The organism is Mycobacterium barrassiae (assembly GCF_025822765.1).
GTDB classification, from domain to species: domain Bacteria; phylum Actinomycetota; class Actinomycetes; order Mycobacteriales; family Mycobacteriaceae; genus Mycobacterium; species Mycobacterium barrassiae.
On the sequence record NZ_JACKUK010000036.1, the window covers coordinates 1 to 56635 of the forward strand.

The window sequence follows — 56635 nt, forward strand, 5'->3', positions numbered from 1 at the left end:
CCTCCCACCACTGTCGGATAGACCGGGCAGGCGACTTCCTACTCGGTAACCCACGAACATGGGTGAGTGGGGCCCCGGCCCGCAACCCCCGACTCAACGCCGACGGTCACCCATACCGTCTAGCCGCCGGGTTGGCCGCCGCCGACGGGTTGCGGTGCATCCGACGGCGTCGCCGGCGCCGTGCTCGGGATCCCCACGGGATCGGGTTGTGCCGACAACGCAGACATTGAAGTCCACTCGTCCCACGGCACCGCCCAGTCCCAGATGTCGCCGTCGGCATATGACAGCTGGATCCGCGTACCGGTGACCTCGACCGGATCGCCGTAGATCGCGCTGTTGAAGTACTGCTGCGCGTCGGCCTCGGACAGGTTGATGCAGCCGTTGGTGACGTTCGCACTGCCCTGCGAGCCGAGGCTGGCCGGGTTCGCGTGGATGAACTCGCCGTTGTTGGAGATGCGCACGGCGAACCGCTCGCGGATGTTGGCGTAGCCCGCCGCCGGGTTGGTCATGTAGAAGTCCTCGTACTTCTCGGTGACCACGTGAATGCCGCTGCGGGTGACGTTACGGTCGAGGTCGCCCTCGCCGTAGCTGCACGGGAAGTCCATGATCACCGCGCCCGCCTCGTCGATCACCTGGATGCGGTGCGACGAGGCCTCGGCCTTGACCACCTGGCGCCTGCCGATCTCGAACGTCAGCGTCGAATCCTGCGCACCGTAGGCGCCGTCGCCGAACGGGACCCCGTAAAGCCGCGCGTCGACATGCACCTTGGTGCCCGGCGGGTAGTAGTCCTTGGTACGCCAGTGCACCCGCGATCCGCCCACTTCGTCGGGCAGCCACGCCCAGCTGCCCTCGACCTTCGGCTCGGTGGTGACCTTGAGCGCGCGCTCGACGGACGCTTTGTCGCTGATCGACGCGTCGAACTGGATGATGATCGGCGCCGCGACGCCGACGACCTGACCGTCGGCGAGCTGGAAGCGGCCGTTGACCTCGGTGCTCGGGACGACGGTCGAGAAGCTGCCCGAGACCGGGACCGCCTTGCCGTCGCGGCCGACCACGGACCCGTCCCAGCTGTACTCGACGCCGTAGCCGAGCGGCTCGGTGATGTTGAAGGCGGTCCGATCCCGGTTGAGTGCACCCGCGACGGCCTTGCCGTCGGGGTTGGTCAACTTCACGCGCTGGAACCAGCCGTCGGAGACCTTGACGCCGATGGGCGCGGTGGGCACCACATCGGTGGTGGAGTCGGCCGGGTCGAAGTTCAGCGACGGAGCGGACGGCGCACTCGCCTCGCCCGGTGTGGATGTCGACGACGGCTTGGAACAGGCGGCTAAGGCGCCCGGGGCGATCACCCCGACCGCCAGTGCGGCCAAGGCGTGCCGTCGGGATACCGCCGGCATGGGGGGCACGGCGTCGGCTGGCTTCACGTGGACCCAGCGTACCTAGAGAGCGGCCCCGATCAGAATCGGCTCGGGGGTGAGTCGGATCCCAAATGTCGCTTCGACACCGTCGCGCACCGCCCTGGCCAGCGCGATCACGTCGGCAGTCGTGGCGCCGCCGCGGTTCGTCAGCGCCAGCGCATGCTTGGTCGACAGCCGCGCGGGAGCCTCGTCACCCGGATAGCCCTTCGCGAAGCCCGCACGCTCCACGAGCCAGCCCGCGGCCAACTTCACGCCCCCCGGCGCCGGATAGTTGGGCACATCCCCGTCGACTCGGCTGCACAGCTCCTCGAACACCTCGGGGGCGACGACGGGGTTGGTGAAGAACGACCCCACGCTCCACGTGTCGTGATCGGCCTCGTCGAGCACCATCCCCTTGCGGGCGCGCAGCACCAGCACCGCCTCCCGCACCCGCGTCGGGTCGACCCGCGAATCCGGTGCTGCGCCAAGCGCGTTGGCCAGCTCGCCGTAACGCAGCGGCGCACTGTGCCCGTCGGGGTTCAATTCGAATTCCACCTCGAGCACGATCGCCGCCGCCGAATGCTTGAGCACAGATGTGCGATAGCCGAACTGGAGCGTCGACGGTTCGACCCACCGGTCCTCGCCGGTGCGGCGGTCGAGGAGTCGTACCCGCCGGATGGTGTCGGCCACCTCGGCGCCGTACGCGCCGACGTTCTGAACTGGAGTCGCCCCTGCGGAGCCCGGGATACCCGAAAGGCACTCCAGCCCGCCGAGACCGTGCGCCAGCGACGTCACGACGACGTCGTCCCACACCGCGCCCGCCTCGGCGCGCACGACGTTGCCCACCACGGTGATCTCGGTGTTGGCGAGCAGCACCACGTCGAGGTCGACCAGCTCGTCGGACAGCACCACGTTCGATCCGCCCGCCAGCACCAGAGCATCGCTGTCGGGGCCGAGGGCGCGCGTCACGTCGATCACCTTCTCGGTGGTGTCGCAGGTGATCAGCCGGCGTGCGACGGGGCCGACGCGCAGAGTGGTCAGCGGCGCCAGCGGCACCGACTCCGAGACGGACGCGCCGCCTATGAGCGAAGTGACCACGGGCGGTAACGGTAGCCTGGCCAGCTATGCCGCGTTCATTCGACATGGCTACCGAATACGAGGGCACTGTCGAACAGGTCCACAGCGCATTCCGCGAGGAACGCTACTGGCTGGCCCGGTTGACGGAGTCCGGCGCCGACGCCTACTCATTGGACAGACTGGACGTCGACGACGACGGTGGCATCGACATCGTGACGACTCAGACGGTGCTGGCCAATCGCCTACCCGGCATAGTTCAGCAGTTCCACCGCGGCGATCTGGTGTTGATCCGCGAAGAGGTCTGGGCGCCGATCCACGACGACCTGGCGACCGCGACCGTCAAATGCAGGATCGAGGATGCCCCGGCGAATCTCAGCGGCAGCGCGACACTGTCGCCCGCGGATCCGTCGACCAGCTCGCGACTCGACTTCAAAGCCACCGTCGAGGTGAACATTCCGCTTGTCGGCGGCAAGATCGAGAACTTCATCGGGAGCCAGCTCGTCGATCTGTTGATCGCCGAACAGCGCTTCACCACGGTGTGGATCAGCGAGCGCGCGTAGGCCCAGGGTCAGCCGGGTTGGCGCCGCCGAGCGCGGCCAGGCAGAACCGCCAGAGCTTCTCCTTCACGGTCTCCAGATCGCTGTCGGTGTGCTCGGCGAAGGCGTAGTAGTGATAGACCGAGCGCACGAGTTCGACGAGAAACCACGAATCCCATTCGGGATCAGGAGGATTGAGTAGACCGGCATCGATCGCCGCCTCGATCTCGACGCGCACCAGATCGACGAACGGCTTTTCGGCCTCCTCGAGTTCCTTCGGGAACTGCTTGTGCAGCCGCCAGCGTGTCGACACCACGAACTTCGACATTGCGGCGTCGCGTGTGTCGCCGGCAAGCCGCTCCAACGTTGAGGTGATGTAGTACTTCAACCGGGCCAACGGATCGGGTAACTCGCCTGCCGTGGCTGCCCAACGCTCGACGGCCTCGGACATGGCATCGCCGATCACCGCGAGGAGAAGCTCGTCCTTGCTGGCGAAGTACCGGTAGAACGTCTGCAGCGCGACGCCCGCCTCCGCGGCCAGTTCCTGGGTGGTGAAGTCGTCGCCCTTGGCGTCGATCAGCGTCCTGGCGGCGTCCAGCATCTGGCGCACCTGGGCGGCGATGCGCTCGCGTGACCGCTGTACCGCCGCCGATCGCTCGACGGCGCGCTCCACCCAAGACACTCCGGAAATGGTAGACCTCACTGCCGCCCGACGCGCCGCTCACCTCACGGCGGGGGGGTCGATCCGCATTCGGCAGGCCGTGCTCGTGATCTACCTCTACCGAGAATCCCGGAACCGCTGGGCCAGCGACTCGATGTGATCCATCAGGGTCTGCAGGGCCGCGGCGGGATTCAGTTCCAGCGCCTCGGTCTCCTCCTCGTAGATCAACACGTGCCCGGCAGGAAAGAAGTAGGCCTCTCCGCCGGCAGCCACCTCGTCGGGCCAGTCCGAGTCAGGAAACCGGCACCGGATTCGACCGGTGAACACGTACCCGTAGTGCGGTACGGGGCATACACCGCCGGGTAATCCTTGATACACCGCGGTGTGATCACCAGGCCCGGTGGTGGTGTATCCGACTTCCATGTCGCCCCACTGGGCGGACCGAAATCCGCTGCCGCACAAGGGCCATCGACCGCCACCGCCGACGGGTAGGTCGGCTGGTCTACTTACCGGCATCGTCCACCTTCCGCTGCCAATCCGTGCAGGCTAGTCCAGTTTCTCCAGCCTGAAGGGCATTTCGATCTCGGTCTTCTCGTTGAGGCTGCACCCACCGCTCTCGCCGGACGTCTTGTCGTACCCCCCGAGCACCCGCGAGCCGGGCAACTGGGCTCCGTCGGGCCCGACGGGGAAGAAGCGGTACCGCTGATGGCCCGTAACCGTTCGCCCGGTGCCGTCGGCACAGGGCTGCCATCGCGGCAACTCCCGTTTGACGACGTATTCGCCGTTGGTGGTGGTGATTTCGGCAGTCCAGCCGATGTCGCTTTCCACCGTTCCGCTGCACGTGACCTGGTTGACGCACGTCATCGTGATGGTCCAGACACTGCGCACCGACGGGATGTCCCGGTACACGTCGTTGGTGGCGGCGAAGTCGCCGACCGAGGTGGCGAGGTATCTGCCGTTGAGCGCCATGTCCTCGGCATGAGCGGTGGGGGCGACGACGATCCCGGACGCAATGATCGCGCCCGCCGCCGCCACACCCCGCACTGCTCCCATCAGGCCACCGGCGTGAACCGCAGATTCAGGTTGGTGAGGCCCCGCAGGATGTAGGTCGGCTCATACGTGTACTCGGGCTGCTCCACCGACGCGTGAAAGCGCTCGTCGACCGTGATGTCCTTCATCCGAGCCAGAATTCGCTCCAGCGATACCCGGCCCTCGACGCGTGCCAGGGGTGCACCGGGGCAGGAGTGCACTCCACGGGCGAACGCGATCTGCTCGCGCACATTGGCGCGGCCGAGCCGGAACTCGTGCGGACATTCGAACTTGTCCGGGTCGCGGTTGGCTGCGGCCGCGGAGATCATGACCGTCGTCCCGGCGGGGATGTCGACTCCTGCGAGCGTCGTCGACTTCCGCGCCAACCGGAACTCCGTCTTGACGGGGCTTTCCATACGCAGGGTTTCTTCGATGAAGACCGGCACGAGGCTGGGATCGTCGCGCAGCGTCTGCTGGAGGTGGGGCGTGTCGCACAGGATGCGCAGCGCCGCACCGAGCAGCTTGGCGGTGGTCTCCTGACCTGCGCCGAACAGGAAGCTCGCAGTCCGCACCACGTCGGTGACCGCCGGCTGCGACCCGTCCGGGTACGTCGCGTTGGCGAGTTCGCTCAGCACGTCGTCCCGCGGCTGCGCGCGACGCTCCTCGATATACGCGCTGAACTTCTCGTCGAGGAACTCCAACGGGTTGATCGCCGCCCCCTCACCCTCGATGTTGCCCATCAGGTGCGGGTTGGCGAGGGCATCACGGAATTCCTTGTGGTCTTCTCGCGGTACCCCCAGTAGGTCTGCGATCGCCAACAGCGAGAACGGTTTCGAGTACGCGGTCAGGAACTCGCATTCGCCGCGCTCGAGGAACTCGTCGAGCTGCCTGTCGGCGAGTTCCCAGAGGAAGTCCTGATTGGCCTTGAGTCGGCTGGGCGTGAGCAGGCGGGACAGCAGCGATCGCGCCCTGGTGTGATTGGGCGGGTCCATCGCCACCATGTGCTCATGCAGGGGCATCTGAGTGCGGTGCGCATCGAGGAGTTCATCGATGTCGTCGCCCTCGGGTGTGAAGGGCAGCGGTGGAAACGGCCCGCCGACCGCAACGCAATTCGACCAGAGATCGGCGTCCTTGAACACCTCCAACGTCTCGCGGTAGCTCGTCACCGCGACCACACCGTGGTGTGGCTCCCGCACCACCGGACCTTGGCTGCGCAGATACTCGAAGTACGGATGGGGGTCGGGTACGAACGCCGGGTTGGTGAAGAAGTCCATGGTGCTGAAGTCGGAATCGGTCACTACACAGGCCTTTCTGACACGGGTTGGCTACCGCCGAGCGCGGTCAGGCAGAACCGCCACAGGTGTTCCTTGAGCTCGTCGAGCTCGTTGTCTTCGGAGCCGGCGAAAGCGTAGAAGTGAAACACCGACCGGATGAGCTCGGCGAGAAGCCACGAATCCCACTCCGGGTCCGAAGGATTCAGCTGGCCCGTCTCGACTGCGGCGTTGATCTCACCGCGCAGCAACTCAACGAACGGCATCTCGACTTCGGCGAGTTCCTTGGGAAACAGTCGGTGCAGCCGCCACCTGGTCGACACCACGAACTTCGACATTGCGGCGTTATGGCTGTCGCCGTCGAGCCGTCCCAGCGCCGACGTGATGTAGTACCGCACCCTGGCCAGCGGATCGGACAGTTCCGCCGCACCCCTGACCCACCGCTCACACGCCTCGGTCATCGAGTCTGCAATCACCGCCAGCAGGAGCTCGTCCTTGCTGCCGAAGTATCGGTAGAAGGTCTGCAGTGCGACGCCCGCCTCCGTGACGAGTTCCTGCGTGGTGAACTCCGCGTCACCCTTGACGGCGATCAGCCGCCTGGCGGCGTCGAGCATCTGCCGCACGTGCTTTGCGATTCGGACCCGCGACCGCTGCACCGCCGCAGACCGTTCGACGGCGCGCTGCACCCACGAGTCGGCCGGTACACCTGCTGAGGTCATGACGGCGTGAGCACGACGACGGGGATGTCACGGTCGGTACGCGACTGGTACACATCGTAATTCGGCCACACCTGCGTCACGAGCCCCCACAGGCGAGGCTTCTCCTCGGGCGTCGCGGTGCGGGCGGTCACCGGGATCACTTCGTCGCGGACCTGAATCTCCGCCGCCGGATTCGCCTGCAGGTTGAGATACCACTTCGGGTGCATGGGTGCGCCGCCCATCGACGCGACGACGAGGTAGTCCGCGCCGTCACGCGCGAAGATCAGCGCCGAGGTTCGTGGCTGGCCGCTGCGCCTGCCGACCACGGTCAACAGCAGCGTCGGAACACCGTTCCACAGGTAGCCGACCTCGCCGCCGGTGTCCCGGTAGGCCGCCACATGGTCGGCGCCGACCAGCGCGAGATCCGGTGCGGTGTAGTTATTTTCGGTCATAGAACCTCACGCGGGGTCGAAGAGGACGGGTATCGCGGTTGCTCCACGCTCGTACACACCGACGAATCGGGGCTGCTCTGCGTCGGGGTCGAGCCGTAGGTTGGGCAGGCGATCGAGCAGTGCCGAGATGGCCACCGTCATCTCCGCGCGTGCTACGTGCATGCCGAGGCAGATATGCTCGCCTTGCCCAAAGCCCAAGGACGGCTTGTATGCCCGCGTGATGTCGTACTCATCAGGACGCTCCCACCGGGCGGGGTCACGGTTGGCGGCACCGATAGCGATGTGGACGACCGAACCGGCGAGCACCTCGACTCCGGCGATCTCGGTATCGGCGACCACCCATCGGGAGAACATCGGGTCGGTCGGCATCCATCGCACCGACTCCTCGATAGCTGGGCGCAGCAGCGTGCGGTCCTGGCGCACCGCCTCCAACAGATCCGGTCGTTGCAGCAGTGCGGTCAACGTGGTGCCCATCTGCTTCCACGTGGTACCCGAGCCAGCACCGAGCAGCAACAGCACAAAGGAGTCGATCTCGCGTTCAGTCAGCCGCGTTGTCTCACCGTTCTCGTCGGTCACCTCAGCCTGGACGAGAACACTGATCAGATCGTCCTGCGGCTGATTGCGACGAGCCTCGACGACAGGCCGGATCATGTCGATGACCCTCTGTGGGTCGCGAGCGAGGGAGGCCCGTACGTCGAGCGCCTGCTCCACCGGCAATCCGAAGCTGCCGGTGATGGTGAGAATCGGTATGGCAGCGCAGAAGTCGACGTTGAGCTCGGCGCACCCGTCGCCGGCGAAACCGTCGATCAGCAGGTTCACCGTCTCAGATATCCAGTTCGCGATCCACCACTTCCCGTTGGACGGCAGGAACGACGGTTGCACCAAGCTGCGGTAGCGCTTGTGGTGATCGCCGCCCATCGACAGCATGCTGTTGGTGATGCTCAGCGGGCCGGACTCGAGGTCAACGGGAGTCGGCGACGAAGCGAAGATTTCGGAATTGCGGTATGCGGCAAAGCAACTGTCGTAGTCGAACAGCGTGAAGTGCGGACGGTCCGGGTACGGCAGACCGTGGAAGAAGAGGTTGTCGTCCAAACCCATGAGCTGATGGAGCGTGCCAGGCAGCACCGGCCCCTGCTCGCGGAGGCGGTGCCACACCGGATAGGGATCGTCCTGGTAACCACCACCGACGAACTCGTTGTAGGAGCTGCGCAGGTCGAACAGCTCACGGAGTCGATCGCGATCCAGCGTCGGGGTCGTCATCGCGCGACGTATCCACCGTCGACGGGTAAGGCCACCCCGGTCACGTTGCGCGCAGCATCGGAGACCAGGTACAGCGCCGCCTCCGCGCAGTCCTCCGCGGTGATCGCATGACCGAGCGGGTGTTGTGCGCCGACCTTTTCGGCGATCGCCGCCTGCTGAGCTTCGTCGGCCTGAAGGCCGCCGGCCGCCATGAATCCGGTCAGCGGCATCGCCGCCGGGCATATCGCGTTGACGCGAATCCCGAACGGCGCCACCTCCACTGCCACCGCGCGCGTCAGCTGCAATACGCCACCCTTGGTGGCGCCGTACACCGTTCCACCCCACGCCACCAGACCGGCGACCGACCCGGTGTTGAGGATGACGCCGCCGTCTCCCTGCTTCTTGAACTGCACCACGGCGTATTTGCATCCGAGGAACACGCCACCGAGGTTCACCGCCACCAGCCGGTTGAAGTCCGCAAGCGTGTGGTCCTCGAAGCTCATCCCCAAGCGTGGTGTCGGGATCCCGACGTTGTTGAACAGGATGTCGAGCCTCCCGAACCCGTCGACTGCGGCGGCGATCATGCCTTCGACCGCAGCCTCATCGGCCACGTCCACCTCGACGGCGACGGCCGCGCCGCCACGACCCTCGATCTGGCGCACCGTCTCTTTCGCGTTGTCGAGATCGATGTCGGCGACGAGCACGCGGGCGCCTTCGTCGGCGAAGCGCAGCGCGGAGGCACGTCCGACGCCTGACCCGGCGCCGGTCACGATGGCGCTTTTGCCATCCAACAGAGCGGTCACGTGATCACGCGTTCGCCGGCGCCGGCGGTTCGGCCGGGGTGAAGCGGTACAGCCGCTCGGCGTTGCCGCGCAGCAGTTTGTACTGGACGCGCTCGGGCAGGTCCTTCATCGTGTTCCGGGCGACATCGATGCAGTTCGGCCACGTCGAATCCGAATGCGGATAGTCGGTCTCACACATGATGTTGTCCTCGCCGAGTTCGTCGAGGCTCTTGATCGCGTGGCGGTCCTCGATGATGCAGCCGTAGATGTGGTTGCGGAACGTCTCCCGGATATCGAGGGTGTCGAGGTCGGCCTCGTTTCCGGCGTGGCCCATGAACTTCGTCCCGCGTTTGACCCAGTAACGCTGCTTGTCCAGTACCTGCTCGGCGCGCTCGAGGAAGTAGGGCATCCAGCCGACCTCGCCCTCGGACAGCGCGATCTTGAGATTCGGGAATCTCTGGAACAGCCCACTGAACAACCAGGAGAGCATGGTCCCCGAAGTGCGGGAGGCGCCCCAGGTGAGGTTGGCCATGAACGGGGCGTCCTTACAGATCTTCGGAAGCTGCGACGACGAGCCCACGTGCATGCTCGCGACCATGCCGAGTTCGTTGGCCGCAGCCATCACGGGGTCCCAGTAGTGATTCGCATCGTGAATCGTCGGCAGCCCCAACGGTTCCGGATTCTCCGAGAACGCGAACGTCGTCACGCCCTTTGCCGCCATGCGCTCCATCTCCTTGGCGGCCAGCTTCGGATCCCACATCGGGATCAGCATCAGCGGTATATAGCGTCCCGGTGCCGCCCCGCACCATTCCTCGACCAGCCAGTCGTTGTAGTGCTGTAGGCACTCGAAGCCGAACTCGCGGTCGCTGGCCTCCATGAACAGCTGCCCGCAGAACCGGGTGATTGTCGGAAAGCAGAGGGAGGCAAGAACACCGGAGCGATTCATGTCCTCGATGCGTGCCGCGGCGTCATAGCAACCCGGCCGCATCTCCGAATAGGACAGCGGTTCCGGGCTGAACTCCTCCTTCGACTTGCCCACGACGGCGCTCAGTCCGGAGTTCGGATACCGCTTACCGTCGTACACCCACATGTCCACGCCGTTGTCGTCGGCCTCCATGTGGGGAGCGCGGTCCCGGTCCTTCGCTGCGACGCGGTCCACCCACAGGTTCGGTGGTTCGAGAATGTGATCGTCGACCGAGATCAGCCAGTTCAAATCGTAGCTGGCGCCTTCACTTTCGACGCTGTCCGCCCGGACGTCGGTGATCGTCATCTCGCCAGTTCTCCAATCGACATGTGCTTCACTTCCTGGAACTCGCGGATCCCGTCGGGACCCCGTTCGCGGCCTAGGCCGCTCTGCTTGTATCCCCCGCTGGGTGCGTAGGCGGAGAAGACCGTGGTATTGACGTTCACCGCACCCGTACGCAACCGACGGGCGACGCCGACGGCGGTGGCGACGTCCGCCCCGTATACCTGGCCCGACAGCCCGTACACGCTGTCGTTGGCGATCTCCACTGCATGGTCGAGATCGCGATAGCCGAGCACAGCGATGACCGGGCCGAAGATCTCCTCTTGCGCAGCGGGATTCGCGTTGTCGGGTACGTCGAGCACCGTCGGCTCGAAGTAGTAGCCGCGTTCGAGGTGTTCGGGGCGACCGCCACCGCAGACGACCTTGGCCCCCTCCTCCTCAGCCGCCCCGACGATCCGTTCGCACTTGTCGCGTTGCGCCGCGCTGATGACTGGACCCATCGCTGCCTCCGCCGACGTCGGCGGCCCGACCTTGATCGACCTGTACGTGGCGGCGACCGCTTCGAGCACCTGGTCCTTCTGGTCCTGCGGAACGAGCATGCGCGTCGCGGCCACGCAGGCCTGGCCCGCGGTGCTCATCACCACCATCGCAGCCCCCATCGCCGCGCGCTGCACCGCATCCGGCAGATATATCTGCGCCGACTTGCCACCGAGTTCGAGCGACACCCGCTTCACCGTGGGCGCCGCTTGAGCGAGGATCTTTCGCCCCGCCAGGGTGGACCCGGTGAACGACACCATGTCGACCGCGGGATCCGAGGTGATGAGTTCGGCTGCCGCGGTGCTCGATTCGACGATGACGCTCAGCACACCCGGCGGCAGCCCCGCCGCTTCCGCCGCCATACCGAACACCAGCGATGAGATCGGCGTCAGCGGGCTCGGACGCAGGATCACCGAATTGCCCGCCACCAGAGCAGGAATGAGCTTCTGAAATCCCATGATCAGCGCCGCGTTGTACGGCGTGATGGCGGCGACCACCCCGACGGGCTCGTGCCTGCGGATGCTCAACGCGACCCGACCGCGGACGAGGTCGTCCACCGGGACCGGGCTCGCCTCCTCGTGCTTCATCGACAGATAGAGATCGATGGTCTGGCGCGCCAACGCGGCACCAGCCCGAAGCTGGGTCATCTCGGCGAATCGCGTTGGTTGGCCGGCCTCTGCGACGAGAGTGGGCACCAGGGTGTCGGCGCAGCCTTCTATGTAGTCGACGAACCGGCGCAGGACGGCGGCCCGGTCCGAGGCGGCGCGATCGGCCCAGACGCCCTCATCGAAGCTGCGGCGAGCATCTGCGATTGACCGTTCGACCTCGGCGGGTGGGGTGGCGGTGACCTCATGAACATGGGTTTCGTCCGCGGGGTTCTCGACGGAGACCACCTCGTCGCCCGTCACCCACGTTCCGCCGACGAAGGTCCGCCGCTCCGCCAGAATCGTCACACGTCCTCATCTCCGCAATGAATACCGACGTAACAGTAGAACATGATTATTGTTTTGACCATCTTGATGTTCTGATTTGCCATGTGTACTCTTCTCGCCACAGCAAGTATGAGATTTCGGTCACATATTAAGGGGAGCTCGTTGATCGCCGCCAGCCCAGGCGACCCATGCGTCCAGGTGTGAAGCGCTCGCCGTGGAGCGCCGCGACCGATTCGCGGCCGGTCGCGGCGGCGCCCGGACGTGACTTCGGCGCGAGGAGCTACCGTCGGCCGGTCGTCGGACTGGTCGCCGTCCTCGTGATGGCCGGGATCGTCGCGGCGGCCATCGCGATGTTCAACGGAAGTTTCGTCAAGACCGTCCCGATCACCGTCATGACCGACCGCGCCGGTCTGCTCATGGACCGCGGTGCTCGGGTAAAGCTCAACGGCGCGCAGATCGGCACCGTGTCTCACGTCAGTGAGACCACGGATGGCCGCGCCGAACTGAAGCTGGCGATCGAGCCTTCCCGGTTAAGCCTTGTTCCCGACAACGTGCAGGTCGAGATCGGCGCCAACACCGTGTTCGGGGCGAAGTCGGTCGAGTTCATCCCACCGCCGGCCCCGTCTGCGGTTCCGCTGCGCGCCGGACAGGTTCTCGATACCGAGCATGTCACAGTCGAGGTGAACACGATCTTTGAGAACCTCAACTCCGTTCTGTCACATATTGATCCGGCGAAGCTGAACGAAACCCTGGGTGCCATGTCGACGGCGTTCAGCGGACGGGGTGAAACCTTCGGGCAGTCGCTGTCCGATTTCAATGCGTTTCTTGCGGAGGTCGAGCCGAGCTTGCCTGCGCTCAGTGAGGAGCTGCGGAGGTTTCCCGACGTCGCCGCGGCCTACGCCGATTCTGCGCCCGACCTGATGTCAATTCTCGCCAATGCCAGCCGGATCAGTCAGACATTGGTGGAGAAGCAGTCCGACCTCGACCGGTTCCTGGTGTCGGCCATCGGGTTTGCCGATATCGGCAACGACGTCATCGGCGGCAACCGCGAACAGCTCACCGACCTGATGCACGCGTTGGTCCCGACGACCAACCTGACGAACGAATACCACGAGGCACTCACCTGCGCCCTGACCGGAATGACCAACTTCGCGTTCAAACCACCCGCACCCGTTCCCGGTGTCTACGACTCCGGCGCGCTGGTGCTCGGCATCGAGCGTTACCGCTATCCGCAGGACCTCCCTAAGGTCGCAGCCACCGGCGGCCCGCAATGCGAGGGACAACTGCCCCTGGTGTTCAACCACTTCCCACCCAAGGTGATCGCCGACACCGGAACAGATCCGACCCGTTACGGCAATCAAGGCATCCTCCTCAACACCGACGGACTCAAGCAGTGGCTGTTCGGTCCGATCGACGGCCCGCCGCGAAACACCGTGCAGTGGGGGCAACCTGGATGAGCCTTCGTGGCACGGCAATCAAGTTCCTCGTCTTCGGTGTCGTGATGGCGGCGCTCACCGCGAGCCTTTTCATGGTGTTCGGGGAGTATCGAAGCGGGTCGGCGAAGGGCTACTCCGCGGTGTTCACGGATGCGTCCAGCCTGGAGGGCGGCGACTCGGTCCGCATCGCAGGCGTTCGGGTCGGCACCGTCAACCAGGTGACCCTGCGTGGTGACAACACGGTGCTGGTCTCGTTCGACGCCGACGACGACATCGTGCTCACCACGGGCACCAGGGCCGCGGTCCGCTACCTCAACCTGGTCGGCGACCGGTACCTCGAGCTGATGGACGGTCCAGGCTCGACCCGCGTACTGCCGCGCGGTGCCCAGATTCCCGCGGACCGCACCCAACCGGCGCTCGACCTCGACCTGTTGCTCGGCGGGCTCAAACCGGTGATCCGCGGTTTGGACCCGAACGACGTCAATGCCCTCACCAATGCGCTGCTGCAAATCTTCCAGGGTCAGGGCGATACCTTGCAGTCGCTGATGAGCCGGACGTCATCGTTCTCGAACACGTTGGCCGACAACAACGCCGCGCTCGAACAGCTGGTGGACAACCTCGATGCGGTACTGGCGACGCTGGGCAAGGAGGGCCAGCGTTTCTCCGGCGCCCTGGACAAGTTCGAACAACTGACGCGTGAGTTGGCCAACGACCGGGACACGATCGGAACCGCCATCGATTCGTTGAGTGCCGGCACCGCATCTCTCGCCGATCTGCTGTCCAACGCGCGACCACCGCTGGCAGGCATGGTCGACGAACTGAATCGCGTCGCGCCTCTCCTCGATAAGGACAAGGGGCTGATCGACGTCGCGCTGCAGAAGGCGCCTGACAACTACCGCAAGCTCGCTCGAGTCGGCTCTTACGGCAGCTTCGTGAACTACTACCTGTGCGGCATCTCCATTCGCGTCACCGATCTGCAGGGCCGCACCGCGGTGTTCCCGTGGATCAAGCAACGGGATGGGAGGTGCGCAGAGCCTGATGCTTAAATACCGCAGCCCCAAGCTCGTTCGCGCGGGATTTCTCGGCGTCGTTCTCGTCGTGCTGACGATCGCCGTCGGTCTTCAGCCCGAACGCCTCATCTCGTGGGCGACCGGAATCCGGTACTCCGCGGAGTTCGCTGAAGCCGGTGGGCTCACTGCGGGCAACGAGGTCAAGGTCTCGGGTGTGAAGGTGGGCACCGTCACCGACATCGCGCTCGGCGAGCGTGGCGCCGTCGTGACGTTCGTCGTCAGAGACACGGTGCGGCTGGGCGATCGGACCACCGCGCACATCAGAACCGGGTCCCTGCTCGGAGCGCGCGTCCTGACTCTGGAACCGGCGGGCACGACCGCGATGCGAGTCGGTGAGGTCATACCCCTGTCCCGGACAGGATCACCGTACTCACTCAACGAATCGGTCAACGACCTGACGACGAACGTCGCTGCCACAGATATGGATTCGCTCAATCAGTCGTTGGACACCCTGTCGATGACCCTGGATCAGGTGGCGCCTCAACTGGGTCCGACGTTCGACGGGCTGACCCGGCTGTCGCGATCGCTGAACAGCCGAAGCGAAACCCTGGGACGGCTGCTGGACAACGCTGCGACGGTCACCCAGGTGCTCGCACAGCGCAGTCAGCAGGTCAACACGTTGATCCTCAACGCCAACGACCTCCTGGCGGTTCTGGTCGAGCGCAGGCAAGCGATCAGCGAGCTTCTCGCCAACACCGCCGCGGTGGCGCGCCACCTGAGCGGACTCGTCGAGGACAACGAGGCCGAATTGGCGCCAACGCTCGACAGGTTGAACTCCGTCACCGCGATGTTGGAGAAGAACCGCGACAACCTGTCGAAGGCTCTCCCGGGGTTGAGGAAGTTCGAGATCACCAGCAGCGAGTCCGTCGCGAGCGGGCCGTACTACAGCGCCTATGTACCCAACCTCATCCCGCCCCAGTTGCTTCAGCCGTTCTTCGATTACGCGTTCGGCTTCCGGGCGGGCGACCCCAACATGCCGCGTGCGCTGTTCCCATGGGCGCGCAACGGGATTCCGGGAGGATGACGGTGTCGCGCATCGGAAAGCTGCTGCTACTCGGGGTGCTGGTCGGCACCCTGGTGGCAGGTACCGCTGTCGTCGTCCGGCAGACCGTCTTCGCGCCACAGACCATCATCGCCAACTTCTCCTCCGCGACAGGCCTATACCCCGGCGACGATGTGCGCATCGCCGGCGTGAAAGTCGGCACCATCAAGTCGATCTCACCGCAACCAGACCGCGCGGTCGTCACTCTGGACATCGACCACGACGTTCGGGTGCCCGCCGACGCCAAGGCCGTGATCGTGGCGCAGAACCTGGTTGCGGCCCGTTACGTACAACTCGCACCGCTGTACCGAAGCGGGGAATCACGGATGGCCGACGGTGGTGTCATCCCGCAAGAACGCACCGCGGTCCCCGTGGAGTGGGACGAAGTGAAGACGCAGTTGTCGCGCCTGGCAACCGAACTCGGCCCCGACACCACGTTGTCGACCAGCTCGATGGGCCGATTCATCGAGAGCACCGCGGATGCGATGGACGGTAACGGGGAGAAGCTCCGACAGACCTTCGCGCAGCTGTCCCAGCTGGCTCGCATCCTTGCCGACGGCAGCCCTGACATCGTCGCCACCATCGAGAACCTTCAGACCTTCGTCACCGCGTTGCGTGACAGCAGCGATGAGATCGTGTTGTTCCAGGATCGACTCGCCACCTTCGGCACCGTCCTGGCCGACAGCAGAAGCGATCTCGACGCCGCTATGTCAGAGCTCGCCATTGCGTTGGGAGAAGTGCAGCGGTTCATCGCCGGTACCCGCGACAAGACGACGGAACAGGTGCAGCGACTCGCCAATGTCACCCAGGTGCTGGTGGACCACCGCATGGACGTCGAGAACATCCTGCACGTCGCGCCGACGGCGTTCGCCAACGCCTACAACATCCTCAACCCGAATGTGCCAGGCGCGATCGGCACGTTCATCCTCACCAACTTCTCCAATCCGGTGCAGTTCCTGTGCGGCGCAATCGGCGGCATCGCCAATGTCACCGCCTCGGAGACCGCCAAGCTCTGCGGCCAGTATCTGGGTCCCGCATTGCGGTTGCTCAACTTCAACACTCTCCCGCAGCCACCGTTGAATCCGTTCTTGATGCCGTCGCTGACGCCCGACAAGGTCGTCTACACCGATCCAGCGCTCGCCCCCGGCGGGGCGGGCGGCGCACCGCCGCCGCCCCTCACGCCGCCGACGGTATCGGCCTACACCGGCTTGCACGGTGACGTCCCCGCACCGCCCGGGTTCGGACCACCGCCAGGCGGCACCCCGGTTCCGACGTTGCAGGACGTACTGCTGCCCGCCGAAGGGTCCCCGTCGTGATCGCCCGATGGGCAGCGGCCTGCTTGTGCGCCGCGCTGACACTCACCTCATGCGGCTTCGGCGGCGTCAACACGCTGCCGCTCCCTGGCGCGGTCGCCAGCGGGCCGGACAACTCGATCTACCACGTGCAGGTCGCCAATGTGGGCACGCTGGAATCCAATTCGCCGGTCATGATCGACGACGTCGTGGTCGGTAGCGTCGGAAAGCTCGATGTGCGCGACTGGGTGGCCGAGGTCGAGGTCCGAGTGCGCCCCGATGTCACCGTCCCAGCCAATGCCGTCGCGACCATCGGCCAGACCAGCCTGCTGGGCTCGATGCACGTCGCGCTCGACCCGCCGCTTGGCGAGCCGCCTAGGGGTCGACTGTCGCCGGGTTCGACCATCCCCCTTGATCGCTCGTCGACCTACCCCTCGACAGAACAGACCCTGTCGTCGTTGAGCGTCGTCGTCAACGCGGGCGGGCTCGGTCAGATCGGCGATTTCATCCACAACGCCGCCACCGCCCTTTCAGGACGTGAGAGCGAAGTTCGCGACCTGATCACTCGACTGGACACGTTCGTCGGCACGGTCGACGAGCAGCGTGATCGGTTCAACGCCTCGATTCAGGAACTCGACCGCTTCACCGGCACCCTGGCTGCACAACAGAACGACATCACCGATGCCCTCCGAACGGTGCCTCCGGCGATGGATGTCCTGCTGGCGGAACGCGCACGGCTGGTCACCGCCATGCAGAAGCTCGGTGAGTTCAGCGACACCGCAACCGAACTCATCAACTCCACGCAAGACGACCTGGTCACGAACCTCGCCAACCTGGAGGCGACGGTCAAGGCCCTCGCCGACGTCGGCCCCTACCTCGGTACGGTCCTGGCCCTGGTGCCGTCGTTCCCATTCCCGCAGAACTTCATCGACCGGGCGATCCGCGGTGACTACATCAACATCTTCGCGTCGATGGATCTGACGGTGCCGCGACTCAAGCGGTCCCTGTTCCTCGGCACACGATGGGGTGATCCGAACGCAGTGTTGATTCCGGCACCGGGCGACCCCGCGCACCTCAGTTACACGTACGAGCCGCTCAACATCGGGATTGCACTGCCACCCCAGGAGACCGGTGTCGCCATGCCGCCACCCGCCGCGCCGCTGCTGCCTGTCGCACCGGCCGAACCCTCGGCGCCGCTGACCACCTCCTCGGTGTTCGCCGGACCGTATCCGCCCGCAGGCGGGGGTGGCTGATGCTGACCCGCCTCGTACGAACACAGCTCATCATCTTCGCCATCGCCTCCGTGATCGGCGTCGCAACAATGGTCTTCGGCTATATGGGCGTCCCCACCTGGGTGGGAGTCGGACACATCAAGGTCACGCTGGAACTTCCGGGCACCGGCGGTCTCTACCGCTTCGGGAACGTGACCTATCGCGGTGTGCAGATCGGCAAGGTCGTCAGCGTCACACCGACAACCGCCGGTGCAGTCGCCGAGCTCTCGCTGAACTCCTCGCCGAAAATCCCGGCCGACGTGCAGGCCAACGTACGCAGCGTGTCGGCCGTCGGGGAACAGTACGTCGACCTGGTTCCCCGCAGCGCCGGTCCGCCGTACCTCGTCGAGGGTTCGGTGATTCCGCGGGCCGACACCACGATCCCGCAGAAGGTCGGTCCCGTCCTCGATCAGCTCAGCGCCCTGGTGAAGAGCGTGCCCAAACAGAAGTTGTCCGACTTGCTGGACGAGTCGTTTCTCGCGTTCAACGGTGCCGGATATGACGTGGGTTCGCTTCTCGACTCGGGATCACGAATCGCTGCCGACTCCGCCGCTGCGGCGAAACGCACCCGGACCCTGATCGAAGACAGCGCGCCATTCATCGACTCACAAGTGAAAGGCGCTGATTCACTGCGAATCTGGACACACAGCCTGGCGGCGGTCACCGACCAATTGGTTGAGAACGATCGCGAGTTCCGCACCATCGTCGAGACCGGGCCCGGCGCGGCGGATGAGGCCTCGCGACTGCTGGACCAGGTGAAGCCGACGCTGCCGGTGCTGTTGGCGAATCTCACCACGATCGGTGAGGTGGCAGTCACCTACAACCCGTCGTTGGAGCAACTGCTCGTCCTGCTGCCGCCGTATGTCGCCGGCTTTGGCGCACTGTCGCCGACCAACAACCCGCTCGGCCAGTCGTTCGGCGCCTTCTCGCTCATGAACGGCGACCCGCCGCCCTGTACGGTCGGCTTCCTGCCCCCATCGCAATGGCGCACCCCCGCAGACGAAACCGTCATCGATACGCCGGACGGCTTGTACTGCAAGCTGCCGCAGGACTCCCCGATCGCCGTGCGCGGCGTTCGGAACAATCCGTGCATGGGGCGGCCGGGTAAGCGCGCTCCTACGGTCGAGATCTGTAACAGCGACCGACCGTATGAGCCACTCGCGATGCGTCAGCACGTCCTCGGCCCCTATCCGTTTGATCCGAACCTTGTCGCCCAGGGCGTCCCCCTCGACGATCGGGTACAGCCGGACCAGCGCATATTCGCACCTGCGCAAGGAACTCCGCTGCCCCCACCCGAGACTCCGCCGGCCACCGCCGTCCCGAATGCCTTCCCCGACAACAACGCCGGTGCTCCGGCAGTGGCGACCGCCAGCTACGATCCGCGGACGGGTCGCTACATCGGCGGCGACGGCCGGGTGTATCAGCAGACCGATCTCCAACAGTCGACCGAGCCGACCGACTGGCAGGATCTGCTGCCACGTTGACGCCGCGGCGTCAGCCGCCGCGTGCCTCGACCATCGCCGAGCGGTTGACTTTCGTTGCGGCACTGCGTGGTATCTCCGCAACGAACTCGACGGTCTTGGGAGCCTTGTACGAGGCCAACTTTCCTTTTGCGTAGTCGATGACCTGTTGTTCGGTCAGCGGATTCGCGGGGTCGGCCAGCTGAACGACCGCGTGTACGCGCCGACCCCATTCCGGGTCCCTGAGACCCAAGACCACCACATCGGCGATACCGTCGTGCTCCGCCAGCGCGGCCTCGACTTCGGCGGGGAAGACGTTGGCTCCGCCGGTGACGATCATGTCGGCACGCCGGTCCGTCACATAGAGATAGCCGTCGCCATCGACATACCCGATGTCACCGCCGGTGTGAAAGCCGTCGGGCGTGGACGGAAGTGGCGGCGCACCACCGAGGTAGCGGTATTGCTCGCGTGCCGGAGACCGCATGTAGATCTCGCCGAGCTCGCCGGTCGGCACTTCGTTGCGGTTGGCGTCCAGAATTTTGATCTCGGTCTCGCGGAAGCCCCGGCCGGTGCTGCCCCGGTGCCGCAACCATTCGTCGCCGCGCAGCACCGTCAAACCGAAGTTCTCCGTCATCCCGTACGCCATCAGGACCTGCTCCGGGCTCAGCAGATCGAACCACTTCTCCAGCAGCGCGGCTGGCATCACCGCTGCGCCCTGCAGGATCCACGCCACGCTGGACAAGTCGCGCTCGGCTACGCCGGGAACGCGCGCGACACGGGACAACATGGTCGGTGTCGCAGTGAAATTGGTGACCCGATGCCTTTCGATGACGTCCAGAAACAGTTCGGCGTCGAACTTCTCGAGAATCACCAGCCTGTCCCCGCCGAGAATGTAGAACAGCGTGTTGAAACCGTTGGTGTGGTACATCGGTGCGGGCACCAGGATGACCTGTGGGCGTGGAACGGGCGCCCACACCGCCATGAACGGCTGGGTCTTGAGCTCGGTCCACAATGCGGGCTGCGTGTCGAGGATGACCTTGGGCAGACCGGTCGAACCACTGCTGCAGATGCCGTTGACCGTCGGGGTGACCGCCGCGGGCAACGCCGAATCCGGTTGGCGTGCAGCAGCGAGCGTAAATTCCGGGCAGGTGGCTTCCTCGATGACAACCGCCGGCGCGATGACATCCACGAGTCGGGACCGCTCCCACTCGGGCATGTCCCAGCGCACCGGGATCGGCACTGCGCCGATCTTCCAGCAGCCGTACGCGGCGAGTACGAGCTCGAGCGAATTGGGAATGATCAGCGCCACATAGGAACCCACCGCTGCGCCCGATGCCGCCAGTTGGCGACCCCACTGGTTGGCGCCCGCTTCGAGTTGGCCGAGCGTCAGCACACGTTCGCTGCCGTCGGGGGCCACGGTTGTCACCGCGATCTGGTCCGGACTGCTCGATGCGAGCTCGGTCAGGCGCGTGCCGTACGGCACACCCTCGCTGACCTGGTCCAAGGATTGGACCGTTTCGGTCTCGGACACGCGCTACCTCACCGACGCCGCATTGTCGGCGATCGCTGTCAGCACCTGACCGACCTCCTCGGCGGGATCGTTCATCACCGTGTAGCCGGTTTCGTCCCTGATCTGCGTGAAGTTCACGGCGACGTCCTCGATGGTCAGACCCCGGTTGAAGTAACCCTGGGTCCTGCCGATGAACCATCGCGACACCTGACCACCACCAGCGGTGTAGCACTCACCCGACACCGGGCAATCCTCATGCGCGAGAAAGGCCACCGCAGGCGAAACCAGCTCTGCGTCAAAGGCTTCGGTGAACATAGTAGTGAGCTGCTCCTTGGCAGCGTCGGGGTCAGGGCCGAGCTGATCATCGGCCTCAGGCACCTCCAACGAGTGCGCGAGCATCCTCGTGTACGCGATCGGACTCAGCGCATTGGCCTTGATGTTGTGCGGCGCCCCTTCGGCCGCGATGACGCGGGTGAGGCCGATCAGGCCGGTCTTGGCGGCGCCGTAGTTGGCCTTGGCCGGCGAGCCAAGAATCCCGGAAGCCGAGCAGGTGCTGACGATCCGCCCGTAGCCCTGCTTCTGCATGATCGCGAACGCGGGCCTGGTCACATTGAAGGCGCCCTTGAGATGCACGTCGAGAACGGGGTCGACGAGATCGGTCGTCATGTCTGCGAACATCCTGTCGCGCAGAATACCTGCGTTGTTGATGACGATGTCGACGCGCCCGAACGCATCGAGCGCCGTCTGCACGATCGCCGCGCCGCCCTCCGGTGTCGCGACGCTGTTGACGTCGGCGACGGCCTCACCGCCACCGGCCCTGATCTCGGCCGCCAGCAGTTCGGCGAGGCCGGTGTCCGACCCTTCGCCGGTGACGGACCCGCCGACGTCATTGACGACGACGCGCGCGCCGCGTGAAGCCAGCAGCCGTGCATGGGATTTGCCCAGTCCCTGACCTGCGCCGGTGATGATCGCAACCCTGCCGTCGAATCGGAGACCGGTCATAGCGCCAACCTACGGTGGAACAGATATTTGGTCAACGGACGGTCAGACCGGCGACGACGAATAGGCGACGACGCCGCCGAAATGAGGCGATGCCTGGCAGGCGATTCCGATCGACACGTCGCGCTGTCGCTCACCGGCACGGCGCGACAACTGCAGGTAGCACTCGAGCATCTGGGGCACGCCGTGCATACGTCCGTTGCCCAGCGCACCACCGCCCGACAGCGCAGGAACCGCGCCCCGATCGTCGGCGTCGATGCCACCCGACTCGACGAACCGATGCCCTTCCCCGACCGGACACACCCCCAGCACCTCGAGCCAGAACCACACGAATGGCGAGAAGCCGTCGTACACCTGCGGCAGGTCGACGTCGCCGATGCTCAAACCTGTTTGCGCCCATAGCCGCCGCACCGTCTCCGCGCCCCCGTCGAGGATGTCGTCGAGTGGCCAGTGCAACGGCAGTCGCCGCGGTGCGCCGGGACTTCCCGCGTAGCCGACCACGTACACCGGGCGATTCGGCAGATCCTTGGCCCGTTCTGCGGATGTCAACACGAACGCGGCGACGCCGTCGACCGGAATGTCACAGTCCAAGCGGCAGACCGGATCGACCAGCGTCGGTTCGGCGAGATAGTCGCCGACCGTCAACGGCCGGTCCCGCCAGTACGACCACGGCAGGCGCGCACCGTTCTTGCGGGCCTCCGCCACGACGGCGGCCATCGACTCCCGCCGCGCGCCGAAGCGCTGCAGATACTCGTTGTAGGGAAGCGCGATCATCGCCAAGGGGCCGAAAAACCCCTGCGGCGCAGTCCATTGCGCCGCGCCGCGGGCTTCGCGCATCGCATTGCCGTGGTAACTGCCCGCGGGATTGTGCAGCGCGCGGTGGACGAGGACGTAGTCGGCGGCACCACTGATCAGCGCGTTGACCGCCATCGCGACCGAACCACTGACCTGACCGATGCCGTCGAAGCCCGCGACGTACCGGGGCGACGCCGATAGGCTGCGGGCCAGCCATGTCGACGACACCGTGCTGACCCCGTCGACCGCCTGATGGCCACCCGCGGCAGGTAGCAGGCTCGAGCTGACGAACCCATCCACCACGTCCACCGACAGCCCCGCGTCGGCGATCGCCGCCCGTGCCGTGTCGACGGCGATGGCACCCAAGGGGCGGTTGGCGCGTCGTTCGATCGTGCTCTGCGCGTAGCCGACGATCGCCACCTTGTTGCGGATCATGTCGCCAACTCCCATGCGGGGACAACGATTCCGTCGGCAACATCCTCGAAGGCAACTCGGACGTCGGCACCGAGCCGCAGGTCGGCATCCACCCCGCCGAGCAGGCGCCCGATGACTCGGAGCCCCTTCTGCTCGGTGAGCTCGACGTCGACGAGCACGAACGGCACCTCGAAGCCGGGCAGGAAGGACTGGCGAACGACCGTCCACGAACGCACCGTGCCACGGCCACTCACCGGTAAGAACTCCAAGCGGGGATCGGTCGAGCCGCAGGCGGTGCAGACGACGTCCGGCGGCAGCGCGAGCGTGCCGCAGTGTGCACAGCGGGCGGCGGTCAGGACGTGCCGGGCGGCGGCCTCCCAGTACGGCGCCGACGACTCGTCGGGTACCGGCAGAATGCGGTCGGAGGTCACGGGATCACGCCGGCGTCGGCGAGCTTGCCGATGCGGTCCCAGTCGTAGCCGAGTTCCATCAGGACGGCCTCGGTGTGTTCGCCATGCTCGGGTGCGCGCCGCAGAGGTGGCGGCTGACCGTCGAATTGCACTGGGACAGAGGGCAGCCGATAGCTTGTGCCATCGTCGGTCATCACTTCGCCGATGTACGAGTTCGCGATCACCTGAGGGTCGTCGACGACCTCCTCGATGGACTGGATCGGCGACCACGGTGCGTCCATCGTGGCGAGGACGTTCTTCCACTCGGCGAGCGTGCGCGTCGCGAACAGTGCATCGAGCTCATCGACGCAGGCCGCGGCATTCGCCCGTCGCGCCGCCATGTCGGTGAACCGGGGATCGTCGGCGAGGTCCGGCCGGCCGGCCGTACGACAGAACTCGTTCCAGTAGCGGTCGCCCTGCAAAAACATCAACTGGACGTGGCGGTCGTCCTTGGTCCGATAGGTGCCCGTCAGCGGGTTCACCACCGCGCTGCGACCCGAAAAGCGCATGACCTCACCGCCATTGAGCGCGGCGAGCAGGTCGGAGGACAACATCCACATCGCCGTGGCGAGCAGCGACACGTCCACCACCGAGCCCTCGCCGGTGCGGGTGCGCTCGAGCAGGGCGGCGGCGATACCGAACGCGAGCGCCATCGCGCCGTTGCGATCGCCCATGGCGCCACGCTGGCTGATCGGATAGTCCCGCTCCGGCGGAGTGAGCATGTGGCCCACTGCCCCGCGGGCCCAGAACGCCGAACTGTCGTAGCCCGGCTGATCGGCGTCGGGCCCGCGCACACCGAACCCGTTGCCGCGCGCGTAGACCAGATGAGGATGACGTTCGCGAACGGCGTCCGCACCGATGCCCAACCGTTCGAGCGCCCCAGGCCGCAGGCTGGTGAGGAGCACGTCCGCGGATGCCAGCAGCTCGTGCAGGATTTCGAGACCTTGCGGTGTACGCAAGTCCAGGGCGACGGAGCGCTTACCCCGATTAGCAAGTGCCATGGACAGATTGACACCGCCGCGGTCGGTGCCGATGCCCTGGGTGGCCAACCCCCGGTACGGGTCGCCGTCCAGCCGCTCCACGCGGATGACATCGGCGCCCCAGTCGGCGAGCAGTGCGCCCGCGACCGGCACAAAGACCCACTGGGCGAGCTCGATGACGCGGATGCCCTCGAAGGCGCCGGAGGTCTGGTCCGCGCTCATCGCATCACCATTTCCGCGTGGTCGGCGACCGCGGTGCCGAGGCGTTCGAGCAGAACCGCGATGACGTCTGGTTCGACCTTGGTGGTGATTGCCCACAGAAAAAAGCCGTGGATCATGCCGTTGACGATCGCGGCCCATGCCTCGTCGCGTGGCGGGGAGTAGATGCCATGTGCATCAAGGGCTTCGAGATAGTGATGCAGTAGGTCGCGTTCGGATGCCCGCCTGATGTCAGGTGGCAGCGTTGCCGCGATCAGATATCCGACGTCGACGTCCCAGAAGCCGCGCTGAACCAGCTGCCAGTCGACCATCCACGGCCGTTTCGTCACGTCGAGCATGATGTTTCCGACGTGCGCGTCGCCGTGGATGACGCACCATTGCGCCTCCCCGTCCGGTGTCCGCGCGCTCACCCGTCGGTGCGCCGCCAATAACTGCTCGGCGTCTGCCACGGCGCGCGGTACACCAACACCGTTACGGCCGTTGAGATTGGCCGACATGATTTCCAGGGTACGGGCCTCGCCCCATGCCTGGACTGCTCGGCCTAGCCGCGGTTGCAGCCATTCCACGTCCGCCCACCGCTGAGCCCGCCACGTGATGGCGTGCAGTCTGGCGAGCTCGGTCAGCGCGTCGGCGGCCTGTTCGACGTCGAAAGGGTCATTGCCATCGAGGAAGTCGCCGCCGTTGGCAACCTCATCGTGGGTGATCACCACGCCGTGCCTGCTGTCCGGGTGCACATCGGCGTACACGCATTTCAGCGTCCTGATACCTGACGGTCCCGCGAGGTCACGGTAGAAGCAGGCCTCCGGTTCACCGACGAACGGGATGTGACGGCCCACTTCCCCGAAGTAGCCCTTGATGCAGAGGTGCCGCGGGAGGTCGAAGCGTCCTTTGTAGTCGACAGTGAACCGCGCATTCGTAGACAGTCGCTCGACGACCGGTCCCCGCCGCACCGCCCGGATCTCGATACCGGGAAACCGTTCCTGCAGTGCGTCGGTCAGCCACGCCGGCGACAGGGCGGCGTCGAGATCGTCGGGAACTTCCACCGCAATACCCATGTTCACCACTTGTCCGCCGGCTACTTCAAGCAGCTGCCCGCGTCGATCGGTAACGGAACCCCGGTGACATAGCGCGACTCGTCGGATGCCAGGAAGAGGACGGCGTTGCTGACATCGACGGCGTCGACCCACGGGATCGGCAGGATGTGGAAGTTCCGGCAGATCGGCGCCATGTCATCGGGACCCGGGTTCTCCAGATCGGGCCGGAAGGTCCGAAACGTCGACTCGTTGAGCAACAGTCCTGTGCTGACGTGCGTCGGGTGGACCGAGTTCACACGAATCGAGTACTGGCCCAATTCGACTGCGAACGTGCGCATCAGGCCGACGACACCGTGCTTGGCGCTCACATAGTGGCCGACGTGCGGATAGGCCTTCAATCCACCGACAGAACTGGTGAGGATCACCGAACCGCCGCGGTCCCCCGCCTTGATGTGCGGCACGGCTGCCTTCACGGATTTCCACACCCCGGTCAAGTTCACGTCGATCATCTGCTGCCACTTGGCTTCATCCATCTCGTCGAGCATCGCGCCCGGAGTGCCGATCCCCGCGTTGGCGACGACGATGTCGAGTCGGCCGAGTTGTTCGACACCGCTGTCGATCGCGGCCTGCACGCCGTCGAAGTCGCGCACGTCGACCTCCGCGGTGACGACACGTCGGTTCAGCGCCTTGATCATGTCCGCGGTCTCGGCGAGGTCCTCCGGTGTGGATCCCGGTTCCGGCGTGTTCTCGATGTGCCTGCAAACATCGATTGCGATGATGTCGGCACCCTCTTCGGCCAGCCTGACGGCATGGCTGCGGCCCTGACCCTGCGCCGCTCCGGTGACGAAGGCGACCTTGCCCTCTACCCGTCCAGTCAAGGAAATCTCCTCACGATGGATCTCGAACGTGTTGTCGCACAAGGTATTTCTGTACCTTGCCGCTCGCTGTCCTGGGGAAGTCCGTCGCCTCGCGGACCTCTTCGGGCCACTTCTGCCTGGCCAGTCCGGCTGCGTCGAAATGCGCACGGACCTCATCGTGGGTCGGCAGCCGCTCGCCGGTCCGCAACCGCAGCACCGCGACGACGCGCTCACCGAATCGGGCGTCGGGCGCTGCCACCACCACGGCCTCGGCCACCTGCGGCATCGTCAGCAGCACCTCCTCGACCTCGAGAGCGCTGACGTTCTCGCCGCCGCGGATGATCACGTCGGCCTTGCGGTCGACGATCGTCACGTAGCCGTCCGGATCGACCACACCGATGTCGCCGGTGTGATACCAGCCGTCGGTGTCGAACGCCTTGGCCGACAGCTCGGCGTCGAGGTAGCCCAGGCACAGATCCGGTCCGCGCGAGAGTATTTCGCCGTCTGGCGCGAACTTGACTTCGACGCCGGTTCTCGGGTTGCCGTCGGTGAGCAGCCGCTTTCCCAGTGCGGCGTCGGGTCGTGATCCGGTGATCGACGGGTGTTCGGTACTGCCGTAGGAGCGGGTGACCACCAGGCCGAGGTCGGTCAGCCGACGTGTCACCGCGGCCGGCACGGCCGAACCTCCGAGGCCGAGATACGGCATGTATTGCAGATGGTCATCGGTGAAGTCTGGATGATCCAGCAGGCTGGTGATGAAATAAGTTGGGCCGCCGCCGAAGCCGACGCCGTCGCGCTTCATCCGCGCCAGCACCATGCCGGGGTCCCACGCGTCGCACAGATGGATCGGCAGACCCTCGAGCACAGGACACAGCACTCCGCCGAGCATGCCGATGAAGTGACCGACCGGCAGCGCCATCACGCTGCCCGCCGGATTGTCGGGATGGTGTTCTGCGAGCTGACGGATCTCGAACCCCAGCGTCTGATGACTGTGCACCACACCCTTGGGATCGCGCGTGGTGCCGGAGGTGAAGGCGATGAGTGCGGGCCCCGCCGGGTCGGCGGCGATCGTGCCCTCCATCGGGCGTGAGTCGAGGAGGTTGTCGAAGTCGATTCCAACAACCCCGACGATCGGAACGTCGGCGCTCAACTCGGGGTCATACGTCATCCGGCCGAACTCCTCGGCCGTGACGAACACCTTCGGCCGAGCCGTGGTGAGGATGTGCCCGAGTTCCTTGCGACCGTAGAAGTGGACGACCGGCACCACGACCGCGCCGAGCAGCGTCGCCGCCCAGAACGTCGCCGCCGCTTCCATCCAGTTCGGCAGCTGCAGCGCGATGACGTCGCCGGGGCCCACACCGCGCGAGCGCAACCCTGCGGCGAGCCGCCGCGCAGTGTTCTCCACCTCGGCGAAAGTGCCGCGGTACGGCCGCACAGTCGAGTACACGTTGAAGGCGACGTCCGGATTCTCCTTCAGCGCCGTGGCCAGGAGGTCGCCGAGCGTGTCCGCCGTCCACCAGCCCTCGGCTTCGTACCGGGCCCGCAGTTCCGCCGGGATTGGCCGAGTGGCGACGTGAAACACAGTGCTCACAGTAGAACGGGACTCTCGTCTAAACAAGGGTGTAGCTATTGGATGGCGGGCGGCGTGGTGCGCGGCCATGACCCGTCACCGGCCTAAAATCGCAGTATGGGCGCCCCTGTCGGACAGCTGACGCGGGGCACCACCGGTTACAACCGACTGCGCCGCAGCGATCGCTGGCTGGTGCATTCGCCACGGGTGCGCGCCGCGCTGCTGTCCACCGCCGAGCCATTGGTCATCGACCTCGGCTACGGCGCACTGCCGGTGACCACCCTCGAGTTGGCGGAACGGCTGCGGGCGGTGCGTGGCGACGTCCGCGTCATCGGCCTCGAGATCCATCCCGATCGGGTCGCCTCGGCGCAGGCCGCCGGCGGCGACCGCGTCGAGTTCGCGTTAGGCGGTTTCGAACTCGCCGGGAGGCGGCCGACGCTGGTTCGGGCGTTCAATGTGTTGCGGCAGTATCCGGTCGACGCGGTGGCCGAGGCGTGGTCGACCATGCAGCGTCAGTTGGCTCCCGGCGGGCTGATCATCGACGGTACATGCGACGAGCTCGGTCGGCTGTGCTGCTGGGTGCTACTCGACGCCGACGGTCCGCTGAGCCTCACCATGGCGTGCGACCCGTTCGCCATCGAGCGCCCGTCCGATCTGGCCGAACGGCTGCCGAAGGTGCTGATCCATCACAACGTCGAGGGCCAGCCCATCCATACGCTGCTGACGGCGGCTGACCGCGCCTGGGCCACCGTCGCGGGCCACGGCGTCTTCGGTCCGCGGGTCCGCTGGCGCGCAATGCTGGATACACTGCGGGACAGCGGTTTTCCGGTCGATCCGCCGCGCAGGCGGATGCGTGACGGCGTCCTTACGGTGCCGTGGCCAGCCGTGGCTCCGCACTGACGGGTTCCGGCTCGGACACCTCGACCGTCGCCAGCGCGTCGTCGACGTCCTCGGCCAGCCTGATGTCCAGACCCCGGATCGGCGCGGCGGGCCTCAGCAGCGCGATGACCACATAGGTGACCAACGACGCCGCGAACGCGATGAACGTCGGCCATCCGTCGAACGACGCATCGATCATCCCGTTGGGGATGTACAGGATCGTGTTCTCGAGGCCGTACATAGTCGGCGTCATCACGAACAGCACCAAGCGCACCGAAAGGCCGACCACGATCGAGGTGATGGCCGCGACGGAAGTGCCTTTGCGCCAAATCAATCCGAGGATGAACGGCACCACCAGACACGCCAGCAGCAGATCGAACGCCAACGTCAGCAGGATGCCGGTCTGCTTGACGTAGATCGCGATCAGGATCGAGACGAGCGTCATCGGGACCATCGCGATGCGTGTGGCCCGCAGCAGCGGATCCCGCTGGCCCGGAACGTGTACGCGCCGAACGCCTCCCAGGTTGCGCACCGAGACGTTCGAGATCGCCAGGATGGCACCGTTGGCGGTGCTCATGGATGCCCCGACCAGCCCGCACAACACGATGATGGTCAAGAACAGCGGCGCGTACTGATCGAGCAGGACGAACAGGATCGGCCCGTCGAGCTCCTCGGGCATGAACGCCTTCGCCGAGAGCACGACGAGACCGAACGGCACGCAGATCGCCACGACGCCGGTGGCCGCGCTGAAACAGGCACGGCGTGCGGTCTCCGGGGACTTGGCCGCGAACACGCGCTGCATGAAGTCGATGGCCACGATGTCGCCGATGCCGAGCGCGACGAGCGTCGCCCAGTTGATCACTGCACCTTGTGCGGGATCGGTCATCTGGCCCATGTCGAAGGGGCCGGTGCCCTCGGCGATCGCGATGCCGTGGGTGGTGGCCATCCAGATGAGCAGGCCGACGGCGCCGATGAGGACCAGCGCCATCTGGATGATCGCGGTGTATGCGTCGGCGATCAGGCCGCCGGTGCCGGTGTAGGCCACCGCGAGCACCGCGATGATGACGGTGCCCAGCCAGTACGGGGCGCCGAGGAAGTAGTTGAAGAGGAACCCGCCCGCCACCAGGTTGCCGGCCACCAGGATGCAGAACCCCACGATCAGCATCACCGACGCGGCGACCTCGACGACGCGACCGAAACGCAGTCGGTAGTAGTCGGGGAAGGACGTCAGGCCCATCCGGTTCATCGGTTTGGCGAAGAACAGACCGGTGAAGAACAGACACAACGCGAGACCCAGCGGCAAGCAGGCGCCCGCCCAGAACCCGAACTCCGCCGCGAGGTCGGTGTTGCCGAGCGTGGCGTTGGTGTCGACGGCCGAACCCATCAGCGCGCCGCCGACCAGGATGAGCGGCAGGGTGCGACCACCGACCAGGAAGTTGGCGCTGTCGCCTGCGATTCGCTTGGATGCCAGGAAGCCGACCAGCACGACGAGGGCGATGCTGATTCCTACGCCGAGAAGAATCATGGGGAGTCTCCTAGAAACTAGGTTGGAGCCTCCCGGGCTTTTATCCCGCCGTGGAACGGCCGGCGTCGCTGCGCAACCGCTTGCGTCTCTCGGACCAGACCCGGCGAGCCGGCGGAACCCTAGGCGCGCCTCACACCACTGAATGTGAGTCGTCGATCAGACAAACTCGGATCCGTTACGGCGGTTCGCGCGTCGTGTTAACGGTGCGTTGCAGTTCCTTCACCGTCGAATCTGACGTTCTGCACGTATTTCCTGGATTTCGCCTGCCCCACCTCAAATTCGGCGGTGGCGCATTGCAGTTACCCCCTGCCGGGTTGGCGAATCGCTGCCAAGATATGGACTCAGGAGCCGGCCACGCTTTCCGGCGGGCTCCCCGGACGAGGTGCGTCGTACCCGGCTTGCGACAAGACGGCGCGTGAGGAGCCCCGTGACCGAGCAGAACGACAACCAACCACTCAACGCCGAAGGCGCATGGGCCCAGCAGGCCGAGGCGCGACTGTCGGAACGCCGCGAACGCGAGGAGATCGAGCGCAGCCTGGCCTATGGGCTCGAGGCGGCGCCGACGATCAACGACCGCCGGATCTCGACGTTCGTGCGCGGTGAGCTGCCCCATTTCGCCGGTGAACGCGGAACCTTCCTGAAATGTCCCTTCGTCGAGGACGTGAACCAGGTCGACGACGCCGAGGTGGCGATCTTCGGGGTGCCGCTGGACGCAGGGGCGACCTACCGGCCGGGCACCCGCTTCGGCCCGCAGGGCATCCGGCGCTCCACCAACCTGTTCGGCACCTACAACTACGAGTCGGGCGTGGACCTGCGCGAGCAGCTCAACATGGTCGACATCGGCGACGTGTTCACCATTCCGGGCAACCTGGAGAAGTCCTTCGACCAGATCAGCCAGGCCATGGCACACGTCGTGTCCAAAGGCGTCATGCCGGTGGTACTCGGCGGCGACCACTCGATCGGTTTCCCGACCATTCGCGGTATGACGCCGTATCTGGACGGCAACGTCGGCATCATCCACTTCGACCGCCACGTCGACACCCAGGAGTCCGACCTCGACGAGCGCATGCACACCACCCCGTGGTTCCACGCCACCAACATCAAGAACGCGCCTGCGACCAACCTGGTGCAGATCGGGATCGGCGGCTGGCAGGCGCCCCGCGCAGGCGTCAAGGTCGGTAGGGAACGCCAATCGACGGTGATCACGGTCGGCGACGTCGAGCGGGTGGGTGTCGAGAAGATCGCCGAGATGGCCCTCGAGATCGCATGGAAGGACGCCAAGGCGGTGTACCTGTCGTTCGACATCGACGTCATCGACGCCGGCTTCGTGCCGGGTACCGGCTGGCCCGAGCCCGGTGGTCTGCTCCCCCGCGAGGCGCTGAACCTGGTCAAGATGGTGTCCGAACCCGGCTTGGCCGGTATCGAGGTCGTCGAGTGCTCACCGCCGTACGACTGGGCGGAGCAGACGGCGCTGCTCAGCTCGCGGGTGATCCTCGACAGCCTGGCCGCGCAGGTGCGGTCCGGAAAGCTCGGCAACAAGGCCGCGTCGCTCGACCGTCACGCGTGGGGGCCGTAGCCCAGCGATTTGTGTGCGTTTAGGAGTGCTGAGCGCGCCGAAACGCACACAAATCGCGGAAAAGTAGGCTGGTCACCATGCGCGTGGCACTCGCACAGATCCGCAGCAGCACCGATCCGTCGGCCAATCTCGACCTGGTCGACGAATACACGCAGCGCGCCGCCGACGCCGGTGCGCGGCTGGTGCTGTTCCCCGAGGCCACGATGTGCCGGCTCGGCGTTCCGCTGGCCGCGGTCGCAGAGCCGCTGGACGGACCGTGGGCGAACGGCGTGCGACAGATCGCCGAGCGCGCAGGCATCGTCGTCGTCGCAGGCATGTTCACCCCCGCGGACGACGGCAGGGTGAAGAACACGCTGATCGCGGCGGGACCCGGAGTCGACGCGCACTACGACAAGATCCATCTCTACGACGCGTTCGGGTTCAGCGAGTCGGCCACCGTGGCGCCCGGACACGAGCCGGTGGTGATCACGGTCGACGGGGTCAGCGTCGGCCTCACGCTCTGTTACGACGTTCGCTTCCCCGAGCTCTACATCGAATTGGCCCGTCGCGGAGCACAACTCATCACGGTTCACGCGTCGTGGGGCACCGGCCCTGGCAAGCTCGAGCAGTGGACGCTGCTCGCCAGGGCCCGCGCGATCGACACCACCGGGTTCGTCGCCGCGGTCGACCAGGCCTATCCGGGCGACGAGATCGCCGCACTCGGTCCGGTCGGCGTCGGCGGCAGCGTCGTCGCCTCGCCGACGGGTGAAGTCCTCGCATCCGCAGGTGGCGACCCGTCCTTGGTCGTCACCGACATCGACCTCGCCGCCGCCCAAAAGGTGCGCGAAACCATCGCGGTGATGCACAACCGCGTGGACCACGCATGGGGTAAGGCAGAATCGCGGGGATGACAGACCCCTGGGACCCCCGGAACCAGCCGCCGCAGCGACCGCAGGCCCCGTACCCGCAGCCGCCCCAGCAGCAAGGCCCGCCGCCAGGGCCGCCGCCCGGCCACACCCCGCCACCGGCGCCGCCACAGGAAGAGCCTTCACCCAAGAAGGGTTTCCTCCGCGACCCTCTCTCGATCGTGCTGGTCTTCATCATCGTGGTGGCGGTGGTCGCGGGCATCCTGATCGGAATCGAGCTCTATGCCCGCAACGAGGGCGAGACCCGGGTCGCGAACGCCGTCGAGTGTCTTGTCGAAGACACGGCGGAGGTGTCGTTCGCTTTCATGCCGCCGTTCCTGATGCAGCACATGTCCCGCCACTACTCGAGCCTGCACATCGAGACGGCGGGGAACCAGATCCGCGATCTGCAGGGCATGAAGGCCGACGTCACGATCAAGGATGTGCGGCTGGCGGAGGACGCCGGCTCCGGTGGCGGCGGCACGATCGGGTCGCTCGTCGCGAAGATCGACTGGACCTCTGAGGGCATGACGCAGTCCATTCAGAACGCGATTCCGCTCGTCGGTTCCCTCGTCTCCGGCGTGACGACCAACCCATCCAGCGGCACCGTCGAACTGGAGGCGGCGCTCGGATCAATCGTGACAAAGCCCGAGGTCAGGAACGGCGCCCTCATACTGCAGGTGAAGGAGTTCACCGGACTTGGATTCACGCTGCCGCGTGAGACCATCCAGCCCGCACTCGATTCGCTCACCTCGCAGCTGACGCAGGAACTGCCCTTGGGTATCAAGGCGGACTCGGTGAAGGTCACCGAAAACGGTGTCGAGTCTCAGTTCTCGACCCAGAACGCGACGATCCCCAAGAGCGAACAGGATTCGTGCTTCGCGAGCATCTGACGGTCAGTCGTCGGGGTTGTTCCATCGAAAACTGTTGATGTACTTGCCCATATCCATGGCGAGTTGCATGTTGACGCCCGAAGGATGGCCCGTGCCGAAGTCCCTGGTGAATTCGTGGTACGGCCCGACCGCGGCACCGACCAACACATAGTCGTACTTGATCGCGGCCATGATGAGCACTCGCAGATGGGTGAACGTGCTGCCGGCATCCTGCGGATACTCGTCTGCGACGACGCCGTACCCGGGTTCGTATCCGACCATGGCGTTGGGGATTTCGTAGTCGATTGTCGCGTTCGGATACTTCTCGTTGAGCAGGCCGAGGACGATCTCCTTCGGTGTACGGCCGTCCGCAGGCATACCGAACAGCGCCATCGTCCCGGTGTCGCCGCCGGTGAATTTCAGATCGACACCGTCGTCGGCGAGCGACGCCTCGTATGCCGTTCCCGAGCCGGGATACTGAACCGAGAACCGACCATCCGGTGAGATGAAACGCGGATAGGATTCGATCGGTTCGCCGATCGGTGGCCGCCCACAGTCCGGTGGGCACACATACGCCGGCGGGGCGGGTGTGGCCACCAGCGCGATCGTAACGCCTACTCCCGCAACGACTGCCACGGCGACGCCCAGTTCCGTTAGCAGTCGCCTGTTGGACGTTCCGCGTACCGCATCCACATCCCCGTCCGCCGCGGCGCGACGCGCAACGCGCGATGCCCGCGAGGTCGCGTGCGCGGCGACGCCGCAGTTGGGACAGAACGGCATCTCGGGTACGACGGTGTTGCACTGCGGACAGAGTTCGCGCGCGTTCGGGTCGACCGGTTCCTGCTGCTCGTTGATGAGAGCCTTCTGCACGCCGATCCGTAGTGCGATCAGCGCGAGCACGGCGAACAGGAAGTACAGCCCGAACTGCAGAAGTAGCGGAATCTGCTCGAGATCCATGATCGCGACGGCGCCGTACAGACCCACTGTCACCAGAACACTGACGGCGATGACGGACCGCCGGCCGAACCACAGTGCGACGCCGACCAATCCGCCCAGTGCCGCCGACGCCACCGGCACCGCGATGACCTGAATTCCCGCCTGGAGGGCGAGGTTGTCGATCGGACGGGGGCCCGCGGTAACCCCCGTCTCGAACAGCGGCGCCAACCGGGTCAGCGTCCACGCGGCAGTGAACATGGTCGCACCGAAGGCCCCGATCACGAAGCCGTCCAACGATTCCGACGCTTTCGGTCGCACCAGCCGCATCACCGTCGCCGGGATCATCGAGAGAATCCCGAACCCGACCGGGACCGCGAACGTGGAAACAATGTCGAACCAGGTCAGCTTGTAGTTGGCGTTCACGAATGCCACGGCGGCGGGATCAGCAAGCAGGGCGCCCGTCACGTAGGCCCAACCGACACCGAGGACGATCCCGAGTGCGGCCGTCAGTACGAGCGTCTTTCTCGGCAGGTCGTCATCGACCTCCGACTCGTGCAGATAGAGCACGAAAAGCAGCGGAAGGCCGAGCGCCCCGACCGTGATCAACGGTGCCTGCCAGCCCAGCAGGGCGAAGGCGGTCAGAACGAGGAACAGCAGTCCCAGCCCTACGCGGAACGGGGGCAGCGATCGCTTCGGCAGGTGCGGGAACAGCGACGTCGCCACCGACGGCAGCAGAGTGGACTCGCTGGGCGTCGCCGCGTACGCCCGTCGCCTCCGCGTGGCTCCCTGGCGCGCGCCGCAGTGTCCGCAGAACGCCCCTTCGGGTACTTCGGTTTCGCACGCCCGGCAGACCATGGTGGTTGCGTCACCGGGGCTGGTCACCGAGGCGATATTCCCTTCTGGATCTCCAAGAAATTCTGGGCGAGGTTGTAGACGTCGGGGGTGCCCAAGCCTGACACCAGGTCATAGCCGGGGCCGGCGAAGTCGACCGCATTGCCTCCGCGAACGATATCGCGGAACCCGGGCAGACTCGCACCTTCGGCGACGCGATACAGCATCGCGTTGGCATTCCCGATCGGACGACCGCCGTTGGCCTCGAGGTACTGGTTCATCAGCACCGTCATCGCGGCCCAGATCGGCGCGGCCTGCGACGTGCCACCGCCGAGCACCTCGGCCTGCTTGTAGATGAATCTGACACCGGTGAACGGATCGGCGACGGCGGAGACGTCGGGCGACAGGCGACGCCCCTCGGTGTCGCGGTCGGCGCTCAGCCGCTGCTGCCATCGCGGACGTTCGAACAGCGTCGACACCCCGCCACTGGTGCCCTGCGAAAGGGGGGAGTCCACCCAGGCGTATTCACCCACCCACTGTCCTCGGGGGGTCGTCGACAGCGTGGTGCCGCCGACCGTCGTCATGTTCGGTATCGACGAAACCGCATCCAGCCCAATGTCATCCGGGCCCGGAGGCGCCGACCAGTCCTCGCCGCTCTTGCACTCCAGTCCCGCGGTGTCGCCGCTCGCATCGAATGCCGAGGTGCCGCGCCGCTGCGCCGCGACCAGGGCGGCTTGCACCGGCGCCAAATCCGCTGCGGTGATCAGCTTTTCGCAGCCCCATCCGATCGAAAGGCTCCACACCGCTCCGGGGAACTGCTCATCGACCTCTTCGAACAACTTACCGATCTTCTCGTACGCGCCGTCACCCTCGACCGTGGGGCGGGCGTTGACGACGACCAGCTTCGCATCCGGCGCAATCGCATGCGCGACTTGAAGATCCATCGCGGTTTCGCCGTGCTCCTCCGTCGGCTTCCCGCCGACGATCTCGGGAGTGAAGCGGGGCAGGCCGGACGTATCGGCGAAGAGGTCGAGGTCCGCTTGGTCGGCACTGTCGAACGCGAAGAAGACAATCGTCGCCCCCTCGCCGGTGAAGCCCTGTTCGGCCAGTGGGGTGGCGTTGTAGGCCTGCAGCAGACCCTCAGGCGTCAAACCGCCCCAGCGCACGTCGAGGGGCAGGAACCCGGGACTCGCCGTGTGGTGCGGTGTGTAGCCGTTGATCCGGCCCATCTCAGACACGACGCCGCGCAGCGGTGACGGTATCGACGGCTGGTGCGTGGACGCGTAGAACACCTGTCCCTTGCGTCCGCGGTAGTCGTGGATCGGTACGTCGAACGCCCGCGCCATATCCGGCGCAGCGCCCTCGACCACCGCCCAGCCGTCGTCGGGACGCGCGCGGACCCATAGTCCGGCGTCAGCGGCCCAGTGGGTCAGCGCGGACGCCTGGGTGGGGTCGGCGAGCGTGACGGTCACCTGCGCGTCGCCTGCCTGCGAGGGCCCCAGATCGGAGGAACTCGCAAGCAGCGACGCGTAGGGACCCGTGATCGCATCGGCGGATTGCCGTGCGCAGGCTGCGCCGGAAGTGACGATCAGCGCCGCTGCCGCGAGCGCCGAGAGCCGGCGCACCGTCTCAGTGGTGACCCGGCAGGCTGTGATGCCCAGGGGCTTGCGTGCCCGCCGGCGGCGCAGTGACGTTCGGCGAGAACGGGTTCGGCGAGTTGGGATCGATGCGTGGCGCATTCTCCGTCGGCGCGACCGTAGCGGAAGGCGACGTCGTCGTGGTGGTGGTCGTGGTGGTCGTCGAGGTCTCCGGCGCCTTCTCCTCTTCCTTCGCGCACGAGGCGGTGAAGAAGCCCATAGCGGCGATCGCGGTGAGTCCCGCAACCGTGGAAGCCTTGCGAAGCAAACGTTTTTGCGTAGTCATGTCGTACACCATAACCCATGTTACCTGCGTAATGTGTGGTAACTGTGCACGGACATGCAACTTTGGCACACTTATAAGATGTACTTAGCAAACCCTTTTAGTTTGCGTAAATAGTCATGTGTGCTGGTCGAGTCCTTCCAGCACGGATCGAGTCCCTGACAACCCTAGCCGCGTGGCTCCGGCGTCGAGCATCGACAACGCATCTGCCGTCGTCCGGATGCCACCACTGGCCTTGACCTCGACGTCAGGACCCACGGCCGCGTACATCAGCTCCACCGCCTGTACCGACGCGCCGCCCGCGGGATGGAAACCCGTGGAGGTCTTGACGAAGTTCGCCCCGGCATCCGCGGCGGCCCGGCAAGCGGAGCGCAGTGCCTGCTCCCCCACGATGCTGAGCAACGCCGCGGACTCCACGATGACCTTGAGCACGACATTCGCGTCGATGGCCGCCCGGACCGCGGCGACGTCGGCTTCCACCGCGGCGAAGTCGCCGGAAACCGCGGCTCCGACGTCGATCACCATGTCGATCTCGGCGGCCCCCGCCGCCATTGCAGTGCGCGCCTCTTCGGCCTTGATGGCCGGAAGGTGCTTACCCGACGGGAACCCCACGACGGCGGCGATGGGCCGCTGCCCGGCGCCCGACCGCTTCGCGGCGGTGACCATGGACGGCGACACGCACACCGCATACACCCCGAGTTCGGCGGCTTCCTCGACGAGACGCGCGACGTCGGATTCGGTGGCTTCGGGTTTGAGGAGGGTGTGATCGATCAGCGCGGCCACGTCGGCGCGACGGTAGCGCTGCCGCGACGGCATCTAGAACGGTTCCTCGGTGCCGCCCGGGTTGCAGCCAGTCGCCAACAGCGTGGTCTGGTCGACTTCCGGTCGCCACGGCTCCAAATTCCAGCTGACCTTGCCCGGCGCGCCTCGTTCGGCGAACTCCCAGTGGCAGACGAACTGGTCCCACATCCCTGGCAGATCGGCGTCCGGAGACAGCGCCAGGACCTCGGCCCACGCCTGGTTGACCAATGCGGCGGTGGCGACGGTCGAGGCCTGACGCCCGGCGGGCGTCGGATACACACGCAGGCTGGATAGGTCGCCCCATTTGGCCCACTCGACGTGATCGACGTACGGCGGCGGGGGCGGCGGTTCGGCGGAGGCGGCCGGCGCGCAGACGAGGGGTACGAGAACCGTTGCTGCGGCGACCGCTGAACGCAGATGACGCATCGGCGATCTAACGGGACTTGCCCTGGATCTCCAGGATCTTGGGCCGCACGTCGACGAGATAGATGCCCGTGGCGACCGCAGCTATCGCGACTGCGAAAACTGAAACACCTGCGAGACTGGTGAGCAGTGCGAAAGCACCTGCGGCGCCGAGGATTAGCAACCAAACCGGCTTGGTGAGTTTGCCCGCCGCGGTATACGCGTCCGGCCGTTGCATGGCGGCGTGAACGAAGGCGTACAGGGTGAAAGCCAACACCACCACGGCCAAAAGCAAGAGGACGTAACCCGCCAGAGTTTGGAGCTCCACACTCCAAGCGTATGCGGGCTACGTCCCCGGGTCGACTCTGAGTCGCCCAACTGGGCGACTCAGAGCCGAAATGCTACTTCTGCGTGACCTTCTTGGCAGCAGCCTTCTTGGCCGGAGCCTTCTTGGCCGGAGCCTTCTTGGCCGGGGCCTTCTTGGCAGCGCTCTTCGCAGGTGCCGCGGCCTTCTCGGCCTTCTTCGGCAGCTCGACGCCGACCAGCTTGGCGGCGCGCTCGCCGACCGCGCGGGTCTGCGAAGCGACGTTGCCCAGCGCCTCCTGGGTCAGCTCGACGGCCTGGTCCGAGTAACGCTCGACGCGACCGGCGGCCTCTTCGAGAGCGGGCTGGCTGCGCAGGCGCTCCAGGGCGGCCTCGCCACGCTCGACGAGCTTGTTGTACGACGACTGCGCGGCCTCGGCGTAGCTCTCGGCGAACTTGCGCAGTTCCTCCGAGCTCAGCCGCTCGCGAAGGTCACCGAACTGCGTCGGCAGGTCCTCCTGCAGCTTCGTGACGCGGGCGCGGGTCTCCTCCACGCGGGTCTCGGCGTCGGTCCGGGCCTCGCCGGCACGCTCACGCAGAGTCGCGACGATCTCGTTGACGCGCTCCAGCGCCAGATCGGCGGCGCCGACCGCGGCAAGCAGCGGGGCCTTCAGGTCGTCAGCGGTGGGCTGGCTCTTGCTCGTGGCCTTCTTAGCCATGGGGGTGATTCCTTTCATCTTCTTCTTGGAGATTTGGTGTTGTGCTTCCGACTAATTCGGGTGTCGAGATGGTCTGGTCAGTCGTCGGCTCCTCGTCGGTCTGGATACCTGCGGCGTCGTTCTTTTGCGCCTCGTTCTGTTGAACAAACGACGTGTAGATCTCGAGCAGCACCTGCTTCTGCCGCTCCGTGATCGCCGTGTCGGTGATGATGACGTCGCGGACTTGGTTGTTCTCGCTGGGTTCCAGAATCCCGGCCCTGATGTAGAGAACTTCCGCGGACACTCGGAGTGCCTTGGCGATCTGGTTGAGCACGTCGGCGGAGGGTTTGCGCAATCCCCGCTCGATCTGGCTGAGATAGGGATTGCTGACGCCGGCCTTCTCGGCCAACTGCCGCACCGATACCTGCGCTGCCTCGCGTTGCGTACGGATGAAGGTGCCGATGTCCTGCGCAGCGTTGGACACAACAGCGGCGATATTTTCATCCTGCGACACGCGCGTGACCCCCTCGTGCGTCGGGTAACCGGTTAGCGACAAGCCCTACCGTACGACGGGGTGCTAACTTTTGCAAGCACTAGTTAGCGCAGGTCAGAAGAGTAGCTGGGCTATCGAATAGATGGCCAGGCCCGCCAGCGAACCCACCACGGTGCCGTTGATACGGATGAATTGCAGGTCACGGCCGACGTGCAATTCGATGCGGCGACTGGCCTCGTCGGCGTCCCACCGCTCGATCGTCTCGGTGATGATCGCTGTGATCTCCGCCCCATATTCGGTGACCAGGTGTTGGGCCGCCCGAATGATCCAGTTGTCGACTTTGTCGCGCAGGTCGGCGTCGTCGCGCAGCGACTCGCCGATATGCACGACGGAGTCGGCGATCCGCGTCCTCAGCGCCGACGACGGATCGTCGACCGACTCGAGGAATATCCGCTTGGCGGTGGCCCACGCCGTCTCGGCGGCCTTGGCGACCTCGTCGCGGGCCATGATCTGTTCCTTGACGTTCTCGGCGCGCGCGATGGTGGCGTCGTCGTGCTGCAGGTCGTCGGCGAACTCGAACAGGAACCGGGTGGCCGAGCGACGGAGTTCGTGCTCGGGATTGCGCCGCACCTTGTCGGTGAAGTCCATCAGCTCGCGGTGGATGCGGTCTCCGACGAGGTGATCGACCCAGCGGGGCGACCACGTGGGCGAATCGCGCTCGACGACCCGCTCGATGATGTCGCCGGCGTTGAGCGACCACTGGAAGGCCCGGTCGGCGAGCAGTTGCAGCAGCGCCTCCTGACGCCCTTCGGCGAGCAACGAGGCGAGCACCCGCCCGATCGGCGGTCCCCATTTCGGTTCGGCAATGCGCTTGACGATCATCCGATCCAGCACGTGCTGCACGTCCTCGTCGCGCAGCATCTCGACCAGAACCCTTAACACCGTTGATGTTTCGGCCGCGACTCGCTCGGCGTGCGACGGTTCGGACAGCCACTTGCCCAGCCGCCCCGCGACCTGCGCGTCGCGCAGTTTGGTCTCGACGACCTCCGCCGACATGAAGTTCTCCCGGACGAACGTGCCCAGGCCCTCGCCGAGTTGGTCCTTCTTGCGCTTGATGATCGCGGTGTGTGGGATCGGGATCCCCAACGGGTGCTTGAACAACGCCGTGACCGCGAACCAGTCCGCCAGCGCGCCGATCATGCCCGCTTCGGCTGCGGCACGGACATAACCGACCCACCCCGCCGCCGTGCCGGTGGACTGGGCCCAGGTGCAGACCAGGAAGATCACCGTGGCGCCGAGCAGGAACGACAGCGCGACGAGCTTCATCCGGCGCAGGCCGTGTCGGCGCTCGGCATCCGCGGCGCTGTCGGCCCCTGCGAGGGACTCGGCGAAGCTCCGCTTCGGCGCGGTCGGCAACTGCGTCATCGCCCGTGCGCCGACATTCGGTCTGTGTGCCACCCCTCCATCATCCGCTACGTCCGGAGTGGCGGGCCGAGCCGACAACGCTCAGAGCCAAGATCGCCCGTACTATCGAGGGGAACTAGGGAATGGATTACGGCGATCGTGGCACAACAAACCTCGTCCGTCGCGGTCAAGACCGATGGCCGCAAGCGGCGCTGGCACCAGCACAAGGTGGAGCGGCGCAATGAACTGGTGGACGGCACCCTGGAGGCGATTCGACGCCGCGGCAGCAACGTCAGCATGGACGAGATCGCCGCAGAGATCGGTGTGTCCAAGACGGTGCTCTATCGCTACTTCGTCGACAAGAACGATCTGACGACCGCGGTGATGATGCGGTTCGCGCAGACCACTCTGATCCCGAACATGGCCGCCGCGCTGTCGTCGAACCTCGACGGTTATGACCTGACCCGGGAGATCATCCGGGTGTACGTCGAAACCGTGGCCTCCGAGCCGGAGCCGTACATGTTCGTCATGGCCAACAACTCGGCAAGTAAGAACAAGGCCGTCGCGGACTCCGAGCAGATCATCGCCCGCATGCTCGGCGTGATGCTGCGCCGCCGGATGGCCGAGGCGGGGATGGATACCGGCGGCGCGTCGGCGTGGGCGTTCCACACCGTCGGCGGTGTGCAGTTGGCGACGCACTCGTGGATGTCGAACCCCCGCATCACCTCCGACGAGCTCATCGACTATCTGACGATGCTGTCCTGGAGCGCGCTGTGCGGCATCGTCGAGGTCGGCGGCTCGCTGGAGAAGTTCCGCCAAATGCCCCATCCGTCACCGGTGCTCCCGCCGAAAAAGCTTGACTGACTGCATGAGCGAGTCCGATCTCCCGTCGCTGTGGACGCACGAGCCGCATATCCATCTCGAGTTCCGCCACGGCGACAAGGTCGCCGACATCGACACCAGCGCCACGCCGGGATTCAAGGGCAACAAGGCTGACGCGCCGGCGTTGCAGGCCGAACGCAACCAGCGATTCGCCGACCTGCAGGAGATGCTGTACGCCAACAGTCGTTCCGGCGACCACAGGTCGATACTGCTGGTGCTGCAGGGTATGGATACCGCGGGCAAAGGTGGAATCGTCAAACACGTTGTCGGAGCTGGTAATCCACAGGGTATTCGGTACACCAGCTTCGGTAGGCCGACCGAGGAGGAGCTCTCGCACGACTTCCTGTGGCGCATCCGCAAGGCGCTGCCGGGTGCAGGTCAGATCGGCGTCTTCGACCGCAGCCATTACGAGGATGTGCTGATCGTGCGAGTGCACAACCTGGTGCCACCGGATGTGTGGGGCGCGCGCTACGACGAGATCAACGCGTTCGAGAAGGAACTCGTCGACAGCGGTATGACCCTGATCAAGGCGGCGATGTTCGTTTCGCTCGACGAGCAGAAGGAGCGCTTGGCAGAGCGGCTCGAGCGTCCCGACAAGTACTGGAAGTACAACCCGGGAGACATCGACGAACGGCTGAAGTGGCCGCTGTACCAGGAGGCATACCAAGCGCTGCTGGACAAGACGTCGACGGATTACGCGCCGTGGCATGTGATTCCGTGTGATCGCAAGTGGTACTCGCGATTGGCCATCACGGAACTGTTGATCGAGGCCCTCAAGGGACTCGACTTGTCTTGGCCGCCCGCCGATTTCGATGTCGAAGCGGAGAAGAAGCGGCTAGCAGAGGCCTAACCTTCATCGGGCGGGAACCGCCGAATGTAACGTGATGGCGCGAAATCGGCCGAAATCCCGCCACCTGGTTACACCCGACGGCGCTCAGTACGTATAGAAGCCCTGGCCCGACTTCTTACCCAGCCGCCCGGCCTCGACCATGCGCAACAACAGCGGTGGCGGAGCGTAATTCGGGTCCTTGTACTCCTCGTACATCGAGTCGGCGATCAGCTTCATGGTGTCGAGGCCGATCAGGTCGGACAGTCGCAGCGGGCCCATCGGATGCGACAGCCCCGCCACGATCGCAGTGTCGATGTCCTCGACCGAAGCCACCCCTGCCTCCGCCATCCGGATCGCCGACAACAGATACGGCACCAGCAGCGCGTTCACGATGAAACCCGAGCGGTCACCGCAGCGCACCACCTTCTTGCCCAAGACTTCACTCGCGAACTGTTCGACGCGCGCAATCGCCGCATCGGACGTGACGAGCGTGTTGACGAGTTCGACCAGCGGCAGCACCGGCACCGGGTTGAAGAAGTGCAGCCCGAGCACCCGCGACGGATTCTTAGTCGCCGCAGCGATTTTCATGATCGGGATGCTCGACGTGTTCGATGCCAGCACCGCGTCGGGATCGGTGATGATCTCGTCGAGCTGGGCGAAGATCTTGCCCTTGACGGCCCCGTCCTCGACGACGGCCTCGATCACGAGCTGACGATCTGAAAGGTCGGCGAGGTTCGTCGTGAACGACAGCCGCGCCAGCGCAGCGTCGCGATCGGCTTCGGACAGCTTGCCCTTGCTCGCGGCGCGCTCCAACGACCCTGTGATGCGCTTGCGACCCGCGTCGAGCAACGCGTCGGTCGGTTCGTACACGACGACATTCGCGCCGGCCTTTGCCGACACCTCGATGATCCCCGAGCCCATCTGCCCGGCCCCGACGACACCTACCCGTTCGATACTCAATTCACCTTCTCCTCAAAGCATCAGGCCCCGCCCAATATAAGGACGGGGCCTGATGACAAGCCGTTGGGCCTCGTGAGCCTACTAAGCCTGGTCTAGTGACTCCGGCTGGCCGGTTCCACTTCGCAAGCTCAGTGGAACTGACCCTCTTCGGTCGACCCCGCCAGCGCAGTGGTCGAGCTGGTCGGGTCGACGGTGGTGGCGATCCGGTCGAAGTAGCCGGCGCCGACCTCGCGCTGGTGCTTCGTCGCGGTGTAACCCCGCTCCTCGGCGTCGAATTCGCGCTCCTGCAGCTCGACGTAGGCGCTCATCTGGTTGCGGGCGTAGCCGTAGGCCAGATCGAACATCGAGTAGTTCAGCGCGTGGAAGCCGGCCAGCGTGATGAACTGGAACTTGAAGCCCATCGCGCCGAGCTCCTTCTGGAACTTCGCGATCGTCGCGTCGTCCAGGTGCTTCTTCCAGTTGAACGACGGCGAGCAGTTGTAGGCGAGCATCTGGTCGGGGAACTCGCTCTTGACGCCCTCGGCGAACTTCTTGGCGAGCTCGAGGTCCGGGGTGCCGGTCTCCATCCAGATCAGATCGGAGTACGGCGCGTAGGCCTTGGCGCGCGCGATGCACGGCTCCAGGCCGTTCTTCACCCGGTAGAAGCCCTCGGCGGTGCGCTCACCGGTGATGAACGGACGGTCGCGCTCGTCGACATCGGAGGTGATGAGCGTCGCGGCCTCGGCATCGGTACGGGCGATGACGACCGTCGGCACGTCGGCGACGTCGGCGGCCAACCGGGCCGAGGTGAGCGTGCGGATGTGCTGCTGGGTCGGGATGAGCACCTTGCCACCGAGGTGGCCGCACTTCTTCTCCGAAGCCAGCTGATCTTCCCAGTGCGACCCCGCGACGCCTGCGGCGATCATTGCCTTCTGCAGCTCATAGACGTTCAGTGCGCCACCGAAGCCGGCCTCACCGTCGGCCACGATCGGGGCGAGCCAGTTCTCGACGGAGGTGTCGCCCTCGACCTTGGCGATCTCGTCGGCGCGCAGCAGGGCGTTGTTGATGCGGCGGACCACCTGCGGCACCGAGTTGGCCGGATACAGGCTCTGGTCGGGGTAGGTGTGGCCGGACAGGTTCGCGTCACCGGCGACCTGCCAACCGGACAGGTAGATGGCCTTCAGGCCCGCGCGCACCTGCTGAACGGCCATGTTGCCGGTCAGGGCGCCCAGCGCGTTGACGAACTCCAGGTCGTGCAGCTGGTTCCACAGCACCTCGGCGCCGCGACGGGCCAGCGTGTGCTCCTCGACCACGGAACCCTGGAGGGCCACCACGTCGGTCGGGGTGTAGGTGCGCTCGACACCCTTCCACCGCGGGTTGGTGTCCCAGTCGTGCTGGATCTGCTCGGGTGACTTCGGCGTTCCGACGGTGGACATTGGTGCTCCTTCGAGTTCACATCGCTGTGCATAGCTGGCGGTGGCCGGCTTGCTAATCCTCAAACAACTTTCACGTTGCGCTTATTCGAGGATGCACTACGACATATGCGCAGGTCCAGTCGCTGTGATTGCCAATTTTCGCCAAGCCTTCACCGCATGTTGCGAACTTTGCGAAGGCAGCTATTACCTGAACCGGTTCAGTTGCTACTCGCCAGTAGCACGTTTGCGCACGTCAGTACGGTCGTACTGTTAAAACGGACGGAGTCAGAGCGCGAAGATCGATGCGACGGCTTTGGTCTCGTCGCCGACGGCATATGTGAGCGTTGTAACAGTGCGATCCACCAATTCGGGACCGAATTTGTCCGTCGAACCCGGCGGGTGCACATGGGTGATGATTTCCAGCTTGTCCCCGAGTCCGACCGGCGCATCGTGCTCGATCGTGACCCGCAGCGGCGCCTCGAGCAGTTCGGGTGCGCTGAACAGATAGTCCTCGACCACCGACCAGTACACCGAGTTGTTCATGTGGTCGAAGATGTCGATGTCGCTGACGCGAACCGGATAATCGCGAATCGCATCCGCATCCTCGCGGCTGCCGGGCTTCAGATAGGGCTTCCACCGCAGCCGATCGATATCGGTGGTGCGACGCAGTCCTTCGAGGAAGTCGTCGGAGATGCGCGCGGGCCCCTGCGTCTCCTGATTGATGTTGATCCAGAACGCCTCGGACTCCATCAGGCCGCCCTTGCGCCCGTCGACGCGGACCCGCATCTCGCACCACCGGTTGGAGGTGCCCGAGCACCAGCGCCGCAACCGAAGCATGTCCTTGAACTCGATGGGCCTGATCAGGTCGACCATCGTGCGCCGGACAATCCAGAGCGGATGGGTCTCCTCGTAGCCCATCTCACGCAGTTGATCGGATCCGACGTCCTGGATGTGCCTGGTGGCCGCATCGAACTTGAGCCTGCCCGCCCGATCGACGTCGGCGACCCGCAGCGGCCACTCGACATCGAAGACGTCGGGGTGCGGATCGGGAACAGGCATCATCACCTTCGCCAGACCCGTGCTGCTTTCCATGTCGCACGATCCTGCCACAGCCAAGGTTCTGCCAAGAATGCGAAGGCCCCGTTCGCAGGGTTGTTAGGCTGGCTGACGTGGCGAAAACGTACGTCGGATCGCGCGTTCGGCAACTTCGCAACGAACGCGGCTTCAGCCAGGCCGCACTTGCGCAGATGCTCGAGATCTCGCCGAGCTATCTGAACCAGATCGAGCACGACGTCCGACCGCTCACCGTGTCGGTGCTGCAGCGCATCACCGAGGTGTTCGGGGTGGACGCGACGTTCTTCGCCTCCGAGGACGACACCCGGCTGGTCGCCGAGTTGCGCGAGGTGACCCTGGATCGCGACGTGGCCATCGACGTCGACCTGGCCGAGATCGCCGATATGGTCAGCTCGCATCCGGCGCTCGCCCGCGCGATGGTCAATCTGCACCGCCGGTACCGGTTGACCGCCGCACAGCTGGCGGCCGCGACCGAGGACAGATACGCCGACAGCAGCGGGTCTGGCGCGATCACCATGCCGCATGAGGAAGTCCGCGACTACTTCTACCAGCGGCAGAACTACCTGCACGAACTCGATACCGCCGCCGAGGACCTCACCATCCGGATGCGGATGCACCGCGCCGAACTCACCCGCGAGCTCGCCGACCGGTTGACCAGGGTGCACGGCGTACACATCCGGCGACGAGCAGACCTGGGCGGCAACGTATTACATCGCTACGACCCGAACTCCAAGACGCTGGAGATCAGCGACCACCTGTCCTCGGGGCAGACGGTGTTCAAGATGGCCGCCGAGCTGGCCTACCTGGAGTTCGGCGATCTGATCGACAGGCTGGTGGACGAGGGCAACTTCACCAGCGACGAGTCCACCGTGCTCGCCCGGCTCGGGCTGGCCAACTACTTCGCCGCCGCAACGGTGTTGCCCTACGGGCAATTTCACGAAACCGCGGAGAACTTCCGGTACGACGTCGAGCGCCTTTCGGCGTTCTACTCGGTCTCCTTCGAGACGATCGCGCACCGCCTGTCCACGCTGCAGCGTCCCTCGATGCGGGGGGTGCCACTGTCGTTCGTACGGGTCGATCGCGCGGGGAACATGTCAAAGCGGCAGTCCGCCACCGGCTTTCACTTCTCGTCCAGCGGGGGAACGTGTCCCCTGTGGAATGTTTACGAGACGTTCGCGAGCCCCGGCAAGATTACGGTGCAAGTCGCGCAGATGCCCGACGGGCGCAACTACATGTGGGTGGCCCGCACGGTCGAGCGACGCGCGCACCGGTACGGCCAGCCGGGCAAGACGTTCGCGATCGGCCTCGGATGCGAGCTCCGCCATGCCCACCGGCTGGTCTACTCGGAAGGTCTCGATCTGTCCGGGCACAATTCGACGCCGATCGGCGCTGGCTGTCGCGTCTGCGAACGCGACAACTGTCCGCAGCGAGCCTTCCCCGCGCTGGGCCGGGCGCTGGACCTCGACGAGCATCGCAGCACGGTGTCGCCCTATCTGGTCAAGCAGACCTAGACTCGATTCGGTGAGCTCAATTGAGCCGGCACGCATCGCGCCCGGCGGATTCAAGGAACTCGGACCCCTGAATTGGGTCATTGCAAAGATCGGCGCCAGGGGGATCCGGGCGCCGCGGTTCAGCCTCGTCAATGTGCTTGGCCAACATCGGCTTCTGTTCTTGGCTTGGCTGCCCTACAGCCTCATGTTGCTGGGAGCGCTGTCCAAGCTGCCCGTGAAGGACGCCGAGGTCGTGATCCTGCGCGTCGGTCACCTCCGCAACTGCGAATACGAACTGCAGCAGCATCGTCGCCTGGCCCGTAGTCGCGGCCTCGGCCCCGACATCCAGTCCAAGATCTTCGAGGGTCCCGACGCCGAGGGCCTGACCGAGCGCCAACGCGCACTGATCACCGCCACCGACGAGTTCGTCGTCACCCGTGGCGTATCCCCCGAGACGTGGGCGGTGTTGGCCAGGCACCTCACCAAGCCACAGCTCATCGAGTTCTGCCTGCTGGCCGCGCAGTACGACGGGCTTGCGGCGACGATCACCACGCTCAAGGTGCCGCTGGATTTTCCCGACTAAGCCCGCAGAGCGTCCACAGTTCGTGGGCATTCGACAGGTGCGCGGCAACCCCGTCGGAATCGGCGGCGAAGAAGCCGGCTTGAAGGCGCTCGCCGACCGCGGGACTCGCCACCCAGTCGAGCACCGTTGCCTTGGAAGCGGATTCGAACGGCTCCCGCATCGTGAACACCGCGCCGACAAGATCAGCGAGATATCATGCCGCAGAGGGCATCTCGACCGTCGTCAGGAAATCCAGATGCGCCCTTAGATCGAGTCCACACCAGTCCAGGAAGTCGACCGCCGACGGCGCGTCGCTGAAGTAGCCCAGGTCGCACGGATAGGAGCCCAGCAGCTCGGACCACACGGCCTCGGCCAGGTTCACAACCGTCTGCCGCTCGTCGGGCTCCCATTGCGGCAACCGCGCTTTCAGGTCGGCCAGCCGGAAGTCGAATACCGGCGCATCGGTCTGCAGCATCACCTCGATGAGCCGCGGGAAGAAATGCCGCAGCGAATCGTCGTCGAGTGACATGACGTGGACGGCAATCAGTTGCGGCTGCGACACCGACCTCAGTGGTGTGGCCCGGATGGATTCGGACGTCCATTCGGGTCCGCATTGCTCACACACTGAGATATTCGCCGGGAACCGATAGCGCGCGAACCGCTCGTAGATCAGCTCAACGCTGGCGGATGCGGTCACGCGAACCCCCCATGCGCCAATATGAGCCGTTGGCCAGCAGCAGTCGCCGCCGCCAGTTCATCGACTGACTATAGGTACGTGACTCCGAGGACCACCAGCGACAGCAGCACCGGCGACACCGGCAACGCCAGTAGGAACGCGGCCCAGACGTCGGACTTGCGCTTATAGGCGCGCCAGCCGAGCGCGCCGACGACGGCTCCCACGACAAACGATGTCGCGGCGACCACCAACACCCAGGAGCTGATCGTCGCCGTCGACGTGGCAGCCGTGATCCCGCCCAGCCACAGGATGTGACCGAGCACCAATCCGCCGATCGCGGCGACCCAGATCGCGGCTCTCAAAAGTTGATCATGTGGCCGGCCAAGCCGTGGAAGCACTCCTGCAGCGCCTCCGACAGCGTCGGGTGGGTGTGCACGTTGCGGGCCAGTTCGTTGACGGTCAGGTCCCACTTCTGCGCCAGGGTCAGCTCGGGCAACAGTTCGGAGACGTCATGTCCGATCAGGTGCCCGCCGAGCAGCTCGCCGTATTTCGCGTCGGCGATCAGCTTGACGAATCCGCTCGGATCGCCGAGCCCGTGCGCCTTCGCATTCGCGGTGAGCGGGAACTTGGCGACCTTGACGTCATAACCCTCGTCGCGGGCCTGCTCCTCGGTCAGCCCGAAGCTGGCCACCTGCGGCTGGCAGAATGTGGCGCGCGGCATCATCCGATAGTCGCCGAGCGCCAAAGTCTCTGCGCCCGCGATGGTTTCGGCGGCGACGATACCCTGAGCCTCGGCTACGTGGGCCAGCTGCAGCAGCGCCGTGACATCGCCGATCGCGTAGATGTGGGGCACGTTGGTGCGCATGTAGTCGTCGATACCGATCGCCTTGCGGTCGGTGAGTTTCACGCCGGCCGCCTCGAGTCCGTAGCCCTCGACGTTGGGTGCGAAACCGATGGCCTGAAGAACCTTGTCCGCCTTGAGTTCCTCGGATTTGCCGTCCTTGCTGACGGTGACATAAACGGAACCGTCGGCCCCCTCGTCCCTGATGGACTCCACCTTGGTGCCGGTGAGGATCTTGACGCCGAGCTTCTTGAACTGCTTCTCGATCTCCTTGGACACCTCGGCGTCCTCGTTGGGCAGTGCGCGCGGCAGGAACTCGACGATCGTGACGTCGACGCCGAAGTTGCGCAGCACGTAACCGAACTCCATGCCGATGGCGCCCGCGCCGGCGATGATGATCGACCCCGGCAGCTCGCGGGAGAGGATCTGCTTCTCGTAGGTGACGACGTTCTCCGACAGCGACGTGCCGGGCACCAACCGTGTGCTGCTGCCGGTGGCGACGATGCAGTTGTCGAAGGTGACCGTCTCGGTGCCGCCCTCGTTGAGATCGACCTCGAGTGTGTTGGCGTCCTTGAACTTTCCGTAGCCGTGAATCTCGGTGATCTTGTTCTTCTTCATCAGGAAGTGGACGCCGGCGACACGGCCCTCGGCGACCTTGCGGCTGCGGTCGAACGCCACCCCGTAGTCCATCGTCGGCTCACCGCTGATGCCGAAGGTCTTGGCCTCTTTGGTGAGGATGTGGGCGAGCTCGGCGTTGCGCAGCAGCGACTTGGACGGGATGCAGCCGACGTTGAGGCACACCCCTCCCCAGTACTTGGGTTCGACGATTGCGGTGTTCAGTCCGAGCTGGGCGGCGCGGATGGCCGCAACGTATCCGCCAGGGCCTGCTCCGAGAACGACGACGTCATAGTGGGTCACGCCCCCACCCTAGTAAGGAATGAGCCCCACGAAACAGCGGCTGGCCCATTCGCAGAAGTAGAGACCGTGCAGCACGGCGGCGCCGGCGGTTGCCGCGAAGGGCGCAGAGGTGAACGCGATGGCCAGTGCGGAGGCCACCGGCCGGTTCGGAACCATGGCGATGAGCAGGCCCGCGACGGTGCACAGGATCAGGAACACCAGCACCACGAACACCGGCGCGGTCTTGTCGATCGAGTGGTACCACCAGTGGTAGAGCCCCCATCCCGCCGCGGCCGCGAGGGCCCAGACGCACGTCACGACGAGGACGAACTTCCACCGTTTGAGGAACTGGTATTCGCCAGGCACGACGACCGGAGGGGCCGGGACCGGCTGGGGCCCCGACGGCGCGTCGATGGCGGCGAGTTCACCGGTGTCCCACGTCGGAGTGAATTCCTGGGTGTCTTCGAGCAGGTGGTCCATGTCAGGCACCGTTCACCGATTGAATCGCCACCAGCACGCCGAACCAGCCGGGGGCGATGGCCAGGACGAAAGCGCCGACCGCGGTCACCCAGCGTGCGCGCGAGAAAAGGATGGTCAACATCCCGATCGCACCGGGCACGCCGACCACAAGCGCGATCGCCACGTCAGGCCGAATCTTGGCGCTGACCACCAGCGTCAATCCGATTCCGAGGAGCAGCCCGACCGCCGTGCCGATCAGTAGTGCACTGGTCAGCAACCGCGGGCGCGGCAGCGGGATCACCCTTTCGACGATACTGCGGCACCGCCCGTCAACCCGTTAACCGCCCGGCGTGGCACGGCAGGCGTCGACAGCGTCGGCGACGACGTGGGTGCCGGTCGTGCGCGGGCGTTCACCGCGTGCGAAGTCGGCACCTGTCACGGGTGGCTCCCCGCTGAGCAGCTGGTTCTCGGCGGTGTTGAAGGCGCGCCCGCGCGACAGGAAGCGCAGGCCCTCGGGGGCTTCGACGCTGAAACCGCCGCCCCTGCCCGGCACCACGTCGATCACCAGTTGTGTGTGCTTCCACGCCTCGAACTGCGGCCCCGAGATCCACACCGGCACCCCGTCCCCGACGTCGAGGACGGCAAGCAGGATGTCGCGGTCGCCCACGAGGAATTCGCCGTCGGGATAGCACATCGGCGACGACCCGTCGCAGCATCCGCCGGACTGGTGGAACATCAGCGCACCGTGCCGTTCCTGCAGTTTCTCCAGCAGGTCGGCCGCCGCCCGGGTGATCAGGGCGCGCGGCGGGGCCGCCTCTTCCTGCCGAGCGCTGGAGGGTGACACGTCAGAAGAAGCCCTGCGCCTTGTTCGAATACGACACCAGCAGGTTCTTCGTCTGCTGGTAGTGGTCCAGCATCATCTTGTGGGTCTCGCGGCCGATGCCCGACTGCTTGTAGCCACCGAACGCCGCATGCGCGGGATAGGCGTGGTAGCAGTTGGTCCACACCCGGCCCGCCTTGATGTCGCGGCCGGCGCGGTAGGCGACGTTGCCGTCCCGCGACCACACGCCAGCGCCCAGCCCGTAGAGGGTGTCGTTGGCGATGCTGATCGCATCGTCGTAGTCCTTGAACGACGTCACGGCGACGACGGGTCCGAAGATCTCCTCCTGGAAGATGCGCATCTTGTTGTTGCCCTCGAAGATCGTCGGCTGCACGTAGTAGCCGCCGTTGAGGTCGCCGCCCAGCTCTGCGCGCTCACCGCCCGCAAGAACCCTCGCCCCTTCATCTTTGCCGATCTCGATGTAGGACAACACCTTTTCGAGCTGGTCGTTGGATGCCTGCGAACCGATCATCGTCTCGGTGTCCAGCGGGTCGCCCTGGCGCACCGCCTTGGTGCGGATCGCGGCCAGCTCGAGGAACTCGTCGTAGATGTCGGCCTGGATCAGGCTGCGCGACGGGCACGTGCACACCTCGCCCTGGTTCAGCGCGAACATCGTGAACCCCTCCAGCGCCTTGTCCTGGAAGTCGTCACCGGCCGCCATCACGTCGGAGAAGAAGATGTTCGGGCTCTTGCCGCCCAGTTCGAGCGTGACAGGGATCAGGTTCTGCGACGCGTACTGCATGATCAGCCGACCGGTGGTGGTCTCACCGGTGAATGCGATCTTGGCGATCCGGTTGCTCGACGCCAGCGGCTTGCCCGCCTCGAACCCGAACCCGTTGACCACGTTCAGCACGCCCGCAGGCAGCAGGTCGCCGATCAACGACATCAGGTACAGGATCGAGGCCGGGGTCTGCTCGGCCGGCTTCAGGACGACGGCGTTTCCGGCGGCCAGCGCCGGTGCCAGCTTCCACGTCGCCATCAGGATCGGGAAGTTCCACGGGATGATCTGCCCGACGACGCCGAGCGGTTCGTGGAAGTGGTAGGCGACGGTGTCGTCGTCGATCTGGCTCAGCGAGCCCTCCTGCGCACGAATGGCCCCCGCGAAATACCGGAAGTGGTCGACGGCCAGCGGCAGGTCGGCATTGAGGGTCTCGCGGATCGGCTTGCCGTTGTCCCACGACTCGGCCAGCGCCAGCGATTCGAGGTTGGCCTCGATGCGGTCCGCGATCTTGTTGAGAATGTTGGCGCGTTCGGCGGCGGCCGTCTTACCCCACGCGGTGGCGGCGCCGTGCGCGGCGTCGAGCGCCTTCTCGATGTCCGGCTCGCCCGACCGCGGGATTTCGCAGAAGGGCTGGCCGGTCACCGGCGTCGGGTTCTCGAAGTACTCACCTGAGACCGGCGGTACCCATTCTCCCCCAATGAAATTGCCGTATCTCGACTCAAAGGACATCAGGGCATCGGCGGCACCGGGGCGAGCGAAAACGGTCATCGTGTCCTCCTCATTGAGACGCGGCGTCACGGCCGATTGTGCTCTCGATCACTTCGACGCGCCAGCGCCCCGTCAGAATGGGGGCGTGGATCCGTCACCGACGGTCGGACGTCGCGCACACAATTCGCGGCCCTCGACGAGCTTCGGATTCGTTCTGTTGGCGGTGACGCTATCGATAAGCGATTTCACCATCGCCGACGCCGTCATCCCACCCCTGGTACGTGATCTCGGGTTGACCGTGGCCGATGTCGGACTGGCGTTCACCGCCTACTTCGCCGCCGCGGCGGCCTTCATGGTGCTGTTCGGCAGGCTCGGCGACGTGCTCGGACGACGCCGTGTACTGCTCATCGCCGTCGGGTTGTTCATGGCCGGCTCCGCGGTCAGCGGCATCGCGTGGAATCTGCCGTCGTTCTTCGCGGGCCGCGTACTGGCCGGATTGGGATTGGCGGCGACTCTGCCCACTGGTCTCGGCGTGCTTAACACGCTGTTTCCGGTGGCCGGTCCGCAGCGCGAGCGTGCGTTCGGCTGGTGGGCAGCGGCCATCGGAATGGCGGCAGTCGTCGGGCCGCTGATCGGCGGCGCGATAGCGGACACCGCGATCAGTTGGCGCTGGGCATTTTTGGGATCCGCTCTGCTCGGTGTGCTGGCCGCGGCCGGGATCAGAGTCACCCTCGCCGAAAGCCGGCGCACTCGCATCACCGACATCGACGCCGGCGGTGCGCTCCTGTTGGCGACGGGTGCGGCGAGTCTCGCTCTCTCCGTCGACCTCGGCGGCGCATTCGATGACCAAGTGCGAACGGCCGCCGCGCTTTTCGGTGTCGGCGTCGTCGCAGTCGCGGCATTCGCCGCCGTCCAGCGTGCACGCATCCGGCGGCGGCAGGACACCATCGCACCACCACACTTGTTCCGGTACAGGTCGTTTCGGTTGGCCACCTTCAGTTCGGCGTTCATGTCCTTGGGCGACACCGGATTCCAGCTCGCGTTACCGCTCGTCCTGGGGTTCGTCCTCGGGATCGGCGAACTGGGCGTCGGCGTCGTGCTGGCCTGCTACGGCGTGGGCGCCGTGCTCAGCGGGCCGGCATCCACAGCGCTGGGTCGCCGTCTCGATGACCGCACGGTCGCCAAGTACGCGTTGGCAGCACTACCCCTTCTGTTGCTCGGACTGCTCGCTTTGGTGTCCCGCACCATCCCGCTGGCAGCGGTCGGGGCGGTACTGGTCGCGTACGGCGTGGCCTGGGGCGTCGCCTACGCGCGCCTCGTGAATGTGTCGTACTACGAAGTACCGGAACAGGACTCAGCGGTAGCGGGCGGCATTCAGAGTGCGTTACGACTGCTGGCCGGCGCTCTCGGCGCGGGAGTCCTGACCGCGGTGTTCAGCGGTGTCGCCGGACGTTCCGCGATGGAGGCAGCCGTGCCGTCCCACGCACGAATTGTGCCATCGGCCGACCCGGGCGTGCTCGCATCGGCACTCTCGACCGGAGCGCAGGCGACGATCGCGGTCGCAGCCGCCATCACCGCCGTCGCCCTGATCATCGCGTGGCGACTCCCCGACCGACCGGCCGTCAAATCGTGACGGGCCGCTCCAGACGATCGCGTACCGATTCCAGGAACGGATGCTCCTCCGTACCCAGATAGTCGGCGGGCGGCCGCCAGTCGATCCGGCCCATCTTCCCCGCGAACAGGCCGTACCCGATGAGTTCCCGTAGCCGCGGATCCAACCGCCGCACCAACTCGCGCGGAATGCTCAACTGCTGGTTGATCTGCTGACGCAAAAACCCCGCGCAGTAGTTGACGGTGAGCGCCGGCCGCGGCTGGTTCGTGCGGTTCGCCCCGGCCGTATGCCACAGGCTGCCGTTCCACACCAAGGCATCGCCGGCCGCCATTTCCACCGGTGTGCTCTCCGGATACGGCTCAGACGGTTTGGCTTCCACACGATGCGTTCCAGGAACGACCCTGGTCGCCCCGTTCTCGTCGGTGAAGTCGCCCAGCGCAACCAGCGCGTTGCACAGCAGCGGCTGGTGCGGCCGCGGAATGGGGTACATCTCGTCGTCACAGTGCAGCCGCTGCTCCACGGCGCCCGGCAGCTGATTGCTCGTCATGAACCACGACAGGAGGCAGTCGCGTCCGAGGACACCTTCGATGACCGGCAACAACCGCGGGTGCACCGGCAGCGCCTCGTATCTGGCGCCGTGCAGGAGCAGATTGTCGATCCGCACCCAGTCGTGATCGGCCCCGGTGACCGGGCGCTGTCCCGGTCGCGGGAACCCCTTGACGACGGTGTTCGAGTTCGCGATCACCGTCGGCAGTTCCCGTTCGAGCCGGCGCGTGTCGCTCAAAAAGTCGGCTACCGCGGCGTCGTCCAGAACACCCTTGACGACGGTGTAGCCGAGTTCTTCGATCTCACCGACGTGACGAGCGGTCGATGA

General features: G+C 65.7%; 58 protein-coding genes and 2 riboswitches (1 of these 60 cut by a window edge). Of the genes, 16 read left to right on the plus strand and 42 right to left on the minus strand.

All coding sequences use genetic code 11. The annotated features are described in order from the left end of the window. Positions 1–119: 119 nt before the first annotated feature. Together H7J93_RS24010 and H7J93_RS24015 are read right to left on the minus strand one after the other, a co-directional pair. Positions 120–1394 carry a L,D-transpeptidase gene (locus H7J93_RS24010; RefSeq protein WP_267308947.1) on the minus strand — a complete coding sequence of 425 codons (1275 nt, stop codon included), beginning with the start codon at positions 1392–1394 and terminating at the stop codon, positions 120–122. 42 nt (positions 1395–1436) lie between these two features. Continuing rightward, a complete protein-coding gene (locus H7J93_RS24015) occupies positions 1437–2492 on the minus strand; it encodes a UDP-N-acetylmuramate dehydrogenase (protein ID WP_267308796.1) in 1056 nt (351 codons plus the stop codon). Positions 2493–2518: 26 nt separating this feature from the next. Here H7J93_RS24015 and H7J93_RS24020 point away from each other — a divergent pair, with 26 nt between their 5' ends. Then, positions 2519–3031: a DUF2505 domain-containing protein gene (locus tag H7J93_RS24020; protein ID WP_267308797.1), complete on the plus strand. Its 513-nt coding sequence runs from the start codon at positions 2519–2521 to the stop codon at positions 3029–3031. Here H7J93_RS24020 and H7J93_RS24025 read toward each other — a convergent pair. The 10 genes from H7J93_RS24025 to H7J93_RS24070 form a co-directional block, all read right to left on the minus strand. Beyond that, complete coding sequence (locus H7J93_RS24025; protein WP_267308948.1) at positions 3015–3608, minus strand: TetR/AcrR family transcriptional regulator; 594 nt, start codon at positions 3606–3608, stop codon at positions 3015–3017. The two genes, H7J93_RS24020 and H7J93_RS24025, sit on opposite strands and share 17 nt — an antisense overlap. Positions 3609–3785: 177 nt before the next feature. Further along, complete coding sequence (locus tag H7J93_RS24030; RefSeq protein ID WP_267308798.1) at positions 3786–4184, minus strand: cupin domain-containing protein; 399 nt, start codon at positions 4182–4184, stop codon at positions 3786–3788. A 30-nt stretch (positions 4185–4214) separates the two neighbouring features. Next, on the minus strand, positions 4215–4721 hold the full coding sequence (locus H7J93_RS24035; RefSeq protein ID WP_267308799.1) for an Rv2253/PknI dimerization domain-containing protein: 507 nt from the start codon (positions 4719–4721) through the stop codon (positions 4215–4217). Then, positions 4721–5971, minus strand: a complete 1251-nt coding sequence (locus tag H7J93_RS24040) for a cytochrome P450 (RefSeq protein ID WP_267308949.1) — start codon at positions 5969–5971, stop codon at positions 4721–4723. Before H7J93_RS24040 ends, H7J93_RS24035 begins: the two co-directional genes overlap by 1 nt. Before the next feature lie 23 nt (positions 5972–5994). Further along, positions 5995–6624, minus strand: a complete 630-nt coding sequence (locus H7J93_RS24045) for a TetR/AcrR family transcriptional regulator (RefSeq protein WP_267308950.1) — start codon at positions 6622–6624, stop codon at positions 5995–5997. Positions 6625–6683: 59 nt separating this feature from the next. Further along, entirely contained in the window at positions 6684–7118 is a 435-nt protein-coding gene (locus tag H7J93_RS24050; protein WP_267308800.1) for a nitroreductase family deazaflavin-dependent oxidoreductase, read from the minus strand. Between the two features lie 6 nt (positions 7119–7124). After that, a complete protein-coding gene (locus H7J93_RS24055) occupies positions 7125–8378 on the minus strand; it encodes a cytochrome P450 (RefSeq protein WP_267308801.1) in 1254 nt (417 codons plus the stop codon). Then, the gene (locus tag H7J93_RS24060; protein WP_267308802.1) at positions 8375–9160 is read right to left on the minus strand and encodes an SDR family NAD(P)-dependent oxidoreductase; all 786 of its coding nucleotides are present in this window, start codon (positions 9158–9160) and stop codon (positions 8375–8377) included. Before H7J93_RS24060 ends, H7J93_RS24055 begins: the two co-directional genes overlap by 4 nt. Before the next feature lie 4 nt (positions 9161–9164). Next, positions 9165–10409, minus strand: coding sequence for an amidohydrolase family protein (locus H7J93_RS24065; protein ID WP_267308803.1), 1245 nt, complete (start codon positions 10407–10409; stop codon positions 9165–9167). Next, positions 10406–11875, minus strand: coding sequence for an aldehyde dehydrogenase family protein (locus H7J93_RS24070; protein ID WP_267308804.1), 1470 nt, complete (start codon positions 11873–11875; stop codon positions 10406–10408). Before H7J93_RS24070 ends, H7J93_RS24065 begins: the two co-directional genes overlap by 4 nt. A gap of 167 nt (positions 11876–12042) precedes the next feature. On the opposite strand from H7J93_RS24070, the gene H7J93_RS24075 reads away from it, so the two are divergent. Genes H7J93_RS24075 through H7J93_RS24100 form a run of 6 tightly spaced genes read left to right on the plus strand, consistent with a single transcriptional unit; the run spans position 12043 to position 19449 of the window. Then, entirely contained in the window at positions 12043–13311 is a 1269-nt protein-coding gene (locus H7J93_RS24075; protein ID WP_267308805.1) for an MCE family protein, read from the plus strand. After that, entirely contained in the window at positions 13308–14336 is a 1029-nt protein-coding gene (locus H7J93_RS24080; RefSeq protein ID WP_267308806.1) for an MCE family protein, read from the plus strand. Before H7J93_RS24075 ends, H7J93_RS24080 begins: the two co-directional genes overlap by 4 nt. Further along, positions 14329–15384, plus strand: coding sequence for an MCE family protein (locus H7J93_RS24085; RefSeq protein WP_372508021.1), 1056 nt, complete (start codon positions 14329–14331; stop codon positions 15382–15384). The genes H7J93_RS24080 and H7J93_RS24085 overlap by 8 nt, the downstream gene beginning before the upstream one ends. Continuing rightward, positions 15381–16718 carry an MCE family protein gene (locus H7J93_RS24090; protein WP_267308951.1) on the plus strand — a complete coding sequence of 446 codons (1338 nt, stop codon included), beginning with the start codon at positions 15381–15383 and terminating at the stop codon, positions 16716–16718. The genes H7J93_RS24085 and H7J93_RS24090 overlap by 4 nt, the downstream gene beginning before the upstream one ends. Further along, complete coding sequence (locus H7J93_RS24095; protein WP_267308952.1) at positions 16718–17947, plus strand: MCE family protein; 1230 nt, start codon at positions 16718–16720, stop codon at positions 17945–17947. Before H7J93_RS24090 ends, H7J93_RS24095 begins: the two co-directional genes overlap by 1 nt. Beyond that, positions 17947–19449, plus strand: a complete 1503-nt coding sequence (locus H7J93_RS24100; protein WP_267308808.1) for an MCE family protein — start codon at positions 17947–17949, stop codon at positions 19447–19449. The genes H7J93_RS24095 and H7J93_RS24100 overlap by 1 nt, the downstream gene beginning before the upstream one ends. 10 nt (positions 19450–19459) lie before the next feature. Here the strand turns inward: H7J93_RS24100 and H7J93_RS24105 are convergent, their stop codons facing one another. The 8 genes from H7J93_RS24105 to H7J93_RS24140 are packed head-to-tail and all read right to left on the minus strand — an operon-like array spanning position 19460 to position 28273. Continuing rightward, a complete protein-coding gene (locus H7J93_RS24105; protein ID WP_267308809.1) occupies positions 19460–20956 on the minus strand; it encodes a class I adenylate-forming enzyme family protein in 1497 nt (498 codons plus the stop codon). 3 nt (positions 20957–20959) lie between these two features. Then, positions 20960–21937: an SDR family NAD(P)-dependent oxidoreductase gene (locus tag H7J93_RS24110; protein ID WP_267308810.1), complete on the minus strand. Its 978-nt coding sequence runs from the start codon at positions 21935–21937 to the stop codon at positions 20960–20962. A 42-nt stretch (positions 21938–21979) separates the two neighbouring features. Next, entirely contained in the window at positions 21980–23179 is a 1200-nt protein-coding gene (locus tag H7J93_RS24115; RefSeq protein ID WP_267308811.1) for a thiolase family protein, read from the minus strand. Next, positions 23161–23574: a Zn-ribbon domain-containing OB-fold protein gene (locus H7J93_RS24120; protein ID WP_267308812.1), complete on the minus strand. Its 414-nt coding sequence runs from the start codon at positions 23572–23574 to the stop codon at positions 23161–23163. The genes H7J93_RS24115 and H7J93_RS24120 overlap by 19 nt, the downstream gene beginning before the upstream one ends. Beyond that, complete coding sequence (locus tag H7J93_RS24125; RefSeq protein WP_267308813.1) at positions 23571–24794, minus strand: CaiB/BaiF CoA transferase family protein; 1224 nt, start codon at positions 24792–24794, stop codon at positions 23571–23573. Before H7J93_RS24125 ends, H7J93_RS24120 begins: the two co-directional genes overlap by 4 nt. Further along, positions 24791–25846 carry a phosphotransferase family protein gene (locus H7J93_RS24130; protein ID WP_267308814.1) on the minus strand — a complete coding sequence of 352 codons (1056 nt, stop codon included), beginning with the start codon at positions 25844–25846 and terminating at the stop codon, positions 24791–24793. The genes H7J93_RS24125 and H7J93_RS24130 overlap by 4 nt, the downstream gene beginning before the upstream one ends. A gap of 20 nt (positions 25847–25866) precedes the next feature. Beyond that, positions 25867–26703, minus strand: a complete 837-nt coding sequence (locus H7J93_RS24135; protein WP_267308815.1) for a mycofactocin-coupled SDR family oxidoreductase — start codon at positions 26701–26703, stop codon at positions 25867–25869. 10 nt (positions 26704–26713) lie between these two features. Further along, a complete protein-coding gene (locus H7J93_RS24140; protein WP_267308816.1) occupies positions 26714–28273 on the minus strand; it encodes an AMP-binding protein in 1560 nt (519 codons plus the stop codon). A gap of 96 nt (positions 28274–28369) precedes the next feature. Between H7J93_RS24140 and H7J93_RS24145 the strand changes: the two genes are divergently transcribed. After that, the gene (locus tag H7J93_RS24145) at positions 28370–29152 is read left to right on the plus strand and encodes a class I SAM-dependent methyltransferase (RefSeq protein WP_267308817.1); all 783 of its coding nucleotides are present in this window, start codon (positions 28370–28372) and stop codon (positions 29150–29152) included. Here H7J93_RS24145 and H7J93_RS24150 read toward each other — a convergent pair. Then, positions 29118–30656, minus strand: a complete 1539-nt coding sequence (locus H7J93_RS24150; protein WP_267308818.1) for a high affinity choline transporter 1 — start codon at positions 30654–30656, stop codon at positions 29118–29120. The two genes, H7J93_RS24145 and H7J93_RS24150, sit on opposite strands and share 35 nt — an antisense overlap. A 27-nt stretch (positions 30657–30683) precedes the next feature. Then, positions 30684–30790, minus strand: a riboswitch (guanidine-I (ykkC/yxkD leader). A 217-nt stretch (positions 30791–31007) separates the two neighbouring features. After that, positions 31008–31074, plus strand: a riboswitch (guanidine-III (ykkC-III) riboswitch). 9 nt (positions 31075–31083) lie between these two features. On the opposite strand from H7J93_RS24150, the gene H7J93_RS24155 reads away from it, so the two are divergent. The 3 genes from H7J93_RS24155 to H7J93_RS24165 all read left to right on the plus strand — a co-directional run bounded on the left by H7J93_RS24155 (position 31084) and on the right by H7J93_RS24165 (position 34009). After that, positions 31084–32232, plus strand: a complete 1149-nt coding sequence (locus tag H7J93_RS24155) for an agmatinase family protein (protein WP_267308819.1) — start codon at positions 31084–31086, stop codon at positions 32230–32232. Positions 32233–32309: 77 nt separating this feature from the next. Further along, complete coding sequence (locus H7J93_RS24160; protein ID WP_267308820.1) at positions 32310–33122, plus strand: carbon-nitrogen hydrolase family protein; 813 nt, start codon at positions 32310–32312, stop codon at positions 33120–33122. After that, entirely contained in the window at positions 33119–34009 is an 891-nt protein-coding gene (locus H7J93_RS24165) for an LmeA family phospholipid-binding protein (RefSeq protein ID WP_267308821.1), read from the plus strand. Before H7J93_RS24160 ends, H7J93_RS24165 begins: the two co-directional genes overlap by 4 nt. A 3-nt stretch (positions 34010–34012) precedes the next feature. On the opposite strand, the gene H7J93_RS24170 is transcribed toward H7J93_RS24165, so the two are convergent. The 9 genes from H7J93_RS24170 to H7J93_RS24210 form a co-directional block, all read right to left on the minus strand. Then, positions 34013–35806 (minus strand): zinc ribbon domain-containing protein, encoded by a 1794-nt coding sequence (locus H7J93_RS24170; RefSeq protein WP_267308822.1) that lies wholly within the window; start codon positions 35804–35806, stop codon positions 34013–34015. Beyond that, positions 35803–37380 carry a S53 family peptidase gene (locus H7J93_RS24175; RefSeq protein WP_267308823.1) on the minus strand — a complete coding sequence of 526 codons (1578 nt, stop codon included), beginning with the start codon at positions 37378–37380 and terminating at the stop codon, positions 35803–35805. Before H7J93_RS24175 ends, H7J93_RS24170 begins: the two co-directional genes overlap by 4 nt. 4 nt (positions 37381–37384) lie before the next feature. After that, on the minus strand, positions 37385–37678 hold the full coding sequence (locus H7J93_RS24180) for a hypothetical protein (protein ID WP_267308824.1): 294 nt from the start codon (positions 37676–37678) through the stop codon (positions 37385–37387). A 114-nt stretch (positions 37679–37792) separates the two neighbouring features. Further along, positions 37793–38491, minus strand: coding sequence for a deoxyribose-phosphate aldolase (gene deoC / locus H7J93_RS24185; RefSeq protein WP_267308825.1), 699 nt, complete (start codon positions 38489–38491; stop codon positions 37793–37795). Further along, positions 38492–38902, minus strand: a complete 411-nt coding sequence (locus tag H7J93_RS24190) for a DUF2599 domain-containing protein (RefSeq protein WP_267308826.1) — start codon at positions 38900–38902, stop codon at positions 38492–38494. It lies immediately after the preceding gene. A 7-nt stretch (positions 38903–38909) separates the two neighbouring features. Beyond that, positions 38910–39206: a DUF2516 family protein gene (locus H7J93_RS24195; RefSeq protein WP_267308827.1), complete on the minus strand. Its 297-nt coding sequence runs from the start codon at positions 39204–39206 to the stop codon at positions 38910–38912. Positions 39207–39279: 73 nt separating this feature from the next. Further along, positions 39280–39900: a heparin-binding hemagglutinin gene (locus H7J93_RS24200; protein WP_267308828.1), complete on the minus strand. Its 621-nt coding sequence runs from the start codon at positions 39898–39900 to the stop codon at positions 39280–39282. After that, on the minus strand, positions 39893–40393 hold the full coding sequence (locus H7J93_RS24205) for a helix-turn-helix domain-containing protein (protein ID WP_267308829.1): 501 nt from the start codon (positions 40391–40393) through the stop codon (positions 39893–39895). The genes H7J93_RS24200 and H7J93_RS24205 overlap by 8 nt, the downstream gene beginning before the upstream one ends. Before the next feature lie 93 nt (positions 40394–40486). Then, the gene (locus H7J93_RS24210) at positions 40487–41797 is read right to left on the minus strand and encodes a DUF445 domain-containing protein (RefSeq protein WP_267308953.1); all 1311 of its coding nucleotides are present in this window, start codon (positions 41795–41797) and stop codon (positions 40487–40489) included. Positions 41798–41935: 138 nt separating this feature from the next. Here H7J93_RS24210 and H7J93_RS24215 point away from each other — a divergent pair, with 138 nt between their 5' ends. Continuing rightward, positions 41936–42640, plus strand: a complete 705-nt coding sequence (locus H7J93_RS24215) for a TetR/AcrR family transcriptional regulator (RefSeq protein WP_267308830.1) — start codon at positions 41936–41938, stop codon at positions 42638–42640. 4 nt (positions 42641–42644) lie between these two features. After that, the gene (locus tag H7J93_RS24220) at positions 42645–43508 is read left to right on the plus strand and encodes a polyphosphate kinase 2 family protein (RefSeq protein ID WP_267308831.1); all 864 of its coding nucleotides are present in this window, start codon (positions 42645–42647) and stop codon (positions 43506–43508) included. 84 nt (positions 43509–43592) lie between these two features. Here the strand turns inward: H7J93_RS24220 and H7J93_RS24225 are convergent, their stop codons facing one another. The 3 genes from H7J93_RS24225 to H7J93_RS24235 all read right to left on the minus strand — a co-directional run bounded on the left by H7J93_RS24225 (position 43593) and on the right by H7J93_RS24235 (position 46933). After that, entirely contained in the window at positions 43593–44447 is an 855-nt protein-coding gene (locus H7J93_RS24225) for a 3-hydroxybutyryl-CoA dehydrogenase (protein ID WP_267308832.1), read from the minus strand. A 128-nt stretch (positions 44448–44575) separates the two neighbouring features. Then, positions 44576–45862 (minus strand): isocitrate lyase, encoded by a 1287-nt coding sequence (gene aceA / locus H7J93_RS24230; RefSeq protein ID WP_267308833.1) that lies wholly within the window; start codon positions 45860–45862, stop codon positions 44576–44578. A 264-nt stretch (positions 45863–46126) separates the two neighbouring features. After that, a complete protein-coding gene (locus H7J93_RS24235; RefSeq protein WP_267308834.1) occupies positions 46127–46933 on the minus strand; it encodes an acyl-[acyl-carrier-protein] thioesterase in 807 nt (268 codons plus the stop codon). 77 nt (positions 46934–47010) lie between these two features. On the opposite strand from H7J93_RS24235, the gene ramB reads away from it, so the two are divergent. Both ramB and H7J93_RS24245 read left to right on the plus strand, forming a co-directional pair. Next, positions 47011–48426, plus strand: a complete 1416-nt coding sequence (gene ramB / locus H7J93_RS24240) for an acetate metabolism transcriptional regulator RamB (protein ID WP_267308835.1) — start codon at positions 47011–47013, stop codon at positions 48424–48426. A gap of 10 nt (positions 48427–48436) precedes the next feature. Continuing rightward, positions 48437–48988 (plus strand): carboxymuconolactone decarboxylase family protein, encoded by a 552-nt coding sequence (locus H7J93_RS24245; protein WP_267308836.1) that lies wholly within the window; start codon positions 48437–48439, stop codon positions 48986–48988. Here H7J93_RS24245 and H7J93_RS24250 read toward each other — a convergent pair. The 8 genes from H7J93_RS24250 to adh all read right to left on the minus strand — a co-directional run bounded on the left by H7J93_RS24250 (position 48960) and on the right by adh (position 54209). Continuing rightward, complete coding sequence (locus H7J93_RS24250; protein ID WP_267308837.1) at positions 48960–49148, minus strand: hypothetical protein; 189 nt, start codon at positions 49146–49148, stop codon at positions 48960–48962. The genes H7J93_RS24245 and H7J93_RS24250 overlap by 29 nt on opposite strands. A gap of 33 nt (positions 49149–49181) precedes the next feature. Then, on the minus strand, positions 49182–49664 hold the full coding sequence (locus H7J93_RS24255) for a hypothetical protein (protein ID WP_267308838.1): 483 nt from the start codon (positions 49662–49664) through the stop codon (positions 49182–49184). A 68-nt stretch (positions 49665–49732) separates the two neighbouring features. After that, positions 49733–50005 carry a hypothetical protein gene (locus H7J93_RS24260; RefSeq protein WP_267308839.1) on the minus strand — a complete coding sequence of 91 codons (273 nt, stop codon included), beginning with the start codon at positions 50003–50005 and terminating at the stop codon, positions 49733–49735. Then, on the minus strand, positions 50002–51402 hold the full coding sequence (gene lpdA, locus H7J93_RS24265) for a dihydrolipoyl dehydrogenase (RefSeq protein WP_267308840.1): 1401 nt from the start codon (positions 51400–51402) through the stop codon (positions 50002–50004). The genes H7J93_RS24260 and lpdA overlap by 4 nt, the downstream gene beginning before the upstream one ends. Before the next feature lie 9 nt (positions 51403–51411). Then, positions 51412–51861, minus strand: a complete 450-nt coding sequence (locus tag H7J93_RS24270; RefSeq protein ID WP_267308841.1) for a hypothetical protein — start codon at positions 51859–51861, stop codon at positions 51412–51414. A gap of 1 nt (position 51862) precedes the next feature. Next, positions 51863–52141: a putative holin gene (locus tag H7J93_RS24275; RefSeq protein ID WP_267308842.1), complete on the minus strand. Its 279-nt coding sequence runs from the start codon at positions 52139–52141 to the stop codon at positions 51863–51865. Positions 52142–52177: 36 nt separating this feature from the next. Then, positions 52178–52684 carry a DUF779 domain-containing protein gene (locus H7J93_RS24280; RefSeq protein ID WP_267308843.1) on the minus strand — a complete coding sequence of 169 codons (507 nt, stop codon included), beginning with the start codon at positions 52682–52684 and terminating at the stop codon, positions 52178–52180. 1 nt (position 52685) lies between these two features. Continuing rightward, positions 52686–54209 carry an aldehyde dehydrogenase gene (gene adh, locus H7J93_RS24285; RefSeq protein ID WP_267308844.1) on the minus strand — a complete coding sequence of 508 codons (1524 nt, stop codon included), beginning with the start codon at positions 54207–54209 and terminating at the stop codon, positions 52686–52688. Between the two features lie 85 nt (positions 54210–54294). Between adh and H7J93_RS24290 the strand changes: the two genes are divergently transcribed. Continuing rightward, positions 54295–55782 carry an MFS transporter gene (locus tag H7J93_RS24290; protein ID WP_267308845.1) on the plus strand — a complete coding sequence of 496 codons (1488 nt, stop codon included), beginning with the start codon at positions 54295–54297 and terminating at the stop codon, positions 55780–55782. Here the strand turns inward: H7J93_RS24290 and H7J93_RS24295 are convergent. Further along, positions 55772–56635, minus strand: the 3' portion of a protein-coding gene (locus H7J93_RS24295; RefSeq protein ID WP_267308846.1) for a phytanoyl-CoA dioxygenase family protein. It continues 12 nt past the right edge of the window; only the last 864 of its 876 coding nucleotides appear in the window; its start codon lies beyond the right edge, outside the window; it ends in the stop codon at positions 55772–55774. The genes H7J93_RS24290 and H7J93_RS24295 overlap by 11 nt on opposite strands.

Coding starts and splice junctions, on each gene's coding strand:
- H7J93_RS24110 (WP_267308810.1), bottom strand. CDS start 21,937: ATGACCGGTCTCCGATTCGACGGCAGGGTTGCGATCATCACCGGCGCA.
- H7J93_RS24040 (WP_267308949.1), bottom strand. CDS start 5,971: ATGGACTTCTTCACCAACCCGGCGTTCGTACCCGACCCCCATCCGTAC.
- H7J93_RS24180 (WP_267308824.1), bottom strand. CDS start 37,678: ATGACTACGCAAAAACGTTTGCTTCGCAAGGCTTCCACGGTTGCGGGA.
- H7J93_RS24050 (WP_267308800.1), bottom strand. CDS start 7,118: ATGACCGAAAATAACTACACCGCACCGGATCTCGCGCTGGTCGGCGCC.
- H7J93_RS24190 (WP_267308826.1), bottom strand. CDS start 38,902: ATGCGTCATCTGCGTTCAGCGGTCGCCGCAGCAACGGTTCTCGTACCC.
- H7J93_RS24130 (WP_267308814.1), bottom strand. CDS start 25,846: ATGGGTATTGCGGTGGAAGTTCCCGACGATCTCGACGCCGCCCTGTCG.
- H7J93_RS24210 (WP_267308953.1), bottom strand. CDS start 41,797: ATGACGCAGTTGCCGACCGCGCCGAAGCGGAGCTTCGCCGAGTCCCTC.
- H7J93_RS24055 (WP_267308801.1), bottom strand. CDS start 8,378: ATGACGACCCCGACGCTGGATCGCGATCGACTCCGTGAGCTGTTCGAC.
- H7J93_RS24020 (WP_267308797.1), top strand. CDS start 2,519: ATGCCGCGTTCATTCGACATGGCTACCGAATACGAGGGCACTGTCGAA.
- H7J93_RS24220 (WP_267308831.1), top strand. CDS start 42,645: ATGAGCGAGTCCGATCTCCCGTCGCTGTGGACGCACGAGCCGCATATC.
- H7J93_RS24125 (WP_267308813.1), bottom strand. CDS start 24,794: ATGAGCGCGGACCAGACCTCCGGCGCCTTCGAGGGCATCCGCGTCATC.
- deoC (WP_267308825.1), bottom strand. CDS start 38,491: ATGCCGTCGCGGCAGCGCTACCGTCGCGCCGACGTGGCCGCGCTGATC.
- H7J93_RS24160 (WP_267308820.1), top strand. CDS start 32,310: ATGCGCGTGGCACTCGCACAGATCCGCAGCAGCACCGATCCGTCGGCC.
- H7J93_RS24085 (WP_372508021.1), top strand. CDS start 14,329: ATGCTTAAATACCGCAGCCCCAAGCTCGTTCGCGCGGGATTTCTCGGC.
- H7J93_RS24080 (WP_267308806.1), top strand. CDS start 13,308: ATGAGCCTTCGTGGCACGGCAATCAAGTTCCTCGTCTTCGGTGTCGTG.
- H7J93_RS24025 (WP_267308948.1), bottom strand. CDS start 3,608: ATGCTGGACGCCGCCAGGACGCTGATCGACGCCAAGGGCGACGACTTC.
- H7J93_RS24075 (WP_267308805.1), top strand. CDS start 12,043: ATGCGTCCAGGTGTGAAGCGCTCGCCGTGGAGCGCCGCGACCGATTCG.
- H7J93_RS24065 (WP_267308803.1), bottom strand. CDS start 10,409: ATGACGATCACCGACGTCCGGGCGGACAGCGTCGAAAGTGAAGGCGCC.
- H7J93_RS24200 (WP_267308828.1), bottom strand. CDS start 39,900: ATGGCTAAGAAGGCCACGAGCAAGAGCCAGCCCACCGCTGACGACCTG.
- H7J93_RS24150 (WP_267308818.1), bottom strand. CDS start 30,656: ATGATTCTTCTCGGCGTAGGAATCAGCATCGCCCTCGTCGTGCTGGTC.
- H7J93_RS24035 (WP_267308799.1), bottom strand. CDS start 4,721: ATGGGAGCAGTGCGGGGTGTGGCGGCGGCGGGCGCGATCATTGCGTCC.
- adh (WP_267308844.1), bottom strand. CDS start 54,209: ATGACCGTTTTCGCTCGCCCCGGTGCCGCCGATGCCCTGATGTCCTTT.
- H7J93_RS24115 (WP_267308811.1), bottom strand. CDS start 23,179: ATGGGAGTTGGCGACATGATCCGCAACAAGGTGGCGATCGTCGGCTAC.
- H7J93_RS24270 (WP_267308841.1), bottom strand. CDS start 51,861: ATGGACCACCTGCTCGAAGACACCCAGGAATTCACTCCGACGTGGGAC.
- H7J93_RS24235 (WP_267308834.1), bottom strand. CDS start 46,933: ATGGAAAGCAGCACGGGTCTGGCGAAGGTGATGATGCCTGTTCCCGAT.
- H7J93_RS24090 (WP_267308951.1), top strand. CDS start 15,381: ATGACGGTGTCGCGCATCGGAAAGCTGCTGCTACTCGGGGTGCTGGTC.
- H7J93_RS24030 (WP_267308798.1), bottom strand. CDS start 4,184: ATGCCGGTAAGTAGACCAGCCGACCTACCCGTCGGCGGTGGCGGTCGA.
- H7J93_RS24250 (WP_267308837.1), bottom strand. CDS start 49,148: ATGCGGGAGCCGTTCGAATCCGCTTCCAAGGCAACGGTGCTCGACTGG.
- H7J93_RS24145 (WP_267308817.1), top strand. CDS start 28,370: ATGGGCGCCCCTGTCGGACAGCTGACGCGGGGCACCACCGGTTACAAC.
- H7J93_RS24165 (WP_267308821.1), top strand. CDS start 33,119: ATGACAGACCCCTGGGACCCCCGGAACCAGCCGCCGCAGCGACCGCAG.
- H7J93_RS24010 (WP_267308947.1), bottom strand. CDS start 1,394: ATGCCGGCGGTATCCCGACGGCACGCCTTGGCCGCACTGGCGGTCGGG.
- aceA (WP_267308833.1), bottom strand. CDS start 45,862: ATGTCCACCGTCGGAACGCCGAAGTCACCCGAGCAGATCCAGCACGAC.
- H7J93_RS24100 (WP_267308808.1), top strand. CDS start 17,947: ATGCTGACCCGCCTCGTACGAACACAGCTCATCATCTTCGCCATCGCC.